Origin of the sequence: Pedomonas sp. V897 (assembly GCF_051304405.1) — a bacterium.
In the GTDB taxonomy this organism is placed as follows: domain Bacteria; phylum Pseudomonadota; class Alphaproteobacteria; order Sphingomonadales; family Sphingomonadaceae; genus Pedomonas.
Map to the genome: position 1 here is coordinate 1 of NZ_JBPPGG010000005.1, position 55411 is coordinate 55411.

At 68.4% G+C, this 55411-nt stretch carries 54 protein-coding genes (1 of these 54 cut by a window edge); 33 read left to right on the forward strand and 21 right to left on the reverse strand.

Annotated elements, in window-relative coordinates:
* From ACSJJU_RS12665 to ACSJJU_RS12675, 3 genes are all read left to right on the forward strand, one after another.
* Positions 1-372, forward strand: a 372-nt coding sequence (locus tag ACSJJU_RS12665; RefSeq protein ID WP_435915906.1) for an electron transfer flavoprotein subunit alpha/FixB family protein, incomplete at its 5' end; no start/stop codon positions are given.
* Between the two features lie 162 nt (positions 373-534).
* Complete coding sequence (locus ACSJJU_RS12670) at positions 535-1086, forward strand: glutathione peroxidase (protein WP_435915907.1); 552 nt, start codon at positions 535-537, stop codon at positions 1084-1086.
* Positions 1087-1175: 89 nt separating this feature from the next.
* A complete protein-coding gene (locus ACSJJU_RS12675; RefSeq protein ID WP_435915908.1) occupies positions 1176-1835 on the forward strand; it encodes a glutathione S-transferase family protein in 660 nt (219 codons plus the stop codon).
* 179 nt (positions 1836-2014) lie between these two features.
* Here the strand turns inward: ACSJJU_RS12675 and ACSJJU_RS12680 are convergent, their stop codons facing one another.
* Positions 2015-2623 (reverse strand): TlpA family protein disulfide reductase, encoded by a 609-nt coding sequence (locus tag ACSJJU_RS12680; protein WP_435915910.1) that lies wholly within the window; start codon positions 2621-2623, stop codon positions 2015-2017.
* A 104-nt stretch (positions 2624-2727) separates the two neighbouring features.
* Positions 2728-4083 carry an amidohydrolase family protein gene (locus ACSJJU_RS12685; RefSeq protein ID WP_435915911.1) on the reverse strand — a complete coding sequence of 452 codons (1356 nt, stop codon included), beginning with the start codon at positions 4081-4083 and terminating at the stop codon, positions 2728-2730.
* Between the two features lie 31 nt (positions 4084-4114).
* On the opposite strand from ACSJJU_RS12685, the gene argH reads away from it, so the two are divergent.
* The 5 genes from argH (at position 4115) to galU (ending at position 10448) form a co-directional block, all read left to right on the forward strand.
* The gene (gene argH, locus ACSJJU_RS12690; protein ID WP_435915912.1) at positions 4115-5512 is read left to right on the forward strand and encodes an argininosuccinate lyase; all 1398 of its coding nucleotides are present in this window, start codon (positions 4115-4117) and stop codon (positions 5510-5512) included.
* Complete coding sequence (locus ACSJJU_RS12695; protein WP_435915914.1) at positions 5509-5730, forward strand: hypothetical protein; 222 nt, start codon at positions 5509-5511, stop codon at positions 5728-5730. Before argH ends, ACSJJU_RS12695 begins: the two co-directional genes overlap by 4 nt.
* Positions 5731-5734: 4 nt before the next feature.
* The gene (gene lysA, locus ACSJJU_RS12700) at positions 5735-7006 is read left to right on the forward strand and encodes a diaminopimelate decarboxylase (RefSeq protein WP_435915916.1); all 1272 of its coding nucleotides are present in this window, start codon (positions 5735-5737) and stop codon (positions 7004-7006) included.
* A 92-nt stretch (positions 7007-7098) separates the two neighbouring features.
* The gene (locus tag ACSJJU_RS12705) at positions 7099-9420 is read left to right on the forward strand and encodes a DUF4175 family protein (protein WP_435915918.1); all 2322 of its coding nucleotides are present in this window, start codon (positions 7099-7101) and stop codon (positions 9418-9420) included.
* Positions 9421-9575: 155 nt separating this feature from the next.
* A complete protein-coding gene (galU, locus tag ACSJJU_RS12710; RefSeq protein ID WP_435915919.1) occupies positions 9576-10448 on the forward strand; it encodes a UTP--glucose-1-phosphate uridylyltransferase GalU in 873 nt (290 codons plus the stop codon).
* 92 nt (positions 10449-10540) lie between these two features.
* Here galU and ACSJJU_RS12715 read toward each other — a convergent pair whose 3' ends face one another.
* Positions 10541-11089, reverse strand: a complete 549-nt coding sequence (locus ACSJJU_RS12715) for a CDP-alcohol phosphatidyltransferase family protein (RefSeq protein ID WP_435915920.1) — start codon at positions 11087-11089, stop codon at positions 10541-10543.
* Between the two features lie 115 nt (positions 11090-11204).
* Here ACSJJU_RS12715 and ACSJJU_RS12720 point away from each other — a divergent pair, with 115 nt between their 5' ends.
* From ACSJJU_RS12720 to ACSJJU_RS12730, 3 genes are all read left to right on the forward strand, one after another.
* The gene (locus ACSJJU_RS12720; protein WP_435915921.1) at positions 11205-11636 is read left to right on the forward strand and encodes a TIGR01244 family sulfur transferase; all 432 of its coding nucleotides are present in this window, start codon (positions 11205-11207) and stop codon (positions 11634-11636) included.
* A 7-nt stretch (positions 11637-11643) separates the two neighbouring features.
* Positions 11644-12594: an NADP-dependent oxidoreductase gene (locus tag ACSJJU_RS12725; RefSeq protein WP_435915922.1), complete on the forward strand. Its 951-nt coding sequence runs from the start codon at positions 11644-11646 to the stop codon at positions 12592-12594.
* A 69-nt stretch (positions 12595-12663) separates the two neighbouring features.
* The gene (locus ACSJJU_RS12730) at positions 12664-13335 is read left to right on the forward strand and encodes a trimeric intracellular cation channel family protein (protein WP_435915924.1); all 672 of its coding nucleotides are present in this window, start codon (positions 12664-12666) and stop codon (positions 13333-13335) included.
* Between the two features lie 96 nt (positions 13336-13431).
* Here the strand turns inward: ACSJJU_RS12730 and ACSJJU_RS12735 are convergent, their stop codons facing one another.
* The 8 genes from ACSJJU_RS12735 to ACSJJU_RS12770 form a co-directional block, all read right to left on the reverse strand.
* A complete protein-coding gene (locus ACSJJU_RS12735) occupies positions 13432-14742 on the reverse strand; it encodes an ammonium transporter (RefSeq protein ID WP_435915926.1) in 1311 nt (436 codons plus the stop codon).
* Between the two features lie 15 nt (positions 14743-14757).
* A complete protein-coding gene (locus ACSJJU_RS12740) occupies positions 14758-15096 on the reverse strand; it encodes a P-II family nitrogen regulator (RefSeq protein ID WP_435915928.1) in 339 nt (112 codons plus the stop codon).
* Positions 15097-15271: 175 nt separating this feature from the next.
* Positions 15272-16108, reverse strand: a complete 837-nt coding sequence (locus ACSJJU_RS12745; RefSeq protein ID WP_435915929.1) for a patatin-like phospholipase family protein — start codon at positions 16106-16108, stop codon at positions 15272-15274.
* Positions 16109-16146: 38 nt separating this feature from the next.
* Entirely contained in the window at positions 16147-16581 is a 435-nt protein-coding gene (locus tag ACSJJU_RS12750) for a GNAT family N-acetyltransferase (protein ID WP_435915930.1), read from the reverse strand.
* Positions 16582-16834: 253 nt separating this feature from the next.
* Positions 16835-17134: a hypothetical protein gene (locus tag ACSJJU_RS12755; protein WP_435915932.1), complete on the reverse strand. Its 300-nt coding sequence runs from the start codon at positions 17132-17134 to the stop codon at positions 16835-16837.
* Positions 17135-17290: 156 nt separating this feature from the next.
* Complete coding sequence (tldD, locus tag ACSJJU_RS12760) at positions 17291-18673, reverse strand: metalloprotease TldD (protein WP_435916051.1); 1383 nt, start codon at positions 18671-18673, stop codon at positions 17291-17293.
* Between the two features lie 330 nt (positions 18674-19003).
* Positions 19004-19204, reverse strand: coding sequence for a zinc-finger domain-containing protein (locus ACSJJU_RS12765; protein WP_435915933.1), 201 nt, complete (start codon positions 19202-19204; stop codon positions 19004-19006).
* A gap of 152 nt (positions 19205-19356) precedes the next feature.
* Complete coding sequence (locus ACSJJU_RS12770) at positions 19357-19776, reverse strand: VOC family protein (protein WP_435915934.1); 420 nt, start codon at positions 19774-19776, stop codon at positions 19357-19359.
* Between the two features lie 286 nt (positions 19777-20062).
* Between ACSJJU_RS12770 and ACSJJU_RS12775 the strand changes: the two genes are divergently transcribed.
* From ACSJJU_RS12775 to ACSJJU_RS12795, 5 genes are all read left to right on the forward strand, one after another.
* Positions 20063-21016 carry an ABC transporter ATP-binding protein gene (locus ACSJJU_RS12775; protein ID WP_435915935.1) on the forward strand — a complete coding sequence of 318 codons (954 nt, stop codon included), beginning with the start codon at positions 20063-20065 and terminating at the stop codon, positions 21014-21016.
* Positions 21006-22613 carry an L-aspartate oxidase gene (gene nadB / locus ACSJJU_RS12780; RefSeq protein ID WP_435915937.1) on the forward strand — a complete coding sequence of 536 codons (1608 nt, stop codon included), beginning with the start codon at positions 21006-21008 and terminating at the stop codon, positions 22611-22613. The genes ACSJJU_RS12775 and nadB overlap by 11 nt, the downstream gene beginning before the upstream one ends.
* Before the next feature lie 31 nt (positions 22614-22644).
* Complete coding sequence (locus ACSJJU_RS12785; protein ID WP_435915938.1) at positions 22645-23199, forward strand: tetratricopeptide repeat protein; 555 nt, start codon at positions 22645-22647, stop codon at positions 23197-23199.
* A gap of 140 nt (positions 23200-23339) precedes the next feature.
* A complete protein-coding gene (polA, locus tag ACSJJU_RS12790) occupies positions 23340-26099 on the forward strand; it encodes a DNA polymerase I (RefSeq protein WP_435915940.1) in 2760 nt (919 codons plus the stop codon).
* A gap of 123 nt (positions 26100-26222) precedes the next feature.
* Positions 26223-27404, forward strand: coding sequence for a hypothetical protein (locus ACSJJU_RS12795; protein WP_435915941.1), 1182 nt, complete (start codon positions 26223-26225; stop codon positions 27402-27404).
* Positions 27405-27521: 117 nt separating this feature from the next.
* On the opposite strand, the gene ACSJJU_RS12800 is transcribed toward ACSJJU_RS12795, so the two are convergent.
* The 7 genes from ACSJJU_RS12800 to ACSJJU_RS12830 are packed head-to-tail and all read right to left on the reverse strand — an operon-like array spanning position 27522 to position 35955.
* Complete coding sequence (locus ACSJJU_RS12800; RefSeq protein ID WP_435915942.1) at positions 27522-28709, reverse strand: acetyl-CoA C-acyltransferase; 1188 nt, start codon at positions 28707-28709, stop codon at positions 27522-27524.
* Positions 28710-28733: 24 nt separating this feature from the next.
* On the reverse strand, positions 28734-30338 hold the full coding sequence (locus tag ACSJJU_RS12805) for a dipeptide ABC transporter ATP-binding protein (RefSeq protein ID WP_435915943.1): 1605 nt from the start codon (positions 30336-30338) through the stop codon (positions 28734-28736).
* A gap of 4 nt (positions 30339-30342) precedes the next feature.
* Positions 30343-31200: an ABC transporter permease gene (locus ACSJJU_RS12810; RefSeq protein ID WP_435915945.1), complete on the reverse strand. Its 858-nt coding sequence runs from the start codon at positions 31198-31200 to the stop codon at positions 30343-30345.
* The gene (locus ACSJJU_RS12815; protein ID WP_435915947.1) at positions 31197-32120 is read right to left on the reverse strand and encodes an ABC transporter permease subunit; all 924 of its coding nucleotides are present in this window, start codon (positions 32118-32120) and stop codon (positions 31197-31199) included. Before ACSJJU_RS12815 ends, ACSJJU_RS12810 begins: the two co-directional genes overlap by 4 nt.
* Positions 32121-32125: 5 nt before the next feature.
* The gene (locus tag ACSJJU_RS12820) at positions 32126-33703 is read right to left on the reverse strand and encodes a peptide ABC transporter substrate-binding protein (RefSeq protein ID WP_435915948.1); all 1578 of its coding nucleotides are present in this window, start codon (positions 33701-33703) and stop codon (positions 32126-32128) included.
* Entirely contained in the window at positions 33700-35406 is a 1707-nt protein-coding gene (locus ACSJJU_RS12825) for a peptide ABC transporter substrate-binding protein (protein ID WP_435915950.1), read from the reverse strand. The genes ACSJJU_RS12820 and ACSJJU_RS12825 overlap by 4 nt, the downstream gene beginning before the upstream one ends.
* A 24-nt stretch (positions 35407-35430) precedes the next feature.
* Positions 35431-35955, reverse strand: a complete 525-nt coding sequence (locus ACSJJU_RS12830) for a flavin reductase family protein (RefSeq protein WP_435915951.1) — start codon at positions 35953-35955, stop codon at positions 35431-35433.
* Between the two features lie 198 nt (positions 35956-36153).
* On the opposite strand from ACSJJU_RS12830, the gene ACSJJU_RS12835 reads away from it, so the two are divergent.
* From ACSJJU_RS12835 to htpG, 4 genes are all read left to right on the forward strand, one after another.
* Positions 36154-37173 (forward strand): cysteine synthase A, encoded by a 1020-nt coding sequence (locus tag ACSJJU_RS12835; RefSeq protein WP_435915952.1) that lies wholly within the window; start codon positions 36154-36156, stop codon positions 37171-37173.
* A 58-nt stretch (positions 37174-37231) separates the two neighbouring features.
* Positions 37232-37468 (forward strand): hypothetical protein, encoded by a 237-nt coding sequence (locus ACSJJU_RS12840; RefSeq protein WP_435915953.1) that lies wholly within the window; start codon positions 37232-37234, stop codon positions 37466-37468.
* Positions 37469-37699: 231 nt separating this feature from the next.
* Positions 37700-38653 carry a hypothetical protein gene (locus ACSJJU_RS12845; RefSeq protein ID WP_435915955.1) on the forward strand — a complete coding sequence of 318 codons (954 nt, stop codon included), beginning with the start codon at positions 37700-37702 and terminating at the stop codon, positions 38651-38653.
* Positions 38654-38758: 105 nt separating this feature from the next.
* Positions 38759-40642: a molecular chaperone HtpG gene (gene htpG, locus ACSJJU_RS12850; protein WP_435915957.1), complete on the forward strand. Its 1884-nt coding sequence runs from the start codon at positions 38759-38761 to the stop codon at positions 40640-40642.
* 543 nt (positions 40643-41185) lie between these two features.
* On the opposite strand, the gene ACSJJU_RS12855 is transcribed toward htpG, so the two are convergent.
* Positions 41186-42286, reverse strand: a complete 1101-nt coding sequence (locus tag ACSJJU_RS12855; RefSeq protein WP_435915959.1) for a fatty acid desaturase family protein — start codon at positions 42284-42286, stop codon at positions 41186-41188.
* A 210-nt stretch (positions 42287-42496) separates the two neighbouring features.
* On the opposite strand from ACSJJU_RS12855, the gene ACSJJU_RS12860 reads away from it, so the two are divergent.
* Together ACSJJU_RS12860 and ACSJJU_RS12865 are read left to right on the forward strand one after the other, a co-directional pair.
* Positions 42497-42940, forward strand: a complete 444-nt coding sequence (locus ACSJJU_RS12860; RefSeq protein ID WP_435915961.1) for a MarR family winged helix-turn-helix transcriptional regulator — start codon at positions 42497-42499, stop codon at positions 42938-42940.
* A 190-nt stretch (positions 42941-43130) separates the two neighbouring features.
* Positions 43131-43511, forward strand: coding sequence for a hypothetical protein (locus tag ACSJJU_RS12865; protein WP_435915963.1), 381 nt, complete (start codon positions 43131-43133; stop codon positions 43509-43511).
* A gap of 220 nt (positions 43512-43731) precedes the next feature.
* Here the strand turns inward: ACSJJU_RS12865 and acnA are convergent, their stop codons facing one another.
* Entirely contained in the window at positions 43732-46419 is a 2688-nt protein-coding gene (acnA, locus tag ACSJJU_RS12870; RefSeq protein ID WP_435915964.1) for an aconitate hydratase AcnA, read from the reverse strand.
* Between the two features lie 513 nt (positions 46420-46932).
* Between acnA and ccmA the strand changes: the two genes are divergently transcribed.
* Genes ccmA through ACSJJU_RS12920 form a run of 10 tightly spaced genes read left to right on the forward strand, consistent with a single transcriptional unit; the run spans position 46933 to position 53582 of the window.
* Positions 46933-47541 (forward strand): heme ABC exporter ATP-binding protein CcmA, encoded by a 609-nt coding sequence (gene ccmA / locus ACSJJU_RS12875; RefSeq protein ID WP_435915966.1) that lies wholly within the window; start codon positions 46933-46935, stop codon positions 47539-47541.
* Positions 47538-48194, forward strand: a complete 657-nt coding sequence (gene ccmB, locus ACSJJU_RS12880; RefSeq protein ID WP_435915967.1) for a heme exporter protein CcmB — start codon at positions 47538-47540, stop codon at positions 48192-48194. Before ccmA ends, ccmB begins: the two co-directional genes overlap by 4 nt.
* 19 nt (positions 48195-48213) lie before the next feature.
* A complete protein-coding gene (locus ACSJJU_RS12885; protein ID WP_435915969.1) occupies positions 48214-48948 on the forward strand; it encodes a heme ABC transporter permease in 735 nt (244 codons plus the stop codon).
* A gap of 14 nt (positions 48949-48962) precedes the next feature.
* Positions 48963-49118 (forward strand): heme exporter protein CcmD, encoded by a 156-nt coding sequence (gene ccmD, locus ACSJJU_RS12890; RefSeq protein ID WP_435916053.1) that lies wholly within the window; start codon positions 48963-48965, stop codon positions 49116-49118.
* On the forward strand, positions 49115-49567 hold the full coding sequence (gene ccmE, locus ACSJJU_RS12895; protein ID WP_435915970.1) for a cytochrome c maturation protein CcmE: 453 nt from the start codon (positions 49115-49117) through the stop codon (positions 49565-49567). Before ccmD ends, ccmE begins: the two co-directional genes overlap by 4 nt.
* Position 49568: 1 nt before the next feature.
* A complete protein-coding gene (locus ACSJJU_RS12900; RefSeq protein ID WP_435915972.1) occupies positions 49569-51575 on the forward strand; it encodes a heme lyase CcmF/NrfE family subunit in 2007 nt (668 codons plus the stop codon).
* 19 nt (positions 51576-51594) lie between these two features.
* Positions 51595-52140: a DsbE family thiol:disulfide interchange protein gene (locus ACSJJU_RS12905; protein WP_435915974.1), complete on the forward strand. Its 546-nt coding sequence runs from the start codon at positions 51595-51597 to the stop codon at positions 52138-52140.
* Entirely contained in the window at positions 52137-52538 is a 402-nt protein-coding gene (locus tag ACSJJU_RS12910) for a cytochrome c-type biogenesis protein (protein ID WP_435915976.1), read from the forward strand. Before ACSJJU_RS12905 ends, ACSJJU_RS12910 begins: the two co-directional genes overlap by 4 nt.
* Positions 52535-53236, forward strand: a complete 702-nt coding sequence (locus tag ACSJJU_RS12915; protein ID WP_435915977.1) for a tetratricopeptide repeat protein — start codon at positions 52535-52537, stop codon at positions 53234-53236. Before ACSJJU_RS12910 ends, ACSJJU_RS12915 begins: the two co-directional genes overlap by 4 nt.
* A 37-nt stretch (positions 53237-53273) precedes the next feature.
* Positions 53274-53582 carry a hypothetical protein gene (locus ACSJJU_RS12920; protein WP_435915979.1) on the forward strand — a complete coding sequence of 103 codons (309 nt, stop codon included), beginning with the start codon at positions 53274-53276 and terminating at the stop codon, positions 53580-53582.
* A 153-nt stretch (positions 53583-53735) separates the two neighbouring features.
* Here ACSJJU_RS12920 and ald read toward each other — a convergent pair whose 3' ends face one another.
* Positions 53736-54848, reverse strand: coding sequence for an alanine dehydrogenase (gene ald / locus ACSJJU_RS12925; protein ID WP_435915981.1), 1113 nt, complete (start codon positions 54846-54848; stop codon positions 53736-53738).
* 332 nt (positions 54849-55180) lie between these two features.
* On the opposite strand from ald, the gene ACSJJU_RS12930 reads away from it, so the two are divergent.
* A protein-coding gene (locus tag ACSJJU_RS12930) for a potassium transporter Kup (RefSeq protein ID WP_435915983.1) crosses the window boundary here: on the forward strand, positions 55181-55411 show its start. The gene runs 1653 nt beyond the window's last position; the window shows 231 of its 1884 coding nt (coding positions 1-231); it begins with the start codon at positions 55181-55183; its stop codon lies off the right edge, out of view.

Below are 55411 nucleotides of genomic sequence, written 5' to 3' on the forward strand. Positions count from 1 at the left end.
CGGCCGGAGCTGACCTCGGCCAAGATCGTGGTCTCGGGCGGCCGGGCGCTGGGTTCGGCCGAGGCGTTCAAGACGGTGATCGAGCCGCTGGCGGACAAGCTGGGCGCGGCCATCGGCGCCTCGCGCGCGGCGGTCGATGCGGGCTACATGCCCAACGACTACCAGGTGGGCCAGACCGGCAAGATCGTCGCGCCGGAGCTCTATGTGGCCGTCGGCATCTCCGGCGCCATCCAGCACCTGGCGGGCATGAAGGACTCCAAGATCATCGTCGCCATCAACAAGGATGAGGAGGCCCCCATCTTCCAGGTGGCCGACTTCGGCCTCGTCGCCGACCTCTTCCAGGCCGTGCCGGAGATGACCTCCAAGCTCTGACGCGCGGCCGCACGGCAGCGGAACAGGGCCCGCCCGGCACCCGCCCGGCGGGCCTTTTCCTTTTCCGCCCTTGCCCTTGGCATTTTGGCGAGGGCGCTCCGCTTTGCCGTTGGTGGTTTCGTCCCTTTCTTCTAGGCTGTGCCGCGCAGGGAGGGAGAACAGATGACTGCTGCACTTTACGACATTCCGCTCAAGACCATTGCGGGCGCGCCCGCCGCGCTCGGCCAGTACGCCGGCAAGGTGCTGCTGGTGGTGAACGTGGCCTCGAAGTGCGGGCTGACGCCCCAGTATGCGGGGCTGGAAGCCCTCTACGAGCGCTACCGGGACGAGGGCCTGGTGGTGCTTGGCTTCCCCGCCAACGACTTCGCGGGGCAGGAGCCCGGCACGAACGAGGAAATCCAGGCGTTCTGCCGCACCAACTACAGCGTTGAATTCCCCATGTTCGAGAAGATCGCCGTCACCGGGGAGGGGCAGCACCCGCTCTACCGGGCGCTCACGTCGGCAAAGCCGGGCACGGTCGTGCCGGGCGACGGGTTCCGGGAGCAGCTGAAGGGCTATGGCATCACCCCGAACCCGGAGCCGGGCGTGCTCTGGAACTTCGAGAAGTTCCTTGTCAGCCGCACGGGCGAGGTGGTGGGCCGCTTCGCGCCCGACACGGCGCCCGATGACCCCCGCCTCATCGCGGCGATCGAGGCCGAGCTGGCGAAGGCCTGAGCGCGGCGCGGGCTACCCAATCCCGTTTCGCTGCGCTAGGCAGCGGGAGGCGGCATGGCGTCGCCTCCCTGCATGGAAGGAGAAGGCAGATGGCGGAACTCCACCTCACGCTCGGCAACAAGAACTATTCCTCCTGGTCCGTCCGGCCGTGGCTGGCGCTCAAGGCGTCCGGCCTGCCGTTCACCGAGACCACCTACGGTCTCTACACCGAGGAAATGGACGCCTGGATTGCGGCCAACGCGCCCAACCGCAAGGTGCCGCAGCTTCAGCATGGCGCGCTGAGGATCTGGGATTCCCTCGCCATCATCGAGTATGTGGCCGAACTCGCCCCCGAGGCCGGGCTGTGGCCGCGCGACCGGGAAGCCCGCGCCATTGCCCGCGCGGTCTGCGCCGAGATGCACTCGGGCTTTCAGGCGCTGCGCCAGAACCTCGGCATGAATTCCCGCCGCCGCTATTCGAATTTCGTTGTGCCCGAGGCCGCGCAGGCCGACATCGAGCGCATCCAGGCCCTGTGGGCGGACTGCCGCCAGCGCTTCGGCGCCAAGGCGGGCGGGCCGTTCCTGTTCGGCGCGTTCGGCGCGGCGGACTGCTACTTTGCCCCGGTTGTCTCCCGCTTCGTCACCTATGGCGTGGCGCTGACGCCGGAGGCGCAGGCCTATGTGGACGCCGTCATGGCCCACCCCTTCGTCGTCCAGTGGATGGAAGACGCCAAGGCCGAACCCTGGGTGATCGACAAGTACGAGCTGTGAGTTTTGGTGTTGCAGGAGGGGGCCCGTGCGCGGAGGCGCACAAACGATCGCTCCCTCCTGGCAACCTCCCGTTCGATTCAAGGGGCCGTGTCCTTGCGTCAAAGGGCGCGGCCCTTTGAAAAACGAAGGGAGTGCAGAGGGTCCGCGACCCTCTGCAAAAAAATCCGTCCAGAAAATCCCTATTTCTTCCCGGCCCCCGGCTTCGACCCCACGACGGCGGCGATGAGGTCGGTGGCGGGTTTGGCGTCCCATTCGGCGGGGCCGGCGATGCGGGCGATTTCCTTGCCGCTGCGGTCGTAGATCACGGTCAGCGGCAGGCCGCGCGCCTTGTAGCCGAGGGCGAGCTGGTTCTTCTTGTCCAGGTAGGGCGCGATGTTCCGCAGGCCGCGCTTCTGCCAGAAGGGCTCGACCGCCCGCCAGCCTGCCATGTCCATGGAGACGGTGACGACCGCCAGGTCCTGTGCGGGGAACAGGCTCTGGAGCGTGTCGAGGGTGGGCATTTCGGTGACGCACGGCGCGCACCAGGTGGCCCACAGGTTCAGCACCACCACCTTGCCCTTGAAGTCGGCGAGGCTGAGGGTCTTGCCGCCCTTGGCCTCGAAGGCGGTGTCGGGCGCGGGCGTGCCGGCGTGGCTGAAGTCCAGCCGCGCGAGGTCGCCGGTGGCGAACCGGCTCAGGTCGCCCCCGGCCGGAGCGGCGGCGGCCGCGAAGGGTGCGGCGGAAGCAAGGGTTGCAAGGCCTGCGGCACAGGCGGCAAGGGTCAGATAAGCGGTTGCGCGGCGCGGCATCGCCCGGGTCCTCCACAAACTGTCAGCCTGGCCTTGTGCTAGGCGAAAAGGGCGCGCCGGGCCAACCCTTGCGCGCCCTTGCGGCAGAGTATCGCGTCAGGCGGTTACGGGTTCGCGGTCAGCTCGTTCTTGTAGACCGTGCCGCCCTTCATGACGAAGCCGACCGATTCCAGCTCGCGGATGTTGGCGATGGGGTCGCCCCGCACGGCGACGATGTCTGCCTTGAGGCCCGGGGCGAGCTGGCCCCACATCTTCTCGACGCCGAGCGCGGTGGCGGCGTTGATGGTGGCGGCCTGGATCGCCTGCATCGGCGTCATGCCGTAGTCCACCATGATCGCGAACTGGTGGCCCACATCGGCGTGGGGGTAGACGCCCGCGTCCGAGCCGAAGATCATCTTCACGCCCGCCTGGAGGGCCTTGCGGAAGTTGTCGCGCTGCACCTGCGCCACTTCCCGGTCCTTGCGGAGGAATTCCTCCAGCACGCCGTTGGCCTTGCCGTAGGCCTGGGTGAATTCGGTGTTGTAGATGTCCATGGCGAGGAAGGCGCCGGTCTTCCTGGCGAGGGCGATGCCCTCGTCGTCGATGATGCTGGCGTGCTCCACCGTATCGACGCCGCTGCGCAACGCGGTCTTGATGCCGTCGGTGCCGTGGGCGTGCACCGCCACCTTGCGGCCGTGCATGTGCGCCTCGTCGATCAGCGCCTTCATCTCCTCCTCGGTGTACTGCTGTGCGCCCACCTTGGTGCCCTTGGAGAAGACGCCGCCGGTGCCGCAGAACTTGATGACGTCAACGCCGTACTTGATGTTCCGGCGCACCACGCGGCGCACTTCCGTCGGGCCGTCGGCAACGCCGTCGCTGGTGTCGGCGTATTCGGGCGGCAGCAGGTTGTTGTCGCAGTGGCCGCCGGTGATGCCCAGCGCCGGGCCGGAGACCAGCATACGCGGGCCCGGCACCTCGCCGTCGGCGATGGCGTCCCGAATCGCCACGTCCGAGAAGGCGGGGGAGCCCACGTCGCGGATGGTGGTGAAGCCCGCCATCAGCATCTTCTGGGCGTTGGCGACGCCGCGCACGGTGGCGCGGGGAACAGAGGTGGCGAGGCCGTCGTAGCTGCCCTCGTAGGGGTTGGCGGTGACGTGGGTGTGGGCGTCGATGAGGCCGGGCATCACCGTGGCGTTGGAGAGATCGATGACGGTTGCGCCGGCCGGAATGGCGGTGGAGCCCGCCGGGCCGACGCTCAGGATGGTGTCGCCCGAGATGAGGAGCACCTGATCCCTGCGGATCTGGCCTGCCGCCACGTCCACCAGACGCCCGGCCTTGATGGCGGTGACGGCGGGGGCGGCGGAGTCGGTCGGTGTGGCCTGGGTGGCGCCGGGCAGGGCCAAGGCGCTTGCGGCGAGGAGCGCAAGGACGTATGCGCCATGGCGGGCCGGGCGGCTCCAGGCGTTGCGTGCTCGGTTCATTGTAGAGGCTCCTGAATTCGGGATGAGGCAGATGGCGAACAGCAAGGCGGCCAACCAGTTGTGGGGCGGTCGTTTCAGTGGCGGACCGTCTTCGGTGATGACGGAGATTAACGCATCGATCGGCTTCGACAAGCGTCTGTGGAAGCAGGATATCGCCGGGTCGCGGGCCCACGCCGCCATGGCTGCCGCCCAGGGCATTCTCTCGGCGGAGGACAACGCAGCCATCCAGGCCGGGCTGGATCAGGTTGCCGCCGAGATCGAGGCGGGCAAGCTGGTGGAGGATCCGGCGCTGGAGGACATCCACATGCACGTGGAGGCGCGCCTTGCCCAGCTGATCGGCGAGCCTGCCAAGCGCCTGCACGTGGCCCGCTCCCGCAACGATCAGGTGGCGACCGACTTCAAGCTGTGGGTGCGCGATGCCATCGATCAGGTGGACGCCGCCCTGCGCGAACTTCAGGTGGCGCTGGTCAAGCGCGCCGAGGAGCACGTGGAGACCGTGATGCCCGGCTTCACCCACCTTCAGGTGGCCCAGCCCGTCACCCTCGGCCACCATCTGATGGCCTATTACGAGATGATCCGCCGCGACCGCGGCCGCTTCCAGGATGCCCGCAAGCGCCTGAACGAGTGCCCGCTCGGCGCGGCGGCGCTGGCCGGCACCAGCTTCCCGACCGACCGGTTCAACACGGCGGCGGCGCTGGGCTTCGACCGGCCCACCGCCAACAGCCTCGATTCCGTGTCGGATCGGGACTTCGCGCTGGAATTCCTCGCCGCGGCCGGCATGGCGGGCCTGCACCTGTCGCGTCTGGCCGAGGAGATCATCATCTGGGCAAGCCAGCCCTACCGCTTCGTCAGCCTGCCCGATGCCTTCTCGACCGGCTCGTCGATCATGCCGCAGAAGCGCAACCCGGACGCGGCCGAGCTGGTGCGCGCCAAGGCCGGGCACATTCTGGGCAACTTCCAGCGGCTGGCGGTGGTGATGAAGGGGCTGCCGCTCGCCTATTCCAAGGACATGCAGGAAGACAAGGTGCCGGTGTTCGAGGCGTTCGACACCCTCGCCCTGTGTCTGGCCGCCACCACCGGCATGGTGGAGACGCTGGTGTTCAACCCCGAGCCCATGCGTCAGGCCGCTGCGTCCGGCTTCTCCACCGCCACGGACCTGGCCGACTGGCTGGTGCGGGCGGCGGGCGTGCCGTTCCGCGATGCCCACCACATCACCGGCAATGCGGTGAAGCTGGCGGAGAGCAAGGGCGTCATGCTCCATGAGCTGTCGCTGGACGAGCTGAAGGGGGTCGACGCGCGCATCACCGAGGATGTCTATTCGGTTCTCACCGTCGAGGCGTCCGTTGCCAGCCGCACCAGCTACGGCGGCACCGCGCCGAGCCAGGTGCGGGCGCAGGTGGATGCCGCCAGGAGGGAACTGGGCCTATGAGCCGTGCCGTTTTCGTCGTGATGTGCGCCCTGGCCGTGGCGGCCTGCGGCAAGCGCGGTGTGCTGGAGCCGCCCGAGGGGCGGCAGCCGCCCGCACCCATCTGGGTGGAGCAGAGCGGGGGCGTGCAGCCGCCGACGCCTGCCCCGGCCCATCCCCAGCCGCCCGCCTCGCGCGAGCTGTCCACGCCCTCGACAACGACCGACGGCCCGAGGAGCTGAATTCATGCGTCATTTCACTTATCGGGAAGGTCAGCTCTTTGCCGAGGACGTGCCGGTCGCCCGGCTGGCGGAGGCCGTTGGCACGCCCTTCTACTGCTACTCCACCGCCACGATCGAGCGGCACTTCGATGTGTTCTCCCAGGCCTTCGAGGGGCTGGATGCGCTGGTGTGCTTTGCGGTCAAGGCCAACTCCAACCAGGCGGTGCTCGCCACCCTCGCCCGGCGCGGCGCGGGGGCGGACGTGGTCTCGCTCGGCGAGCTGAAGCGGGCGCTGGCCGCCGGCGTGCCGCCCGAGCGCATCGTCTTCTCCGGCGTCGGCAAGACCCGCGAGGAAATGGCGGCGGGCCTTCAGGCGGGCATCTACCAGTTCAACGTGGAGTCCGAGCCCGAACTCCATGCCCTGTCCGAGGTGGCAGCCAGCCTTGGCCTGACGGCGAACATCGCCTTCCGCGTCAATCCGGACGTGGACGCCAAGACCCACGCCAAGATTTCCACCGGCAAGGCGGAGAACAAGTTCGGCATCCCCTGGGAGCAGGCGCGGGAGATCTACGCGAAGGCGGCCGCGCTGCCGGGCATCCGGGTGGTGGGCGTTGACGTGCACATCGGCAGCCAGCTCACCGACCTCACCCCGTTCGAGGAAGCCTTCAGCCGCGTTGCCAATCTCATCCAGATGCTGCGCGCCGATGGCCACACCATCGAGCGGGCGGATCTGGGCGGCGGCCTCGGCATTCCCTACTACCAGGACAGCGACGCGCCGCCGCTTCCCGTGGCCTATGGCGCCATGGTCAGCCGGGTGACGAAGAACCTGGGCGTGCGGCTGATCTTCGAGCCGGGCCGTCTGATCGTGGGCAACGCGGGAATTCTGGTCTCCCGTGTCGTCTACGTGAAGAAGGGGGCGAACAAGACCTTCGTCGTGATCGACGCGGCCATGAACGATCTGATCCGCCCGTCGCTCTACGACGCCCACCACGATATTGCCCCGGTCGTCGAGCCGCAGGCGGTGACGCCGCGGATGACCGCGACGGTGGTGGGGCCGGTGTGCGAGACCGGCGACACCTTCGCCACCGACCGCACCATTCCGGCGGTGAGCGAGGGCGATCTGCTGGTGATCCACTCCGCCGGCGCCTATGGCGCGGTGATGTCCTCCACCTACAACACCCGCCTTCTGGTGCCGGAAGTGCTGGTGAAGGGCGAGGATTTTGCCGTTGTCCGGCCCCGTCCCACCTATGAGGACCTCATTGGACTCGACAGACTGCCTCACTGGTTCAATTCTTAAGGCAGTTTGACACCAGGCCTGACGGCACGGGAGGCGGCCCTATGGCCCGGCCGAGCCAGTTCGCGGGAAACCCAGACGGCAAGGAGGCCTCCTTGCCGCCCGGGCTTGTGCGTCGTGTCACGCTGGCCCGGGCCTCGCTCTGGCTGGAGCGGGCCTTTCCCCGGCTGGCGGGGGCGGTTGCCGCCGGGGCGCTGTTCGTGGCGCTGGCCCTGCTCGGGGTCTGGGCCGTGGTTCCCGGCCTCGTGCGCTGGCTGTGCCTTGTGGGCGTCAGCCTGTTCCTGCTCTGGACCGCCGTGCGGCTGTGGCGGACCAATCCGTGGCCGTCGGCGCGGCAGGGGCTTGCCCTCATCGAGGCGCGCTCCGCCCTGCCGCGCGGCCAGCTTGCCCTGTTGCACGATCACCCGGCCCCGGGCGGCGCGCCGGAGGATGGCCTGTCCGGCCAGCTCTGGGCGCGGGCGCGGGAGGAGGCGGCGCGGGCGGCCCTGCGGGCCCGCCTGCCGCTGCCGCGCATCGACGTGGTCTCGGCGGACCGCTGGGGCCTCGGCGCGCTGGTGGTGCTGGGGCTGGTGCTTGGCACGCTGGTGGCGGGCAAGGACGCCCGCTGGCGCATCGACGACGCCCTCTCGCCCTGGCTCACCTCGCTGGCCAATGTCACGGTGGAGGTGGTCGTCACCCCGCCCGCCTACACCGGGCGCCCCGCCGCCGTCCACACCGTGGCGGGGGACGGGCATCTGGCGGTCTCCGCGCTGACGGGCAGCACCATGCGGCTGGTGGCGCGCGGGCTGGACGGAACCCTGGCGCTTGTGCCGCCGGAAGGGGAAGCCCTGCCCTTCCAGGCCGTGGCCGATGGTCTTTCGGTCAGCGCCACGGTGAAAACCGGCGGCATCTGGCGGGTGCGGCACGGGTTGCGGACCGTCGTCACGCTCGACGTCGCCGTTGCGCCCGACACGGCCCCGCGGGTCGCGCTGACGGGCGAGCCCTCCGTCACGGCCACCCAGGCGCTGCGCCTGCCCTATCGCATTGCCGATGATTTCGGCGTGACCCGCTGGCATCTGGCGGTCACCCGGGGCGACGAGACCCGCCGCTTCACCCCGTCCGCCCCGCCGTTGCAGGGGGACGGGGTCATCTACATGGATTTCACGCCCGACCCCTGGGCGGGCTCCACGGTGCAGCTGCGGCTCGTGGCGCTGGATGCGGCGGGCAACAAGGGGCAGAGCACGGCGCTCACCCTGACGCTGCCGGAGCGGCGCTTCACCCATCCCTTCGCGCGGCGGATCATCGCCCTGCGCAAGGAGCTACTGGAGCAGCCCGCCTCGCGGGCGCTCGTTGGCAAGAAGCTGACCGAGGCGGCCACCGACATCGGCGCCTATGATGGCGACTTCAGCGTGTTCGCCGGCTTGCGCAGCGCCTTCTGGCGTCTGCGCTACGACCGGGAGGACCCGCGCGGCTGGTCCGTCGCCCGCCTGCTGTGGGATGTGGCGGTCGCGGTGGAGGAGGGGGATCAGGGCCGCCAGCTTCAGGATCTGCGCCGCAGCCTCGACGAGCTGGCCGCCCGCATGGGGCAGGCGAGCGAGGGCGAGCTGGCCGAGATGTCGGACCGCCTCACCCAGGCGCTGGCGGCCTATCTCAGCGAGATGATCAGCGCAGCGCCGCCCATGGCCTCCGAGGCGGAGATGGCGGGGGCGCGCGTGCTCGACGCGGCGGCGCTGGGCGACCTGCTCTCCGATCTGCGCGAGCGGCTGGCGGCGGGGGACGAGGCTGGCGCCCGCCGCGCGCTGGAGACCTTGCGGGCGCTGGTGGAGAACCTGCGCTCGGCGGGCAGCATGGCGGGGGTGCAGGCCTCGGCGCTGGGCGAGGCCCTGTCCGGCCTCCAGAACCTTGAGGCCCGGCAGCGGGAAACGCTGGGCCAGACCATCGGCGCGGGCCTCAGCAACGCGCTGGGCGGGGGCAATCAGGCGCTGAAGGATCTGGGCGAGACGCAGTCCCGGCTCTCGGCCGAGGCGGGGGCGCTGGGGGATCGTCTGCGTCAGGCGGGCCTCAATGCGCCGCCCGCGCTGGGGCAGGCCCGCCGCGCCATGGCGGCGGCGGCCGAGGCCCTGGGCGAGGGCCGGGTGGAGGCCGCCCTTCAGGCCCAGAGCCGGGCGATGGAGGCGCTGGCGGACGCGCAGGAGAGCCTGCGGGCGCAGCAGCAGCAGGCGGCCTCCGGCCAGTCGCCCGGCGGCGCCATGGGCACCGGGCTTGATCCCCTCGGCCGGTTCAGCGGCGGCGGCCTCGGGCCGGAGTTCCGCCTGCCCGATGGCAGCGAGCGCCGCATGGTCGATGCCATCCGCAGCGAGCTGGAGCAGAAGGCGGCCGATCCGCGCCGCAGCGCCGAGGAGCGCGCCTATTACCTGCGCCTCCTGCGGCAGTTCTGACCTCTCGTCCCCGGCTCGGACCTCTTGTCCCCGGCGCGTTACGCACCAAGTTTGGGAGGCTGCGGCGCAGCTTGCGCCCCCTGAATTGCTTTGAAACTTGAACCCGACCCCGTTACAACGCGTCGCTTTCCCGCGGTCGGCGAGAAAGGAGTCAGATGAAACCGGTTCGCATTGCAGTATTTCCCGTTGGCGGTCTGGGCACCCGTTTCCTTCCGGCGACCAAGGCCATGCCGAAGGAAATGCTTCCCATCGTGGACAAGCCGCTGATCCAGTACGCTGTGGAAGAGGCCCGTGCGGCAGGAATCGAGGAGATCATCTTCGTGACCGGTCGCGGCAAGACCGCAATCGAGGACCATTTCGACTATGCCGCCGAGCTGGAGCAGGTGCTCAGCTCCCGCGAAAAGAACGGCATTCTCACCGAGCTTCGCGAGATCCCCGGCCCGCCGGGTTCCATCTCCTACACCCGCCAGCAGGAGCCGCTGGGTCTGGGCCATGCCGTCTGGTGCGCCCGGCACCTGGTGCACAACGAGCCCTTTGCCGTGCTGCTGGCGGACGACCTCATCAAGAGCGATGTGCCCTGCCTCAAGCAGATGGTGGACGCCTACGAGCAGGTGGGCGGCAACATCGTCGCCGTGACCGAGGTGCCGCAGGAGCACACCAACCGCTACGGCATCGTCGCGCCGGGGGCGCGGAAGGACCGCCTCGTCGAGATCAAGGGGCTGGTGGAGAAGCCGAAGCCGGAGGAGGCGCCCTCGCGCACGGCGGTCATCGGCCGCTACATCCTGCAACCGGTGGTGCTGGACATCCTCAGCAACCAGCAGTCGGGCGCGGGCGGCGAGATCCAGTTGACCGACGCCATCGCCAAGGCGCTGACGGTGATCCCCACCCACGGCTTCCATTTCGAGGGCACCCGCTTCGACTGCGGCGACAAGGCGGGCCATGTGATGGCCAACATCGCCTTCGCGCTGGAGCGTGAGGACATCGGCGCGGACGTGCGCCAGTATATCGCCCGGCTTCAGCTGACCTGAGGCAGGCGGCAAACCGAGGGCTCAACCGAACGCGGCGCTGGCGGCAAACCGGCGCCGCTTCTTTTTTGCCGCTTCTCTTTTTTTGGGGGGTATCAGGGCGCGGGCTGCCGCCGGGCGACCAGATGCAGCAGCCAGCTGCCGGCATAGAGCACGCCCGAGGCGATGGTCACCACCGTCACGGCCACGATCAGGGCCTCGGGAATGGCGAAGGTGTTGACGCCCAGAATGCCGCTGCCGAGCGTGACCACCATGAGGATCATCTGGAGGGCGGTTGAAATCTTGCCAATAGCAAGCGGTAGCAGGTCATGGCCGAGGTGCAGCGCCCGGCTGAGCAGGGCGCCCGCCAGGATGATGACGTCGCGCGCCAGCACCAGCAGCGCCAGCCACCAGGGCAGCGGACCGGCGGCCGCCGCCGCGATGTAGGACAGGTTGATGAGCGCCTTGTCCGCCAGCGGGTCGAGCATCTGCCCGAGCACGCTGATCTGCCGCCAGCGGCGGGCCAGATAGCCATCCACCGCGTCCGTGATGGCGGAGACGGCGAACAGGGTCGCGGCCAGTGTCGCCTCGCCCTTGTAGATGAGAGCCGCGACAATGGGCGCCGCCAACAGGCGCAACACGCAGAGGATGTTCGGCAACGTCATCTACAGAGCCTTTTTGGACAACGAGCACACGTACACGAGCGTTCCTGCTGGCAACGGGATGCCAAATTCCTAATATAAGCAGAAACGGATGAGGCTCCAAAAGCAGGAGAGATATATGTTTCGTGTGCTGACGCCTGGCTTTGCGGTGGCGGGGCAGTTGCAGCCGGAGGACATGGCGACAGCCGCAACGCAGGGGTACACGCTGGTCATCAACAACCGGCCCGACGGCGAGGAGCCCGGCCAGCCCGCCTCCGAGACGATCGCGGCGGCGGCGCGTGCGGCGGGCCTTGCGTATCACCATATCCCGCTGAGCGGGGGCGGCCTGACGCTCGACCACATCACCCGGACCGAGGAAGCGCTGGCGCAGGCCGAGGGGCCGGTGCTGGCGTTCTGCCGCTCGGGCATGCGCTCGACGACGCTGTGGGCCCTCGCCCGGGCGAAGGCGGGGCAGGAGCCGCAGGAGCTGGTATCCACCGCCGGCCAGGCAGGCTATGATCTGAGCCCGATGGTGGGCCTGATGACTCGTCTCAAACAGGGCAACATGTGAGGTAGACGTGAAGGCGGCCTATTACGCACGGTTTGGTGGCGCTGAACTGCTGAACGTTGGTGAATTGCCGGAGCCCCCGCTGGCAGCCGGTGACGTGCTGATCCGCGTGAGGGCTGCCGGGGTCAACCGGCTTGACTGGAAGATCCGGCAGGGGGCGTTCAAGTCCACCCTGCCCTACGCCTTCCCCATCATTCCCGGCTGGGACGCGGCGGGCGAAGTGGCCGCCGTGGGCGAGGGCGTGACGGGGCTGTCCAAGGGTATGCGGGTCATGGCCTGCACCCGGCAGCCGGTCGTCCAGTGGGGCGCGTGCGCCGAATATGTGGCGGTGCCCGCCAGCTCTGTCGCCCAGACGCCGCAGAGCCTAGATGATCCGCAGGCGGCGGCGCTGCCGGTGGCGGGGCTGACGGCCTGGCAGGCGCTGGTGGAGTTCGCCCGCGTCGAGGCCGGGCAGACGGTTCTGGTCCACGGCGCGGCGGGCGGCGTCGGGTCGCTGGCGGTCGGCATTGCCCGCCAGCGCGGCGCGACGGTCATCGGCACCGCAAGCCCCGACCAGGCGGACTATGTGCGCGCGCTCGGGGCCGATGCGGTGCTCGACGATGCCGCGCCCGACCTGGCGGCGGCCATACTGGCGCGGGCTGCGGACGGCGTTGACGTGGTGCTCGACACCGTGGGCGGCGAGACGCTGGTGCTGTCCTACGGCGTGGTGAAGCCGGGCGGCACGCTCGTCAGCCTGGTGGAGCAGCCGGATCTCGACCAGTGCGCCCACAAGGACCTGTCGGCCCGGCAGCTGCTGGTGCGGCCCGATGGCGGGCAGCTGGCGGAGGTGGCGGCGCTGGTGGCGTCCGGCGCGGTGCCCCTGCCCGAAATCCAGACCCTGCCGCTCGAACGCATTGCCGAGGCGCACCGGCTGAGCGAGGCGGGGCAGGTGCGCGGCAAGCTGGTGCTGACCATTTCCTGATCTTTGCGCAGGGGTTGCGGGCAGCGTGTCCGCGCCACGGGGGAGCCGCGACGGGCGGCAGGGGGGAGTATGCACGTGGTGGCACCGGAGAACATCTTCACCGCGCTCGACTATGCGGGCGTTGCCGTTTTTGCCGCGACCGGGGCGCTGGCCGCGGCCAAGATCCGGGGCGACATCATCACCTTCGCCTTTTTCGCGGCGGTCACCGGCGTTGGCGGCGGTACGCTGCGCGACGTCCTGCTCGATGTTCCGGTATTCTGGGTCCGCAACCCCGGCTACGTGGCGGTCTGCCTCGCCATGGCGGTGCTGGTGTGGTTCACCGGCGGCCCGCGCCGCTGGCGGGAGCAGGCGCTGCTGTGGCTCGATGCGCTCGGGCTGGCGGGCTATGCCATCCTTGGCGCATCGAAGGCCCTGGCGGTCGGGGTGCATCCGCTCATCGCCGCCATCATGGGTATGCTGACCGCCTGTTTCGGCGGCGTCATCCGGGACGTGCTGGCTAAGGAGTCCTCGTCCATCATCAAACGCGAGATTTATGTCTCGGCGGCCATTCTGGGCGCGGGCAGCTATGCGGCGCTGGTCACGGCAGGGCTTCCCGCGCGCTACGCCATGGTCCTTGCCTTTCTGGCGTCGTTCCTGCTCCGGGGCGGGGCCATGCTGAAGGGGTGGCACCTTCCGGCCTTCCCCGATCCGGTCGCCCCCCGGCGGGAGCGGCTGTCGGGCCGGGGCGACGAGGAGGCGTGATCCTCTCTCCCCCAAGCAGGGGCACAAACGAAGGGGGGCTGGAAACCCTGGTTTCCAGCCCCACTTGCTGTTTTCACACTCTGACTGATTTGAGGATCAGTAGTGGTAGGCCCGCTCGCCGTGGGTGGAGAGGTCGAGGCCTTCGCGTTCCTCGTCGGTGGTGACGCGCAGACCGATGGTCTTGTCGATGATGAAGTACAGCACCGCCGAGACCACCGCGCTCCAGGCAACGCCCACCACGGTCGCCTTGGTCTGGATCCAGAGCTGGTGACCCATGTTGAAGTCGTCGATGCCCGTGCCGCCCAGCGACGGCGCCACCAGCACGCCGGTCAGGATGGAGCCGATGATGCCGCCGACGCCGTGGATGTTGAACACGTCGAGCGAGTCGTCGTAGCCCAGCTTGTTCTTGATGGTGGTGCAGAAGAAGAAGCAGACCACCGAGGCGATGGCGCCGAGGACGATCGAGCCCACCGGGCCCGCGAAGCCGGCCGCCGGCGTGACGGCAACGAGACCGGCGATGACGCCCGAGACGATGCCCAGCAGCGACGCCTTGCCCTTGACCGCCCATTCGACGAACAGCCAGGCCAGAGCCGCACCGGCGGTGGCGGTGAAGGTGTTGATCATGGCCAGCGCCGCGCCGCCGCCCGCAGCGGCCGCCGAACCGGCGTTGAAGCCGAACCAGCCCATCCACAGCAGGGCCGCGCCCACCATGGTGAGGGTGAGGGAGTGCGGCGGCATGGCTTCCTTGCCGTAGCCCACCCGCTTGCCGATCATGATGCAGCCGACGAGACCGGCCACACCCGCGTTGATGTGCACCACGGTGCCGCCCGCGAAGTCGAGCGCGCCGTCACCCTGGAGCCAGCCGCCGCCCCATACCATGTGGGCCATCGGCACGTAGGAGAAGGTGAACCACAGGGCGGTGAACCACAGAACGGCGGAGAACTTCACGCGCTCGGCGAACGCGCCGAGGATCAGCGCCGGGGTCAGGCCCGCGAAGGTCATCTGGAAGCAGACGAACACCATCTCGGGAATGGTGCCGGAGAGAGAATCGGGCGTGATGCCCGCCAGGAACGCCTTGGAGAGGCCGCCATAGACGGCGTTGCCGTCGGTGAAGGCCAGACTGTAGCCGTAGAGGACCCAGAGGATCATCATCAGGCAGCCCACGGCGAACACCTGAACCAGCACGGAGAGCATGTTCTTGGTGCGCACCAGGCCGCCGTAGAACAGCCCGAGGGCCGGTACGATCATCATGGCCACCAGCACGGTGGAAATGAGCATCCAGGCCGTATCGCCGGTATCCAGTGCGGGCGTTGCCTCCGCAGCCTCCTGGGCGAAGGCCGCCCCGGCCGCCAGCGCCGTGCCGATGCCGGCGGCGGCGCTCGCAAAGTGACGAAGAAGTTTCTGCATGTTGCTACCCTTGTCCTACAGCGCCATCTCGTTCCGTTCGCCGGTGCGGATGCGCACCGCTTCCGACACCTCGGTGACGAAGATCTTTCCGTCGCCGATGGTGCCGGTCTGTCCTGCTTGCTGGATGGCTTCGATGGTGCGCTCTGCCATGGAGTCGGCCACCACCACATCGAGCCTCAGCTTGGGCACCAGGTTGGTGGTGTATTCTGCGCCTCGGTAAATCTCGGTATGCCCCTTCTGCCGTCCGAAACCCTTGACCTCGGTGACGGTCATCCCGTCCACGCCGATGGCAGTCAGCGCATCGCGAACCGGATCGAACTTGTAGGGCTTAATGATCGCCGTGATCAGTTTCATGCCCGCCTCCCTGTTGACCGGCGGATCGGAAGTTGCCGGCCAGAGTTGCATTGCAGGAGGCGTGCCAAAACGGGGCTGTTGCCCTCAGGGGCGGATATCCGGGGGTTTTCGGGGCAGGGGGCGTCCTGGCGGGCGGACGATTCTGCGTATTAAATAATCAATTAGGAATATGTGCCTAATTTTGATGCAATCTGGCGCCGGCCAGAGCGCTGATCTGGGGCCAGGCGGTCTCGGTTGCCCGTCTGCCCGCCTGGATGAGTTCCTCGGCCCGGGTGAAGTCCCCCACCTCGATGTGTCCGATGGCCGGTGTGATCACCACGTCGGCGGGATTGGCGGTCAGCACGTGGTTGGCGAGGGAGGAGAGCAGCAGGCCGAGCGAGGCGCGGGTCGTGCGGATGGCGGAGATGCGGGTGGTCCCGGCCGCGCGGCGGAAACCGGCGGCGGCGGCCCGGTTGACGTAATCGCCCTGGAGGTTGACGGCAACGACAGGGCAGGCGCTCAGCTGCCGCGCCGCCGAGACCGGCACCGGGTTCACGAGGCCGCCGTCCGCCAGCATCCGGCCGTCCCGCAGGACGGGCTTGAAAATGCCGGGAATGGCGAGGGAGGCGCGCACCGCCTCCACCACCGGTCCGTCCCGCAGCACCACCTCCGCGCCGGAGATGAGATCGGCGGCCACGGTGGCGCAGGGGAGCGCCAGGTCCTCCAGGCGCAGGTTGCCGAAGTGGCGGCGCAGTTGCCGCTCGATGGTGCGCCCGCCCAGAACGCCGCCCCGGAAGCTGACATCCAGATAGCGCAGCACCGTCAGCGCCGTGGCCGAGCGGGCCAGGTCCTCCAGCGCGTCCAGCTTGTCGGCGGCGAGGCACGCCGCCACCACCGCGCCGATGCTGGTTCCGGCCACGGCATCGATGCGGACGCCGCGTTCAACCAGCGTCCGCACCACGCCGATATGGGCCCAGCCGAGCGCTGCGCCGCCCCCCAGGGCCAGGGCGACAGCGGGCGGCGTCACGGTCATGGGCCTTGCTCAATTCTCGCGAATGGGCGCGTTCCAGCTCACAGCTGCCGCATCATGAAATCGCCGGACTTGCAAAGGGCGGCGAACTGCTCCGACGCGCGCAGGCCGTCGGGGGCGGTGTTTTCCTCGCACGGGGTGAAGCCAAGCTCGGAGAAGATGCCCGACTTGTCATCCGTGAAGATGTAGAGGGTCTTGATGCCTTCCCGGCGCGCGCTGGCGGCCACTTCCTCCAGCATGGTGCCGCACAGTCCCTGGCCATGATGGCAGCCCGTCGTCAGGAACGAGCGCAGGATCGCGGCGTCGCCATAAATCTCCAGACTGCCGACGGCGACCCGCCAGCCATCCTCGTCAACGAACGCAAAAAACTTCCGGTCGCTGCCTTCCCGATCGCCAAGCAGGAGGCTGTTGTCCGCCAGAACCGAAGACAGGGCATCATAGTCCTCTCGCGGGATCTGGACCATCTTAAGGCTCATGGTGTTTCCCTCCTCCCAAGCTAGAGGGTAATCACAGGGGCATTATTCCACAATGGCCTTGCGCCCCGGCATCCGGGCCACGGCTCGGCCTGTGGTGACGCGCATCGTTGAAAGATCTTTAACCTCAGATAGTTGCCGGTTTTGTGACAACAATTTAAGTCCGTACAATTGCCGGGGTATGGCGAATATATCCCGTTCTGGTTCGAAAGCCTGGTCTGGCTGGGCCCGACCGGTGCGCGGCGACTCATCCCGCTCAGGCGTCCGGCGTCTCGTCACCCGGTGTCATGTCGCCCTGCTGCTCCTCGCCCCCGGCGGGTTCCGGGGGATGTTCGTTCAGCAGGGCGAGGGCCTGCTCGGCTTCCTGAACGGGCACATGCACGATGACCCCGCGCATGGTCGGGTCGATCCCCGCCAGCACATGGGCGCTGTTCTCGCCTTCGATGCCGGGGGTCAGGCCATAGGCCTCCAGCATGGCCTTGACCAGTTGCGCCTCGGCGAGGGTGCTGAAACGGCCGATCTCCACCCAGTCGGTCTCTTCGGGCAAATCTGGCAAGCGTGTCTCCGGGCGATAGCGTTCTCGGGGGGGCGTTCTCGGGGCTTCCTCGGGGGCGTTCTCGGGCTTCGGGCCCGCAATATAGAATGCGCAGCCGCCCGTTTCGTTCCGGCCAGCCGGAAGGAACCGCACCGGCACCCCGGCGGTGCCCGCGTGTCAGCCCGTGCCGCCGACGGTCAGCCCCTCGATCAGCAGCGTCGGCTGGCCGACGCCGGCGGGGACCGACTGGCCGCCCTTGCCGCACACGCCGATGCCGGGGTCGAGCGCCAGATCGTTGCCGATGGCCTTGACGCGGGTCAGCACGTCCGGGCCGTTGCCGATGAGCGTTGCGCCCTTGAGGGGGCGGCCGAGCTTGCCGTTCTCCAGTTCGTAGGCTTCCGTGCAGGAGAACACGAACTTGCCCGAGGTGATGTCCACCTGCCCGCCGCCGAAGGTCTTGGCGTAGATGCCCTTCTTCACCGAGCCGATGATCTCGGCCGGGTCCTTGTCCCCGCCCAGCATGAAGGTGTTGGTCATGCGCGGCATGGGGGCGTGGGCGAAGCTCTCGCGCCGCCCGTTGCCGGTGGCTTTGGCACCCATCAGGCGGGCGTTCATGCGGTCCTGCATGTAGCCCTTGAGAATGCCGTCCTCGATCAGCACGGTGCGCTCGGTCGGCGTGCCCTCGTCGTCGATGGTGAGCGAGCCGCGCAGGCACTCGAGCGAGCCGTCATCCACCACGGTGACGCCCGGGGCGGCCACCCGCTCGCCGATGCGGCCCGAGAAGGCGGAGGTGCCCTTGCGGTTGAAGTCGCCCTCAAGGCCGTGGCCGATGGCCTCGTGCAGCAGCACGCCGGGCCAGCCGGGGCCGAGCACCACGGTCATCTCGCCCGCGGGCGCGGGGACAGCCTCCAGGTTCACCAGTGCCTGCCGCAGGGCCTCGTCCGCCACCGTCCGCCAGGTCTCGGGCGCGAACAGGCGCGTGTAGTCGTGCCGCCCGCCGATGCCCTCGTAGCCGGACTCGCGCCGCCCGTTGTGCTCGGCGATCACCTGCACGTTGAGCCGCACCAGCGGCCGCACGTCCCAGGCGCGGTAGCCGTCCGGGCGCAGGATCTCGATGACGGTCCACGAGCCCACCAGCGAGGCCGACACCTGCACCACGCGCGGATCACGCCCGCGCAGGTAGGCGTCGATGTCCGCCAGCAGTTTCGTCTTGGCCTCGAACGGGAAGGTCTCGAACGGGCTGTCCGGCTGGTAGAGCATCCGGTTGGTGCGCGGCGGCGCGTCGGCCCAGCGGGCCTCGCGGCCGGAGCGGATGGTGGCGACCGTGTCGCCCGCGCGGCGGATCGCCGCTTCGGACAGTTCGTTGGCGTGGGCAAAGCCCGTGGTCTCGCCCAGCACGCCGCGCAGGCCGAACCCCTGCGTCGTGTCGAAGGTGGCGCTTTTCAGCCGCCCGTCATCGAAGCCGAAGGATTCGGACAGGGTGTGCTGGAGAAACAGCTCGCCATCGTCGAGGCCCGCGAGTTTCTCGGCCACGAGCGCAGCCACCCGCGCTTCGTCCATGTCGGTGCGGGTATAGAACAGATCGCGGGCGAGGGCGGCGGGGGTCTTCGACACGGCTGGATTCCTTTCACCCGGCAGAAGCGGCGTTGCTCAATAAAACGACCGGCCCGTCATCGCGTCTCATGGCGTGGGCCAAACGACGGGCGGGCGGAAACGCGAAGGGGCGGGCCGAACGAAGGGCCGGCGGCTTGTCGTGTTGCCGAGGCGCCCGTTGCAGCGCTGCCCGCTGCTGTGGCGCCCGCTGTTGTGGCGCCCGCTGTTGTGGCGCCCGCGGGGCGTCTCCCGCACCGGCGGGGTCGCCCCGGGGATCGGGCCGGGCCGTCCGGCGGCTCAGGCCGCCTTGTTGCTCTGCTCGTCGGCGGGGCCGCCCTTCAGGATGTAGAGGCGGTCGCAGTAGCCGCACTCGACCTTCCCGCTCGCCCCGACCTTCAGGTACACGCGCGGGTGGCCGAGGGGGCCCTCGCCGCCATCGCAGGCAACCTGCGGCGTATCGATGTAAATGACTTCCGGTGGTGGAGGCGCGTTGTTCATGCCGAGCAAATCCCAGTTTGGTACCAGAGTGATCTCGGAATGAGCAGATAGCACCGCTGATGCCGAGTTTGAAGGGCAAGTACAGGGCGTCATGAACGCCCTGGCGCGCCCGGGTTTCAGATGCGGTTGCAGGCGCGGATTCTGGCGCGGTTTCAGGCGGGGCTTCCGGTGTCGGGCGGCCCCTTCAGTTCCACCATGTTGCCCTCCGGGTCGTGCAGATAGAGGGAGGGGCCTTCCCCTTCCGCTCCGTAGCGCGGGGCCGGCTCGCCGGACTCGACCCCGTGGGCGGCCAGAAAGGCGCGGATCTCGGCCGCATCGAACGGCTCCACCCTGAGGCAGAGGTGGTCCATGTTGCGCCCCTCCGCGCCCGGTGCCGCGCCGCCCATCCGGCCGAGCCTGCCCTCGACCGTCACCAGATCGATGAGCGACCGCCCGGCGCGCAGCTGCACGAGGCCGATCTCGTCCTGCCGGCGCTCGATCGGGCAGCCCAGCACCTCGACGTAGAACCGGAGCATGGCGTCCAGATCCTTCACCCGGAGGACGACATGATCGATTTCGCGAACCCTGATCATGGGCGATGATCCCCTTTGGTGGTGCGGGCTGCCGGAGCCCTCACGGTTGGCCCTGGCGCAACGCCTCCGGCGTGATTTGCGCGAACCTTTTATGCGAATGCAGTGTTCTTGACGGGCGAATTGTCGGGTTTCCGGGGCGGCAGTATAACTCTTTGGCTTTGGTAAGTCATTTGATTATATGGGATTTTGTTGCGCTCCCTGTTCGGGGAGCGGGTCTGCCCGGCCGGGCGGATGCGGCGCACACGACCTTCGACAAGTGCGCCGACAGGGGTTATGTGTCTGCACCATGACGACAGTATCTGCCATTTCGATCCGTAACCTGGTCAAGACCTACAGTAACGGCAAGCAGGCCCTGCGGGGCGTGTCGCTGGAGATTCCGCAGGGATCGTTGTTCGGTTTGCTCGGGCCCAACGGCGCGGGCAAGTCCACCATGATCAACATCATGGCGGGGCTGGTGAACAAGACGGCCGGGTCGGTCGAGATCTGGGGGTTCGACACGGATCGCAACCCCCGCAACGCCAAGCTGTCCATCGGCATTGTTCCGCAGGAGCTGGTGTTCGACGCCTTCTTCACGCCGTTCGAGACGCTGGAGTTGCAGGCGGGTCTTTACGGCATTCCCCGCGAGAAGCGCCGCAGCATGGAAATTCTGCGGGCGCTGGGGCTGGAGGACAAGGCCCACGCCTACACCCGCACCCTGTCGGGCGGCATGAAGCGGCGTCTGCTGGTGGCCAAGGCGCTGGTCCATGCGCCGCCGATCCTGGTGCTGGACGAGCCCACGGCGGGCGTGGACATCGAGCTGCGCCAGCAGCTCTGGGCCTATGTGCGCGAGCTGCACGCGGCGGGCACCACCGTGGTGCTGACCACCCACTACCTTGAGGAAGCGCAGGAGCTGTGCGACCGCATCGCCATTGTGAACAAGGGCGAGGTGGTCGCCAACGCGACCAAGGACTCGCTGATGGCGCAGGCGCACGACAAGGTGGTGGTGGTGACCATCGACCGGGAGCTGACCGAGGTTCCGCCGGTGCTGTCGCAGTTCAACGCCACGCTGCGGGACAGCCGCCGCATCGCCGTCACCTACGACAAGCGCTGCGTCAATTCGGGGCAGGTGCTGGCGGCGCTTGCCACCTGCGGCTTCGGCATCGAGGATGTCACCACGGAGGAGGCCGATCTGGAGGACGTCTTCCTGCGTCTGACCCAATCGCCTGCGTCGGAAAGGGAAGCGCCGGTCCATGTTGCCTGAGGACTTGTATCAGTTCGACGTTCTCGTGATCGGCTCGGGCGCGGCGGGCCTCACCCTCGCGCTCGACCTGGCAGGCCAGTACAAGGTGGCGGTGCTCTCCAAGGGGGAGATGGCGGCGGGGTCCACCGCCCGCGCCCAGGGCGGCATCGCGGCGGTGCTGGAGGAAGGGGACACCTTCGAGTCCCACATCGAGGACACCATTCTGGCGGGGGCCGGCCTCAACAACCGCGCGGCGGTCGAATTCGTGGTGGAGCGCGCGCCGGCGGCCGTCGAGCAGCTCGCCCGGCTGGGCGTTGCCTTCAATGCGGGCGAGACGCCCTCCCAGCCCTTCCACCTCACCCGCGAGGGCGGCCACAGCCGCCGCCGCATCGTGCATGTGGATGACGCCACCGGCTTTGCCGTGCAAAAGGCGCTGATGGCCCGGGCGCTGGCCGAGCCCAACATCCGCTTCTTCGGCAACCGCTTTGCCGTCGATCTCATCACCGAGCGGCACACCGGCCGCGGCGGCGAGCGCCATTGCTACGGCGCCTACGTTTACAACAGCGAGACCAGCCACGTGGAGCGGTTCACCGCCCGCGCCACCGTGCTGGCAACGGGCGGGGCAAGCCGGGTCTACCTCTACTCCACCAACCCGGACGGCTCGACCGGCGACGGCATCGCCATGGCCTGGCGGGCGGGCTGCCGCGTCGCCAACATGGAGTTCAACCAGTTCCATCCCACCTGCCTGTTCCATCCGCAGGTGAAGAACTTCCTCATCACCGAGGCCATGCGCGGCGAGGGCGCGCACTTGAAGCTGCCGGACGGCACCCGCTTCATGGACCGCTTCCACGCCCAGGCGGAGCTGGCGCCGCGCGACATCGTCGCCCGCGCCATCGACCACGAGATGAAGCGGCTGGGCGTGCCGCATGTGTACCTCGACATCAGCCACAAGGACCCGGACTTCGTCGTCTCCCACTTCCCGACGATCTACCGGCGGCTTCTGGAGCTGGACATCGACATTACCCGCCAGCCGATCCCGGTGGTGCCCGCGGCCCACTACACCTGCGGCGGCGTGCTCATCGATCTGGCGGGCCACACCGATCTGACCGGGCTCTACGCCATCGGCGAGACCGCCCATTCGGGCCTGCACGGGGCCAACCGCATGGCGTCCAACTCGCTGCTGGAATGTCTGGTGTTCGGCCATGCCGCCGCCGAGGACATCCGCCACCGCATGGACGGCCTGCCCGAGCCGCCGGTCCCCGCGCCGTGGGACGAGAGCCGGGTGGAGGATTCGGACGAGGCGGTCGTTGTCTCCCACAACTGGGCGGAGCTGCGCCAGTTCATGTGGGACTATGTGGGCATCGTCCGCACCACCAAGCGGCTGGAGCGGGCCCAGCACCGGGTCAAGCTTCTCCGGCGCGAAATTCAGGAGTACTATGGCAACTTCCGCGTGACGCGGGATTTGCTGGAGTTGCGGAATCTGGTGACGGTTGCCGATCTGATTGTCCGGTCGGCGCTGGCCCGAAAGGAGAGCCGCGGTCTCCATTACACGCTGGACTATCCCGATCTGCTGCCGGAGGCGCGGGATACGGTTCTGGAGCCCTGGGCGGAATCCTGATCCCGGCGCAGGCCGGAGGAGGCGAGGGGACATGCTGGATCATGACCTGCTGCAACGTCTGATGACGTTGCTGGCCGAATTGCCGTCACGCCGACCCCACGCGAGCCTGCCCCGGGAGCTGGACCTGCTGTTCGACCGGCTGAAGCAGGACGCGCCGAGCCCGTCCGCCCACGAGGTGGAGGATCTCATCTGGCAGGTCTGGGCCGAGGAGGAGGATTCGGCGGCCGGCAACGGCATGGAGGCGGCGATTCGGGCGCTCGCCCTGCGCCATCTGGACGAGGCCGAGGACCTGCTCGACCAGCTGGCCGAGCTCTATCCCGACTGGCCCGAGGTCTACAACAAGCGCGCCACGCTCTACTTCATCGACGGCGAGGACAATCTGGCGCTGGCGGACATCCTGCGCACGCTGGAGCTGGAGCCGCGCCATTTCGGCGCCCTGGCCGGCCTGGGGCAGATCTGCCTGCGCAACGGCGAACCGGAGGCGGCGGCGGCGGCGTTCCGGGCGGCGGCGCAGATCAACCCCCATCTGGTGGGCGCAGCGGCGCTGCTGGAAGACCTGTCCGAACACAAGCCGCTGGCGAACTGACCGGATGCGCTGGCAGTCTGTCCTCCCGGCGGCTTTCGGCCTGCCCGATCTGACGGATTGTGCGGGCGGCACGGCTAAAGCGGGCGGTTCTTCCGGCACAAGTGTAGTCAACGCCCTGAAGCACCGCTAAGTTGCGCCCCATGAGCACCCAGAAGCACCTCTATCTCGTCGACGGCTCCGGCTACATCTTCCGCGCCTATCACAAGCTGCCGCCCATGACCGACCCCTCGGGGACGCCGGTCAACGCCGTCTACGGCTTCACGGCCATGCTGTGGAAATTGCTGGAGGATCTGAACGACGCGGAGAACCCGACCCACCTGGCCGTGATCTTCGACGCCGCCAAGCGCACCTTCCGCAACGATATCTACGCCGACTACAAGGCCAACCGCCCCGAGCCGCCGGAGGACCTGAAGCCCCAGTTCGCCCTGATCCGCGACGCCGTGCGCGCCTTCTCCGTGCCCTGCATCGAGCAGGAGGGCTACGAGGCGGACGATCTCATCGCCAGCTACACCCGGGCCGCGTGCGAGGCGGGCTACCATGTCACCATCGTCTCGTCCGACAAGGACCTGATGCAGCTGCTGCACCTGCCCTTTGTCGACCTGCTGGACACGCTCAACAACCGCCACCTTGGCCCCGAGGCGGTGCTGGAGAAGTTCGGCGTGCCGCCCGAGAAGGTGATCGAGGTGCAGGCGCTGATGGGCGATTCCATCGACAACGTGCCGGGCGTGCCGGGCATCGGCCCCAAGACCGCGGCCGAGCTGATCAACCAGTACGGCGACCTTGAGACGCTGCTCTCCCGCGCCCACGAGATCAAGCAGCCCAAGCGCCGTGAGAACCTGATCCAGTACGCGGATCTGGCCCGCATCTCGAAGCAGCTGGTGACGCTCAACGACAGCCTGCCGCTGCCGATGCCGCTGGACGATCTGGTGATGAAGCGCCCGCCCCGCGAGCCGCTCAGCGCCTTCTTCGACAAGCACGGCTTCCGCTCGCTCAAGGCCAAGCTGGCCTCGCGGGAGGTGGGCGAGGACGGCGCGCCCGCGCCTGTCGTCGCGAAGGTGGACACCGCCGCCTACGAGTGCGTCACCACCGAGGACCGGCTGGACTGGTGGGTGAGTGCGGCGACCGAGGCCCGGCTGGTGGCGGTCGATACGGAGACCACCTCGCTGGACGCCATGAAGGCCGAACTGGTGGGCGTCAGCCTCGCCATCGCGCCGGGCAAGGCCTGCTACATCCCCGTCGGCCATGTCTCGGCGGGCGGCGGCCTGCTGGCGGAGCGGCCCGCCCAGTTGCCGCGCGAGACGGTGCTGGCGAAGCTGAAGCCACTGCTGACGGACCCCTCCGTCCTCAAGGTGGGGCAGAATCTGAAGTACGACCTCCTGGTGCTGCGCCGTCTGGGGCTGGACATCACGCCGTTCGACGACACCATGCTGCTGTCCTATGCGCTGGACAACGGGCGCAACAGCCACGGCATGGACGTGCTGGCGAACCTCCACCTCGGCCACACCACCATCAAGTACACGGACGTGTGCGGCACCGGCAAAGGCCAGATCGGCTTTGCCGAGGTGCCGCTGGACAAGGCCACCCAGTACGCCGCCGAGGATGCGGACGTGACCTGGTGCCTGCACTGCACCCTCAAGCCGCGTCTGGCGCGGGAGGGCATGGCGAGCGTCTACGAGACGCTGGAGCGGCCGCTGGTGCCGGTGCTGGTGGAGATGGAGCGCGCGGGCGTGCTGGTGGACCGCCAGACCCTCTCCCGCCTGTCGGGCGACTTCGCCCAGCGCATGGCCGCGCTGGAGGCGGAGATCCACGAACTGGCCGGCGGCCCCTTCAACGTGGGCTCCCCCAAGCAGCTGGGCGAGATCCTGTTCGAGCGCATGGGGCTGAAGGGCGGCAAGAAGGGCAAGACCGGGGCCTATTCGACCGACGCCGACGTGCTGGAGACGCTGGCCGGTCAGGGCGTTGTCCTGGCCCAAAAGGTGCTGGACTGGCGCCAGCTCGCCAAGCTCAAGAGCACCTACACCGACGCCCTGCAAACCCAGATCAACCCGGAGACGGGGCGGGTCCACACCAGCTTTGCGATGGCCGCCACCTCGACGGGCCGGCTGTCGTCCACCGATCCCAACCTCCAGAACATCCCGGTGCGCACCGAGGAAGGCCGCAAGCTGCGCCATGCCTTCGTCGCGCCGGAGGGGGCGGTGCTGATTTCGGCGGACTACAGCCAGATCGAGCTGCGCCTGCTCGCGCACATTGCCGACATCCCGCAGCTCAAACAGGCCTTCGCCGACGGCATCGACATTCACGCCATGACCGCCTCGGAGGTGTTCGGCGTGCCGGTCGAGGGCATGGACCCGATGGTCCGCCGCTCCGCCAAGGCCATCAACTTCGGCATCATCTACGGCATCTCGGCCTTTGGCCTTGCCCGCCAGCTGGGGGTGTCGCGCACCGAGGCGCAGGGCTTCATCGACCGCTACTTCGAGCGCTTCCCCGGCATCCGGGACTATATGGATGCAACCATCCAGTTCTGCCGGCAGCATGGCTACGTGGAGACGCTGTTCGGGCGGCGCACCTACATCTCCACCATCAACGACAAGAACCCCAGCCAGCGCAACTTCGCGGAGCGGCAGGCGATCAACGCCCCCATTCAGGGCACGGCGGCCGACATCATCCGCCGGGCGATGATCCGAATGCAGCCAGCACTCAACGCAGCGGGGCTTGATCCGGTCCGCATGCTGCTTCAGGTGCACGACGAACTTGTGTTTGAATCGCCGCAGTCGCTGGCGGAGGCCGCATGCACCGTCATCCGGCAGGTCATGTCGGGGGCCGCCGAGCCTGCGGTGCGCTTGTCTGTGCCATTGGTCGTGGAAGCGGGGCAGGGGGCAACCTGGGGAGCGGCTCACTAAGAGGCAGATTGGATGCGCTGGCTTTTTCGTCTGCCGCTGGTTGCTTTGGCGGTTCTGGGTTTCCTTACGGCCGCAGTGGTCAGCAGCGAACCGCGGGTCGGGCCGTCGCCCGACCCGAATCCCATGGATTCCGTGCACGCCCACCAGCTCGCCAGCGACCTGCTCGACGCCTTGCAGGACCCCAGCCGCAACCACGCCGTCACCGTCACCCAGGTGCAGCTGGATGCGCTGGAGCGCCTCGTCAACCATGGCGTCGGCACCATCCGCCCCCGGTTCGAGATCGGGAAGAACGGCGCCGTTGCCGATATCACCATCGACCTTGGCCAGAAGGGCTATCTCAACCTGTCGGCCCATGTGCGCGAGAGCCGGAACGGCTTTCCGCCGCTGGCGCTGCGCATCGGCTCGGTGCGGGTGCCGAGCAAGGTCACCCGCTGGCTGCTCAACCGCAGCGTGACCGCGCTCGACCTGCCGCCGACGCCCGAGGCCCGGCTTGATCGCTTCATCACCCGCTTTGTGGTGTCCAGGCCGGGGCAGGCGGTGGTCAACATCCAGCCGGACCCGGAGCTGTTCGAGGGGCTCAAGGCCATGGCCCCGCATTTCAGCACCTCGGTCGATCCGGCGCTGGTGCGCTTCTACTACAACTCCCTGCTGGACCGGGACCTGCGCTCGGGCGTCGGGGCCAAGTCGTTCGCCACCTTCGTCAACACCACCTTCCGCATCGTCGTCCAGCGCAGCGAGCGGCGCGACCCGGCAGCCGAGACGCGGGCGGCGCTGGTGGCGCTGAGCATGATTACCCTCGGGCCGGACGCCAAGAACCTGGCGCGGATGGTGGCGCCCTTCGATGCGCCCTGCGTGCCCGAGCCGTCCCTGTTCACGCTGGCCGGGCGCACGGACCTGCCCAAGCACTTCTCCCTGTCGGCGGCGCTCTCCATCCTGTTCGCGGACCGCTTCTCCCGCGCGGCGGGCGAGTGGAAGGAGCTGAGCGACAGCGCCGCCAGCGGCGGCACCGGCTTCTCCTTCGTCGACCTGATGGCGGACCGGGCGGGCCTGCGCCTCGGTATGGCCGCCAATGGCGATCTCTCGCTTCTGCGGGAGGTTCAGTACGGCCTTGCCTATGTGGGCGACGAGCGGCTTCTGCCTGTCGCTGCGCTCAGGAGGCTGCGCGAGGGCCTGTCCTACAAGGCGTTCGAGGAGCAGTACGTCAGCATCAACGACGAGCGCTACCGCCAGATGATCGCACAGATCGATGAGGAGCTGGACCGCATTCCGCTCTACAAGGCGACGCCCAAGCCGGACATCGGCTGAGCCCGCGCGGCGCGCACCGCCTTTTCTTCACCGGCGTCCGGCAAAAGCAAAGCCGCGACGCTGCCGGGCAAGAACAGCGTCGCGGCCTCTGGATGATCAATGCTGCTGTCGGGCGTCTCAGTTCAGCCGCTCGATGGCGATGGCCGTGGCTTCGCCGCCGCCGATGCACAGGGACGCCACGCCCTTCGTTTTATTGTAGCGCTGCAGGGCTGACAGCAGGGTGACGATGATGCGTGCGCCCGATGCGCCGATCGGGTGGCCGAGGGCGCAGGCGCCGCCGTGGACGTTCACGGTTTCGGGATCGAGGCCCAGATCCTGGATGGCCGCCATGGCCACCACGGCGAAGGCTTCGTTGATCTCGAACAGGTCCACGTCGTTCCGGGACCAGCCGGTGCGCTTCAGCAGCTTCTCGATGGCGCCCACCGGCGCGGTGGTGAACCACTCCGGCGCCTGGGCGTGGGAGGCGTGGCCGGCAATGCGGGCCAGCGGCGTCAGGCCGCGCTCCCGGGCGGTCGACTCGCGCATCAGGATGAGCGCCGCCGCGCCGTCGGAGATGGAGGAGGAGCTGGCGGCGGTCACCGTGCCGTCCTTGGCGAAGGCGGGGCGCAGCTGCGGGATCTTGTCGAGCCTGGCCTTCAGCGGCTGCTCGTCCTTGGTGACCTCCACGTCGCCGCTGCGGGCCTTCACTGTCACCGGCACGATTTCCGCGTCGAACAGGCCGCCGTTGATGGCGTTCTGGGCGCGGGTCACGCTGCGGACGGCGTATTCGTCCTGCGCTTCGCGGGTGAACTGGTATTTCTGCGCCGTCGCCTCGGCGAACACGCCCATGGCCCGGCCGCGCTGGTAGGCGTCCTCAAGGCCGTCGAGCATCATGTGGTCGAGCACCTCCCCGTGCCCGATCCGCATACCGCCGCGCGCCTTGGGCAGCAGGTAGGGCGCGTTGGTCATGCTCTCCATGCCGCCCGCGACGATGATGTCCGCCGAGCCCACGGCAAGGATGTCGTGGGCGTCCATCACCGCCTTCATGCCGGAGCCGCACATCTTGTTGACGGTGGTGCAGGCCACCGAGTCCGGCAGGCCGGCATAGCGCACCGCCTGCCGGGCCGGGGCCTGGCCCTGACCCGCCTGCAGCACGCAGCCCATGATGCCCTGATCGATGTCCTCCGGCGAAATGCCCGCCTCAGCCACAGCGGCCCGGATCGCAACAGCGCCCAGCTCCGCCGACTTCACGCTCGACAGCTCGCCCTGAAACCCGCCCATCGGCGTGCGCTTGGCGCTGACGATCACTATGGGATCCGCAGTCATTGCACTCTCTCCCTCATTCTTCGGCTATGCAGGATGCCGCTCCCAGGCTGGCAGCCGGGGTATGGCGGCGATCAAATCCCCCGTTGTGGGGTGTCCTGCCCTAGACATAAGCGACGAGGTCTCGCCCGCGTCAACTATTTTGCTGCGGTGCAAAACGATCGTCCGGGAGCAGAGTCGGGCAACCGCGTGAAAATCGTGGGTGACGAACAGCAGGGCGACCCCGGTTTCCCGTTGCAGGTCCGCCAGCAGGTCGAGGATTTCCGATTTGGTCTGGGCATCGAGCGCGCTCACGGCCTCGTCGCAGGCCACAAGGCGCGGCTGGGAGATGAACGCCCGGGCGATGTTCACCCGCTGGTTCTGGCCGCCCGACAGCTCGTGGGGGTAGCGGTCCGCCAGCTGCGGGGAGAGGCCGACCCGGTGGAGCCACGCCGCCACCAGCGCCTTGCGCCCCCGCTGCGACAGGTCGCGGCGGTGGATCGACAGCGGCTCGTCGATGGAGGCGCCCACGGTCATGCGCGGGTCGAGCGCGCCGAAGGGGTCCTGATGGACGATCTGCATCTCCCGCCGCAGCGGGCGGGGATAGGGTGCGTGCAGCGGGCGGCCGTCCCATTCGATGGCCCCGGCCGATGGCGTCACGAGGCCGAGGAGGGCGCGGATGAGCGTGGATTTGCCCGAGCCGCTCTCGCCCACGATGCCGATGGCCTCGCCGGGGTAGACGGTGAGGCTGGCGTCGTCGAGGGCGCAGCGGGTCTCCCGGCCGAACAGCCCCCTGGGCTGGGTGTAGTCCACCCGCAGGCCGCGCGCGGCCAGCAGCGGACGGGCCGCCGGGCGCGGGGTATAGGCCGGTGCGGCGGGCAGGGTCGCTGCTTCGGCGAGCAGGCGGGTGTAGGGGTGCCGCGGCGCGGCGAGCAGCGTCCGGGTTTCTCCGCTTTCGACGATCCGGCCGTGCTGGAGCACGGCGATCCGATCGGCCACCTGCGCGGCGACGGCCAGGTCATGGGTCACGAAGGCCAGCGCCATGCCGTACTCCCGGCGCAGGTCGGCGAGCAGGTGGAGGATCTCCGCCTGCACCGTCACGTCGAGCGCGGTGGTGGGCTCGTCGGCGATCAGCAGTTTCGGCCGGGTGGCGAGCGCGGCGGCGATCATGGCGCGCTGCCGCTGTCCGCCCGAGAGCTGGTGCGGGTAGCGCCGGGCGATCTCCGCCGCATCGGGCAGCTTCATGCGGGCGAGCAGGTCGATGGCCCGGTCCCGCGCCTCCCGGCGGGAGAGCCTTTCGTGAATCCTGAGGGCCTCGCCCACCTGGTCGCCGATGGGGATGTGGGGCGTGAGCGAACTCAGCGGGTCCTGAAACACGAACCCGATGTCCCGCCCCAGCCGTTGCCGCATCTCGTGCGGCGGCAGGCCGATCAGCTCCTGCCCGTCAAAACGCACCGAGCCTTCCGTCCGTCCGTTGCGGGCGAGGAGGCCGAAGGCGGCGAGCAGGGTCTGGCTCTTGCCCGAGCCGCTTTCGCCGACGATGGCGAGCGCCTCGCCCTCCGCGAGGGTGAGGCTGATGCCGCGCACCGCCTCCACCGGTCCGGCCGGGGTGTCGAAGGTGACGCGGAGAGTGTCGATTTCAAGCAGGGACACAGGGTTACCGGTCTTTCGGGTCGAAGGCGTCGCGCAGGGCGTCCCCCACCAGGTTGAGGGCAAGGAGCAGGGCCGCCAGCCAGAGGGAGGGAATGAGGATCAGCCACGGGGCGGTCTCCAGCGTCTCGACGCCCTCCTTCACGAGGACGCCGAGGGAGGTCAGCGGCTCCTGCACGCCGAGCCCGAGGAAGCTGAGGAAACTCTCGACAAGGATCACCTGCGGCACGGTGAGGGTGGCATAGACGGCCACCAGCCCCAGCAGGTTGGGGACGATATGGCGGGTGAGCAGGCGCAACGGCCCCGCCCCGCAGGCCCGCGCCGCCTCGGCGAACGGCTGGTTCTTGAGCAGCAGCGTCTGCCCGCGCACGATCCGCGCCAGCGTCAGCCATTCCACCGCGCCGACGCCGATGAAGATCAGCCACAGACTGCGCCCGAACACCGCCATCAGCACGATGACGAAGAACAGGAACGGCATGGCGTAGAGCACATCGACAATCCGCATCATCAGGGCGTCCACCCGGCCGCCCGCCAGTCCCGCGACCGCGCCCCAGCCGATGCCGATGACCACGCTGACCACCGTGGCCAGCAGCCCGAGCGCCAGCGAGATGCCGGTGGCCAGCATCAGGCGGCCGAACAGGTCGCGCCCCACGCTGTCGGTGCCGAAGAGGTAGGCGGCGGAGGGCGCCTGCTCGATGGCGTCCCAGTTCACCACGTCCGCGCCGTGGGGGGAGAGCAGCGGGCCGAGGATCGCCAGCGCCGCCATCAGCAGCAGGACCGCGCCGCCCGCCCGCGCGCCGCGATGCCGCTGCAGCCGTTGCCGCCAGCCGATCCGCCCGGTGGCCGAAAACGCCGCCCCGCTCATGACCGCCGCACCCTGGGGTCGAGCCAGCCGTAGATCAGGTCGGTGGCCAGGTTGAAGACGACGATGAGGCCGCCGTAGAGCATCACCACGCCGAGCACGAGGGTGTAGTCCCGGTTGATCGCGCCCTGCACGAAATAGCGGCCGATGCCGGGCAGACCGAAGATGGTCTCCACCACCACCGAGCCGGTGAGCAGGCCCGCCGCCGCCGGGCCGAGGTAGCTCACCACCGGCAGGAGGGCGGGCGGCAGGGCGTGGCGCAGGAGGATGCGCACGGGCGACGCGCCTTTCGCCCGGGCGGTGCGGATGTAGCTCTCGTTCATGGTCTCGATCAGGCTGGCCCGCATCAGGCGGGCGATGGCCGCCACATAGGGCAGGGCGAGGGTGATGACCGGCAGGATCAGGAAGGCGGGCCGGCCGCCGCCCCATCCGGCCAGCGGCAGCCAGCGCAGCCACAGGCCAAAGACAAGGGCGAGGATCGGCCCCATGACGAAGGTGGGGATGACCTGCCCGCTCACCGCCAGCGTCATCACGGCCGCATCGAAGCGCGAGCCGCGCTTCAGCGCCGCCGCGCAGCCGAGGGTGAGGCCGAGCGCGGCCGCCAGCACCAGGGCCGCGCCGCCGAGCGCGGCGCTGACGCCCGCGCCGTCGCGGATCAGCTCGGCAACGGTGAAGTCCTTGTACTTGAACGAGGGGCCGAGGTCGAACCGGGCAAGGTCGGCGAGATAGCGCGCGAGCTGTTCGTGCAGCGGCGCGTCCAGATCATACTGGGCGCGCAGCTGCGCCTCCACTTCCGGCGGCAGGGCCCGCTCGGCGTCGAACGGGCCGCCGGGCGCCAGCCGCATCAGCACAAAGCCCAGCAGGACAATGGCCATCAGAGTCGGAATGGCCCCCAGGAGGCGGCCACAAATCAGTCGGAACATAGAGGTCAGCGTTTTGTCTGCGGCTTCAGGGCGGCCAGCGGATGCCGGCCCGCGGCGTTGTCGGTCCAGCCGCTCACGGTCTCGCTCACCAGTGACCAGCGCACCGGCACGAACAGCGGAATGGACGGCGCTTCCTCCACCAGCAGCTGCTCGGCGGATTTCAGCAGCTCGGTGCGGGCGGCGGGGTCGTCGGCGCTGCTGGCGTCCCGCATCAGCTGGTCCGCTTCCGGCACGCAGAAGCCGCCCACGTTCTCCGGCGCGTCGCACTGGTAGGGGGCGAGGAAAACGGCGGGCTGGTCGATCGGCAGCATCAGCGGGCGCAGCGTCAGGTCGAAGTCGCCCGACTTCGCCATGGTCTCGTAGGTGGTCACCGGGGCGACGGTTGCCGCCACCTCGACGCCCAGCGGCGCCCAGCCATTGGCGAGCACGGCGAGAATCTTCTGGTGCTCCGGCGCGGGCGGCAGCAGCACGGTCATCCTGAGCGGCTTGTCCGGCCCGTATCCGGCCTCCGTGACGAGGCGGCGGGCTTCGGTCAGCCGCTGCTCCATCGACCAGTAGGCCCAGGAGGGCAGGGCGGGCTCGCCGTAGCCGCTGAAGCCGGGCGGTACCAGGCCCTCGACCGGCACCATGGCCGGAATGTTGAACATCTGGCGGGACAGCCCGGCGCGGTCGATCGTCATGTTGAGCGCGCGCCGCAGGCCCACGTCCGCCAGCGGCCCCTTGGCGGTCTGGATCACGTAGCCATAGACGCCGAACGTCGGCTCCAGGCGGACCGTGGCCGGGTTCGGCACGGACCGCGCCTCGGCGAGGCCGCTGGTCGCGCCGCCCATCACCACGTCCGTCTGCTTCTCGCGGAAGCGCCGGATGGCGTCCAGCGGATCGGTTACGGCGTCAATGACGAGGCGGCCATAGGCCGGGCGCGCGCCGAGCACGGTCTGCTCGTTGGCCAGCAGGGTGAGGTGCTGGTCGGTCTGGGTTTCGATGCGATAGGGCCCAAGGCCGAGCAGGGTGGTCTGGTTCTGGTTTTTCACCTGCCGGACGATGGCGACGGACGGCTCGGCGAGCAGCGCCAGGAAGGCGGGCTGGGGCTGTTCGAGGGTGATCTCCACCACCGTGTCGGTCAGCGCGCGCACGCCCAGTTCGCGGGCGGGCATGCGCTTCTGGAGCACCGCTTCCCCGTTGCGGATGCGCGCCAGCCACTTGGCCAGCGGATGCCGGGTCTGGGGCGAGAGCATACGGCGGAAGGAGGCGACCACGTCCTCCGGCGTCAGCGGCTTGCCGTCGGCCCACTGCACCGTGCGCAGGCGGAAGATGTAGCTGAGGCCGTCCTCGCTCACCCACCAGCTCTCGGCGAGGCCCGGCACGATCTGGCCGGAGGGATCGACAGTCACCAGCCCCAGATGGGTCTCGCCCGCGAGAATCCGCTCCGGCGTGGTCTCGGCCTGATGCGGATCGGTCGTCGAGAGGACGCCGAGCACGGTGACCCGCAGGTTGTGCTCCTGTTCCGTCTCGGACGGCTTGCCGCGGCATCCGGCCAGCACCGCCACCGCCAGCAGGGCGAGAAGGAGACGCCGCAGCATCATGACCGCGCCTCCCGGGAAGCGGCGGCAGACGCGTTGGCAGGGCCCGCTCCGGCGGGCTTCAGGCGCAGCGTGCGCGAGGGGTGCACGTTGGCGAGGTTGTCCACCCAGCCCTCGACGGCCGGGCCGACCAGCGATTTGGAGACGTAATGGTAAAGCGGCAGCACGGGCACGTCTTCCACCAGCATGGCCTCGGCCGCGCGCAGCGCGCGGGTGCGGGCCGCCGGATCGGCTTCGGCGAGGGCGGCTTTCACGGCCGCGTCATAGCGGGGATTGGCATACCCCGGATAGTTGAGCGCGCCGGCATCCGACAGGAAAATCGAGAGAAAATTTTCCGCCCCCGCATAGTCGGCAATCCAGCCTGATCGCGCCATGGTGAAATCACCTGATTTGAGCGACGAAAAGTGCACCGCCGCTTCCGTATTGGCAAGTCTGGCGATAACGCCGAGCGGCTTCCACATCTGGCTGACCGCCAGGGCGACGCGCCGGTGCTCCACGTCCGTGTTGAAACGGATTTCGAACACCAGCGGGCGATCGGGGCCGTAGCCCGCCGCGCCGAGCAGACGCTGCGCCTCGGCGAGGCGCCTGGGCCGGGGCCAGCGGGCATAGGAGGGCAGGACGGCGGGGCCGTATCCGGCAAGGCCGGGCGGCACCACGCCCCAGGCCACGGGCTGGCCGAGACCGATCACCTTGTCCACCAGGATGTCCCGGTCCACCGTCATGGCGAGGGCGCGGCGCACCCGCACGTCGTCAAACGGCGGGCGGCGGGTGTTGAAGGCGAAGTAGTAGCTGCCCCGGTAGGGCGCGATGCGGACGGCGTCCGGCACCTCGCGCCGCAGCAGCGGCAGGTCGCGCGCGGGAAAATCGGTGAGCACGTCGGCGCTGCCGGCGCGGAACAGGCGCAGGGCGGTCTGGTCGTCCTGCACCGGCCGGTAGGTCACGCCCGCAAGCGCCACGTTGGCCGCGTCGTGGTAGTGGGGGTTGCGCTCCAGCCGGAGCGCGCTGTGCAGCCGCCATTCCTTCAGCCGGAACGGGCCCGAGCCCACCAGCGGGCGCTGCCGCACCCAGGCGTCCCCGTGTTCGGCGAGCAGGCGGGCGGGCAGAACGGTGGCGGCGGCGTGGGCGAGCAGTTCGGCGAAGGCGGGGAAGGGGCGCGCCAGCCGGATCTCGACCGTGCGCGGGTCAACCGCCTGCACCGCCAGCCGCTCGGGCGGGGCCGCTCTGCCCGCAACTTCGGGCGCGCCGTCGATGGCCTGGAACAGGCTGGCGTTGGGGGCGGCGGTCTGCGGCGTCATCAGGCGGCGGAAGCTCGCCACCACGTCCTGCGCCGCGAGCGGCGTGCCGTCGGAGAAGCGCAGGCCCTCCCGCAGGGTGAAGCGCCACACGAGGCCGTCGTCCGAGACGGTCCAGTGCTCGGCAAGGCCCGGCTCCACCTGCCCGTCCGCGCCGTAGCGGGTCAGTCCCTCGAACAATTCGAGCGCGACGCGCACGTCCTCCACGGTCGAGACCTTGTGCGGGTCGAGGCTCTGCACCTCGTCGCTGCCGAGGCGCACCAGCACGCCGGGCTCGCGCCCCGTCGCCGGGGCGTCCGGCTGACCTGCGCCGCAGGCGGCGAGCAGCAGGAGCCCCACGCCCGCAGCGGCGCGCGCCAGCGCCCGGATCAGTCGCCGGCCCTGCAGTCGGCCCCTGGAGGCGCGCTGCGCCATGGAATGTACTCCTTCGGTAACGCCTCAGTCCTGCGGCGTGTCGAACGCGAGAAGACGGCCCCCGTGGAACCCGAGGGGTGCGCCCGGCCGGGTGGAGAGCTGTTCCACCTCGCCCACGAGGATCTCGTGGTCGCCGCCCGGGTAGACCGCCCAGGTGCGGCACTCGAACGTGGCGAGCGCGCCGGGGATCAGCGGCAGGCCGCCGAGGCCGGTCTCGACCGTCAGGTCGCGGAACTTGTTCTCGTCCGTGCGGGCGAAACGCAGTGCCATGTCTTCCTGGTCCGCCGCCAGCACGCATATGGCGAACCGGGGCGCCTTGCGAAAGGCCTCCGACGAGGGGGTGGTCCTCTGCACCGACCAGAGCACCAGCGGCGGCTCCAGGCTGACCGAGGCGAAGGAGTTGATGGTCATGCCGACGGGCCGGCCCGCGGCGTCGAGGGCGGTGACAACGGCAACGCCCGTCGGATACCGGCCGAGGGCGGTGCGGAAGGCGCGCGGGTCAATGGTGCGGGGCATGGAGTTTGCGGGGGCCACGGCCGTGTCTGACATGATCTCAACCTGGTCTCTGCACTCTGGACTCTGCAAGGGTGGTGCGGTTCCTCCGTTCATAGCCGTTCCTGCTTGAATTGCCATGCCGGATCACTTCGGGAACACACATGTTGCCGACGAGAAAATCTTTGTTGCCGGATGGATTTTCTCGCCCTCGCCTGCCTTGATGGTCTCCGGCAGGCGCAGTACACCAGAGTCATGACTCTGGAACGTATTTCACAGCGCCCCGCCGTAGCCGAGAGCGTGCTGCCGCTCATCGGCAATACCCCGCTCATCAAGCTTCAGCGCGCGTCGGCGGAAACCGGCTGCACCATTCTGGGCAAGGCCGAGTTTCTGAACCCCGGCGGATCGGTCAAGGACCGGGCGGCGCTGGGCATCATTCAGGATGCGGAGGAGCAGGGCCTGCTGCGCCCCGGCGGCGTGATCGTCGAGGGCACGGCGGGCAACACCGGCATCGGCCTGGCGGTGGTGGGCAACGCCAAGGGCTACAGGACGATCATCGTCATGCCCGAGACCCAGTCGCAGGAAAAGAAGGACACGCTGCGTGCGCTGGGCGCGGAGCTGATCCTCGTGCCGCCCGCGCCCTATTCCAACCCGGGGCATTACGTGCACACCTCGCGCCGCATCGCCGAGGAGACGCCGAACGCCATCTGGGCCAACCAGTTCGACAACACCGCCAACCGCCTGGCGCACATCAAGACGACCGCGCCCGAGATCTGGGAGCAGACGCAGGGGCGCATCGACGGCTTCACCTGCGCCGTCGGCACCGGCGGCACGCTGGCGGGCGTGGGGCTCGGGCTCAAGGAGTTCAACGAGGACATCGTTGTCGCCCTCACCGACCCCTACGGCGCGTCGCTGTACAACTATTACGCCAAGGGCGAGCTGAGCGCCGAGGGCAGCTCGGTGGCGGAGGGCATCGGCCAGAGCCGCATCACCGCCAATCTGGAGGGCGCGCCCATTGACGACTGGTTCCGCGTCTCCGACGAGGAAGGCCTGCACTACGTCTACGAGCTGATGCAGTACGAAGGGCTGTGCGTGGGCCTCTCCACCGGCATCAACGTGGCCGGGGCGGTCAAGCTGGCCCGCAAGCTGGGGCCGGGCAAGACCATCGTGACGATCCTGTGTGATTCCGGCCGGCAGTACCTCTCCAAGATCTTCAACCCCGAATGGCTGCGGGAGCGGAATCTGCCCGTGCCGCCCTGGATGGCCGCGAATTAGGCTCGACCTGCCGCTTTCGAATTGCTAGAACAGAAATCCTAGAGAGAAAGCGGCTGAGATGAACAGGGCAAAACTCGGGATCGTTGGTCTTGTCGGCGTGTTGACGGGCCTGCTGATTCTGGCTGCCATCAATGTGGAGCCGCTGTTTTCCTCGTCGCGCGATCAGCAGTCCGAGTCGGTTCTGATGATGCTGGGCTACGAGCCGGGCAACGCCCTGCCGACCCTGCCGGCCGTGGAGCGCCCCGTGCTGGTGGAATGCCCCGACTCCCTGCCGCAGCATCCGTCCACGGTTTGACATCACCAACCTGACGTCACCCGTCTGACGTCATGCGCTTGACGCCACCTGTCTGACGTCACCTGCCGCCTGCCTTCCCCCTGTTCCGGGAGCCGGCCTTGCAAGCGCGGGCGTTTAGGCGTTGGGCCTGGCGCATTTTCCCGTTAACAATCTGCGCTTCCGAAGCCACCGGGCGCGGCCAGGGTGCTGTGCCCGTTTCCTGCTTTGTGTTCGGGAAGGGAGAATACGCCGATGCGTCTGTCTAAAACGGTGCTGGGGCTGGCGGCAGGGGCGATTGCGCTGGCTGTCGTCTTCGTGGTGCAGAGCGGCCTGTTCGCCGAGCGCGCCCTGCCATTGCTGGCGAGCCAGCGGGACAAGGTTGCCCGAATCACCATTCAGCATGACAGCCAGACGCTCACCTTGCGCAAGGGCGGCGACGGCACGTGGCTTGTGGAGACCGCGGGCGAGGCCCCGGTGCGGGAGGGGCTGGCCGAGGCGCTGCTCGATGATCTGGCGGGCATGACCCTGGTGCAGAAGGCCGCCGGGCCGGCGGGGTCGAGTCTCGACGGGTCCGGCGACTTCGCCATTGCCCTGGCGGACGAGGCGGGGGTTGCCCTCGCGCTGTTTGCCCTGCGCCCGGGGGAGGGGCTGCCCGAGGGGCAGGCGCTGGTGGTGCCCGAAGGCGGCGCGCCGGTGGTCGCGGGCCGGGTGCCGGAGATCAACCTCTCGCCGGAGCACTGGGCGGACGTGTTCATCCCCCGGCTGGAGGCGAAGCGCGTGCGCGTGGTGCGGGTGATGACGCCCGATGCCCGCATGACGACCTATGAGCGCGCGGCGCCGGACGCGCCGTTCCAGCGCGTGGCGGGCGACGCCGGTGCGCCGGTCGATGGCGAGTCGATCCGGCGGGCGCTCGAGGCGGTCGAGGGGCTGGCATACGATCAGGTGCGTCAGGCGGGGGAGCTGGCCTGGACCGGCGCGACCATGCTCATGGCTGAAACATTCGACGGCGTGGCGCTGACGCTGCTCGGCGCGTCGGGCGAGGACGGGATGTGGGTGCGGGTCAACGCCCACTACCAGGCGCCGGGCGAGGGCGCGTCCGATGCCGCCGCGAATGCCGAGGCGGAGCGCTTCAACCGCATGCGCGCCTTCGCCTTCCGTCTGCCGCCCGAGACGGCGGACAAGCTGAAGGGGCTGCTGCGCTCCTGAGCGCGGCAGCCGGCCTGTCCCGCTCTCGCCCCTTTCGAAACAGCGGGCGGTTTCTTACATGGCGGGCAGTGACTGCATCATTCGACAAGAGGGAACGTGGACACCATGGCCGATCGTGACGCGGTGAAACCAGAAAGCTTCGGCTTCCAGGCCGAGGTGGCCCGGTTGCTGCACATGATGGTGCACTCGGTTTACTCCGAGCGTGAGATTTTCCTGCGCGAGCTGATTTCCAACGCGGCGGACGCCTGCGACCGCCGCCGCTACGAGGCGCTGACCCAGCCGGATTTGCTGGGCGATACGCCGCTCGAGATCCTCATCGCCATCGACAAGCAGGCGAAAACGCTGACCCTGTCCGACAGCGGTATCGGCATGAGCCGGAGCGATCTGATCGAGAACCTGGGCACCATCGCCCGCTCCGGCACCGCCCGGTTCATGGAGGCGGTGAAGAACGCCGAAGGCAAGGCGGCGGCCAGCGCGCCGGATCTGATCGGCCAGTTCGGTGTCGGCTTCTATTCGGCCTTCATGGTGGCGGACAAGGTGCGGGTGGTCAGCCGCCGCGCCGGGTCGGACGAAGCCTGGGCGTGGGAGTCGGACGGCCTTGGCAGCTTCACCGTCGAGCCCGCCGAGCGGGAGGCGGTCGGCACCACCATCACCCTCCACATGAAGGAGGACGCGGCGGAGTTTCTGGAGAAATACCGCCTCTCCACCATCATCCGCACCTATTCGGACCACATCGCCATTCCCATCAAGCTGACCGAAGGCGACGCGGCGGCGGCGGACACGGTCAACACCGCCCAGGCGCTGTGGACCCGGCCCAAGTCCGAAATCGGGGAGAAGGATTACGCGGAGTTCTACCGCCACATCTCCGGCCTGTTCGACGAGCCGCTGCGGACCCTGCACTACAAGGCGGAAGGCAAGCTGGAATACACCTGCCTGCTGTTCACGCCGGGCATGGCGCCGTATGACCTCTACGATCCCGAGCGCAAGTCGAAGGTGAAGCTCTATGTGAAGCGAGTCTTCATCACCGACGACTGCGAGGAGCTGCTGCCTGCCTGGCTGCGCTTCATGCGCGGCATTGTCGACGCGCAGGATCTGGCGCTGAACATTTCCCGCGAAATGCTCCAGCACAACCCGGTGCTGGCGGCGATGAAGAAGGCCATCACCGGCAAGGTGCTGGGCGACTTCGCCCGCATGGCCGAGAACGAGCCCGAGACCTACGCCAAATTCTGGGAGCAGTTCGGCAAGGTGCTGAAGGAAGGCCTCTATGAGGACTTCGAGCGCCGCGAGGAGCTGCTGAAGCTGGCCCGCTTCAAGTCCTCCGCGCAGGAGGGGCTGACCAGCCTTGCCGAATACGTCTCGCGCATGAAGGAGGGCCAGAAGGCCATCTACTACCTCACCACCGAGGACGGCGCGGTCGCAAGCCCGCAGCTGGAAGGCTTCAAGGCGCGCGGCGTCGAGGTGCTGCTGCTCACCGACCCCATCGATGACTTCTGGCTGGGCGTCGTCACCGAGTTCGACGGCAAGCCGTTCCAGTCCATCACCAAGGCGTCCGCCAGCGACCTCTCCGCGCTGGGCGAGGCCGGGGATCTGGGCGAGGCCGCGCCCGCCGGGGACGTGGCCCGCCTCATTGCCGTGATGAAGGGCGTGCTGGGCGACGCGGTGAAGGACATCCGCGCGTCCGAGCGCCTGACCGACAGCCCGGTCTGCCTGGTGGCGGACGAGGGCGACATGGACCTGCGCCTCAGCCGCATGCTCAAGGCCCACGACCGGCTCAAGACCGTCGCGCCCCGGGTGCTGGAGATCAACCCGCGTCACGAGCTGGTCCGCCAGCTGGCGGCGCGCTCGGGGCAGGAAGGCCAGTACGACACCATCGCGCTGGCCAGCCACCTGCTGCTGGATCAGGCCCGAATCCTGGAAGGCGAGCCGCTGCCCGACCTGCCGGGCTTCGCCAGGCGCATGAGCGACGTGCTGCTGCGTCTGGCGCAGTAACGCCATCCCTCCGGAAAGCCTGAAGGCAGGGGGAGTCACACTCCTCCTGCCGGTGTCCCTTGCCGTCCTCGGGCCGCGCACGGAGAACCGCAGGCGCGGGGCCGCGACCGGCGCGAACGCCGCCACGGTCAGCATCAGCAGAAAACAGAACAGCCCCGGCATACCCGCCTCCCGTGGTTGCAGTCCGGTCTCACGCCTGTCCCGCAAACAGGAACACGAGCACGCTCCCTTCTCCCATGGGGCGTTTCCGTCATCAATAGGTTTTTGACGATTTCTGGTCGGTATTCGACCATAAAGGGAGGCGGCGGCGGGACAGCGCCATCCCTCGCCTTGGATATGTCATTGAATTAATTCATTGAATTTGCGCGGTTTTTACTGAGTTGACGCCCGGGCCGTCGCCAAAATGAAATCGCCGGAGCGGATGGGCCGCTCCGGCGATTGGCGGGATTTCTCCCGTTGTCCAGAAGCTCTCCAGAAGGAGAGCAGGAATGCTGGAACTCGTCATCCTTCCGGCCTTGATGGTGCGCCGAATCACGGTTTCCCTCAAGATCCGGCTTGCCCCCGCGCCTTGCGGAACGAGCTACTGACGAGGTTGCGGCACAGCACCCACAGGCCGGTGTAGTTGGCGCGGTTGTAGGTGCCCCGGGTGCCGAACTGCTGCATGAGCGCGCGGTGCGCCTTGCCCAGGTTGTGGTAGGGCACCGAGGGCAGCAGGTGGTGCATGGCGTGGTAGCGCAGGCCGACCGGCGCCCAGAGGGCGGCGAGCGGGTTGGGCGGCGGCACGTTGGCGCTGTCGAGGAACTGCTCGGTGAGGGTCATCGGCTCGCCCTCGTTCTCCCACAGGTGGGCAACGAGGGTGCGGACCTGGTTCAGCACGGCCACGCCCGAGATCACGGCCATGACGGTCATCAGCACCGACCAGTGGACCACGCCCGTTGCGGTGAGCGCCAGCCAGCCGATGGCGTAGAGGCTGGTGAGCGTCTCCCACAGCGGCCAGTCCTTGTGCGCCATGCGCTCCTTGGGGTCGCGGCGGAAAGCCGGGTTGATGACCAGCGACGAGTAGCGCTCCACCACGATGTGGCGGAACCGGGGCGACAGCAGCGAGAGCGGCGCCAGGATGCCGTAGCGCAGCAGCAGGCCCACCGGCGCCAGCGCCGAGGCCAGCAGGAACAGCGCCAGCATCCGCGGCGGCATCAGGGCCAGCGGCAGATATTCCGGGTCGCCTGCCGTGCCGTAGCGCGTGCGCGAGTGGTGGATGTTGTGCACGCCCTCGTACATGAACGAGGGGATCATCAGCGGCACGCCGACGATCAGGTTCCAGAAGCGGCGGAAGCCCGGCATGGCCCGCGGGTTGAGGTGGGACAGCTCGTGGATGAAGCCGAGCGCCCGGTAGAGCGCCAGCACGGCAAAGGCGCCGAAGGCCAGCTTCAGCCACACGCCGGCGGTGGCGATCGTCAGCGCGAGCGCGCCGTAGCCAAGGATCACGCAGGCCAGCAGATCGGTGTAATAGATGGCAGGATTGGGCTTGCCGAGGTCGCGCGCAATCTTGCCGGCCGCGCGCAGCAGTTCCTGGTCCTCGGTCGGACGGGCGACCGAAGCTTCGGCTTCCACCTCTGCGGCCTTTACTGCGGTGTAGGCGTTCATCTCGCGCTTTCGAACTGTGTTACTCGGGGGAGAGCGGCGGCTCGGCCGTCGCCTGCGCGCAGGGTCCGGCCTTTCCGCTCAGCCTGCACTCTCGCGCGGCCATGTGGCCACATTAGGACACAGATCGGGCCAAAGGGTGATGCTGGCAACGGCTTGACCCGGCGCGGGATCGGGAAGATACTTGCACATACATCGAACGACGGAAGGGCGATGAAGCCGACCTCGACCTACAGCCTGGATGACTGCTCCTGCCTGCGGCTGCGCAAGCTCGCGCGCCGGGTGACGCAGATCTATGACCACGCCCTTGCGCCCACCGGCCTGTCCACCAACCAGTTCAGCCTGCTGGCCCACGTGTGGTTTCTGAAGAACCCCACGGTGTCCCAGCTGGGGGACCATCTGGTGATGGACCCCAGCACTGTCACGCGCAACCTGCGCCCGCTGGTGGAGAAGGGCTGGATCAAGATGCAGGTGAGCGAGTCGGATCGCCGCCAGCGGGAAGCCAGCCTCACCGAGGCGGGGTTGAAGGCGCTGCGGGACGGCGTGCCCTACTGGGAGTCGGCGCAGGCCAGGCTGGTCGAGCTGCTGGGCGCGGCGGACGCTGCCTCCATGAACACCACGCTCGACACCGCGCTCAGCCGCCTGCGCACCGCCTGACCTTCCATTGTTGCTGCCACGGAAACACAGGGTCTCTCCAGCAGGGCCGATAACTGCATATACAAACATCTCCGGATATGGTTGTATATGCACGCAATGGCGCTCCGGCCGGATCTCCGGTTGAGTCTCCGGCTGAGTCTCCGGTCGCGCCGCCAGGTCAACCGCTCGCAGGGAAAGAAGGAGAGACGACATGCCCAACACGTCCCGCCGTCAGACTGGGGTGCAGAATGTTGTATCGGTTTCGTCGCTTACGACCTTTGCGGCTGCTGCGGTGTGCGCTCTGACTGTCATCGGCCTGTCCCGTCCCGCCCTGGCCGATGACCAGTCCCGCGCGGTTGCGGCGTGCATCCGCTCGGTCGCGCATCAGGTGGACGAGGCGACGGCCTCCGGCCTGAGCCTCGACCGCATCGGTGGCGGCGGGCGGCGCTACAAGGTCTGGCTCGCCGCGCCCCGGGGCGAGGAGGACAGCGCCCGCCGCTTCTACTGCCGCATCAAGCGCAGCGGCGAGGTGGAGGAGGTGACCGCCCTCAATGCGGACGGCAGCCCGAACCAGATGCTGGCCGCACGGTAAGGGGCTGATTTGTCTGCGTTTCGTGTCGCGTGAGGGTTGTGGACCCTCCTGGTAACCGCTCGGAACTGTGCCGGGCCGCACGCTTCATCAGGTGTGCGGCCCTTTTTTTCAGGGCGTCATAAAGAAAACGGCCGTGTTTCCAGGGGCTTCCGGAAACACGGCCGTTCCAGCGCAGGGGCGTGCAGAGGGTTTGAAACCCTCTGCACCTATCCCCGAAACGTCAGGCTGCCAGCTTGCGCAGCACGAAGGTCAGCACGCCGCCGCTGTAGAAGTATTCGATCTCGTTTTCCGTATCGATCCGGCACAGCGCGGTGAAGGTGAAGGTCTCGCCGTTGGCGCGGGTGACCTCGACTTCCACGTCCTGACGCGGGCGCAGGTTGCCGACGCCGCGGATGGTGAAGGTCTCGGTGCCGTCGAGCCCGAAGGTGGTGCGGGACTGGCCGTCCTTGAACTGGAGCGGCAGCACCGCCATGCCGACGAGGTTCGAGCGGTGGATGCGCTCGTAGCTTTCGGCGATCACGGCCTTCACGCCCAGCAGGTTGGTGCCCTTGGCCGCCCAGTCGCGCGAGGAGCCGGTGCCGTACTCCTTGCCGGCCACGATGACCAGCGGGGTGCCTTCGGCCTGATACTTCATGGAAGCATCATAGATCGGCATGACCTCGCCCGAGGGGATGTGCTTGGTGATGCCGCCCTCGGTGCCCGGGACCATCTCGTTGCGGATGCGGATGTTGGCGAAGGTGCCGCGCATCATGACTTCGTGGTTGCCGCGGCGCGAGCCGTAGCTGTTGAAGTCCGCCTTCGAGACGCCGTGAGCCAGCAGGTACTGGCCCGCCGGGGAGGCTTCCTTGATGTTGCCGGCCGGCGAGATGTGGTCCGTGGTGATCGAGTCGCCCAGGATCGCCAGCGGGCGTGCGCCCACGATGTCGCCCTGCCGCTCGTTCGACATGGAGATGTTCTGGAAGTACGGCGGGTTCTGCACGTAGGTGGACTGGCTGTTCCAGCTGTAGGTCTGGCCCGTGCCCACCTTGATGCCCTGCCAGTATTCGTCGCCCCGGAACACGTTGGCGTAGCGGGACTTGAACATCTCGGAGGTGACGGCCTTCTGGATGGTCTCCTGAACCTCCTGCGTGGTCGGCCAGATGTCCTTCAGGTACACCGGCTTGCCGTCCTTGGAGGTGCCGATCGGCTCCTTGGTGATGTCCTTGGCCATGGTGCCGAACAGGGCGTAGGCGACGACCAGCGGCGGCGAGGCCAGGTAGTTGGCCTTGATGTCCGGGCTGACGCGGCCCTCGAAGTTGCGGTTGCCCGACAGCACCGAGGCGGCGACCAGATCATTGGCGTTGATGGCCTTGGAGATCGGGTCCGGCAGCGGGCCGGAGTTGCCGATGCAGGTGGTGCAGCCGTAGCCCACCAGGTTGAAGCCCAGCGCGTCCAGGTGCTCCTGGAGGCCGGCCTTGGCCAGGTAGTCGGTCACGACCTGCGAGCCCGGCGCCAGCGAGGTCTTGACCCACGGCTTGGACTTCAGGCCCAGCTCGTTCGCCTTCTTGGCGACGAGGCCCGCGGCGATCAGCACGCTCGGGTTCGAGGTGTTGGTGCAGGAGGTGATGGCGGCCAGCACCACGTTGCCGTGGCCCAGCTTGTAGTCCGCGCCGTCCACGTCCACCTGACGGTCCAGCTCGTCGCCCTTCTTGTAGAAGTTGGTCAGCTCGTCGCGCAGGGCGTTGGAGGCGTTGGAGAGGCTCACGCGGTCCTGCGGACGGCGCGGACCGGCCAGCGACGGCTCGACGGTCGAGAGGTCCAGCTCCAGCGTGTCGGTGAACACCGGATCGGGCGTGTTCTCGTCGGCGAACATGCCCTGTTCCTTGGCGTAGGCTTCCACCAGCGCCACGCGCAGGTCCTCGCGGCCGGTGAACTTCAGGTAGCTGAGGGTCTCGGCGCAGACGGGGAAGAAGCCGCAGGTCGCGCCGTACTCGGGGGCCATGTTGGCGATGGTGGCCATGTCGGCCAGCGCCAGGGTGTGCACGCCCGGGCCGTAGAACTCGACGAACTTGCCGACCACGCCCTTCTTGCGGAGCATGTTGGTGACGGTGAGCACCAGGTCGGTGGCGGTCACGCCTTCCTTCAGCTTGCCGGTCAGCTTGAAGCCGATGACTTCCGGCAGGATCATGGAGACCGGCTGGCCCAGCATGGCCGCTTCCGCCTCGATGCCGCCCACGCCCCAGCCGAGCACGCCGAGGCCGTTGACCATGGTCGTGTGGGAGTCGGTGCCGACGAGGGTGTCGGGGTAGGCGACGGTCGCGCCCGAGGTGTCTTCCGAGGTCCAGACCACCTGGGCCAGATACTCGACGTTCACCTGGTGGCAGATGCCGGTGCCCGGCGGCACCACGCGGAAGTTCTTGAGGGCGTTCTGGCCCCACTTCAGGAACTCGTAGCGCTCCATGTTGCGCTGGAACTCCAGCTCCACGTTGCGCTTGAAGGCCTGCGGGTTGCCGAACTCGTCCACCATCACCGAGTGGTCGATGACGAGGTCAACCGGCACCAGCGGGTTGATCCGGTTCGGGTCGCCGCCCAGCTTGGCCATGCCGTCGCGCATGGCGGCAAGGTCCACCACGGCCGGAACGCCGGTGAAGTCCTGCATCAGCACGCGGGCCGGGCGATACTGGATCTCACGGTCGGACTTGGGGTTGCGCAGCCAGTCGGCGATGGCCTTGATGTCGTCCACCGAAACGGTCTGGCCGCCATCCTCGAAGCGCAGCAGATTCTCGAGCAGCACCTTCATCGAGAAGGGAAGGCGCGAGATGTCGCCGATGTGCTGCTCAGCCGCCTTGAGGCTGTAGTAGGAAAACTCTTTGCCGCCCACGGTCAGGGTGCGGCGCGTTTTAAGGGTATCTTGCCCCACGGCAGTCATACCTGCTCTCCTTGAATGTACGAAATGCACGTGTCCGATCCGTCGCCGGCCTTTTGCCGCAATGCAGCGCACTTGTGAAGGGCTGGCAGACGCACCTCCGCTGTGCAGGAACGCGCAGTTTTCCCGCAACCCGGGCCTGAAAGGCCCGCTGGCGCGGAAAACGTGCCGCTCGGCCGCACGCAACCCAAGGCACACAACGCAAAGCGCAAGGCGCGGCGCGGGTTCCCGAACCGGCCCGGTAACGTGTTGGTCGAACGTACAAGTTTCGCTGGCGTTGCGACCCGATTCGGGAATATTTTTGCAGCGAGGCAGATCTGCCGGACTTGGACCATCGGGACGCGGACTTCGGGGGACAAGACGCATGGCGCAATGGGCAGGGAACGCAGCCGCTTCTCCGCCAGGGGCGCGTCTGCCTTCGTGCCGGTGGTGCAAACTATCGATACTTCCTCTCGCCGTGGTTGCTTGCTTCCAGAATGGGCTTGTCCTGACAAGCTCCGGCGCTAGGGTGCGCCCATGACTGCATCTCCCCCCTTGTCGCTGCGCGCCGAGGCCTTGGTCTGCCGGCGCGGCGGCCGCACTGTCTTTACGGATGTGAGCCTTGCCGTTGCGCCCGGCGCGGCGCTGCTGGTGACCGGGCCGAACGGCGCCGGCAAGTCCAGCCTGCTCAAGCTGCTGGCGGGGACGCTGCGCCCGGAGGCGGGCGTCATCGAGCGGCCCGAGCGCATCGCCTATCTCGGTCATGACAATGCGCTGAAGCCGGTGCTCACCGTGGCGGAAAACCTGCTGTTCTGGGCCGGGCTTGGTGCGCCGTCGCGCCGGGAGGCGCTGGCCCGCGCCGAGGCCGCCGCGGCGGCGGTGGGCATCGCGCCGCTGTGGGATGTGCCGGCGCGGCTGCTGTCCTCCGGCCAGAAGCGGCGCACGGCGCTGGCGCGGGTGCTGGCCAGCAACGCCGCGCTCTGGCTGCTGGACGAGCCCACGGTCGGGCTGGACGCAGCCTCGGTCGAGCGGCTCGGGCCGGTCTTCGCGCGGCACCGGGCCGGGGGCGGCATGATCGTCGCCACCAGCCACACCCCCCTGCCGCTGGGCGACGCGGACGTTCTGGAGCTGGGAGGCCGGGCATGAGCGGGGGCGTCTTCACCCTCGTCGGGCGCGAGCTGGCGCTGGTGTGGGCCGAGCGCGGCGGCGGCGCCATCGCGCTCATCTTCTTCGTCATCGTCGGCAGCCTGTTCCCCTTCGCCGTCGGACCGGAGCCGCAGGTCTTGCTGCGGATCGCCCCGGGCATCATATGGGTATCGGCGCTGCTCGCCTGCCTTCTCAGCCTCGAGCGGCTGTTCCAGCCTGACGCGGAGGACGGCACGCTGGAGCAGCTGGTGGTCTCGGGCCAGAGCCTCGAGTCCGTCGCTGTGGCGAAGATGATCGCCCACTGGCTCACCACGGCCCTGCCGCTCGTGATTTTGACTCCGATCATGGCGGCCATGCTCAATGCGCCTGTAGAAGTGTGGGGCACGTTGCTGCTGGGGCTGCTTCTGGGAACCCCGGCGCTGTCGGCCATCGGGTCGGTGGCGGCGGCGCTCACGGTCGGCGTGCGGCGGGGCGGGGTGCTGATCAGCCTGCTGGTCCTGCCGCTGGCGGTGCCCACGCTCATCTTCGGGGTGGGCGTCTCCGATCCCCTGGCGGGCGCTTCGGCGCTCAAATGGCTGGCGGCGACCACCCTTCTGGCTTTGGCGGTGAGCCCATTCGCCGCAGCCGCGGGGCTCCGCGCAGCGATGGAATAGTGATATACGGCGCGCACCTATGCACAGATTCGCAAACCCAGCCCGTTTTCTCCGCATTGCGCGCGCGGTGCAGCCGTGGACGGCGGCGGCGATGGCCGTGGCCTTCGCGGTGGGGCTCTACTATGCGCTGGTGGCCAGCCCGATCGACTACCTCCAGCGCGACACGGTGCGGATCATGTATGTGCATGTGCCGGCGGCGTGGATGGCCCTCGGCGCCTACTCGACCATTGCCATCGCGAGCCTGGTCTCCATCGTCTGGCGGCATCCGCTGGCGGATGTCTGCGCCCGGGCGGCGGCACCCATCGGCGCGGTGTTCACGGCCATCTGCCTGATCACCGGTTCATTTTGGGGAAAGCCAACCTGGGGTACATGGTGGCAGTGGGATGCACGCATGACCTCGGTCCTGGTGCTGCTGTTCGTGTATCTGGGGTACATGGCGCTCTGGTCGGCTTTCGACGATCGCCAGCGGGCGGCACGTGCCGCGTCGATTCTGGCGCTCGTGGGCGCCATCAATTTGCCGATTATCAAGTTCTCGGTTGACTGGTGGAACACCCTGCATCAGCCGGCAAGCGTTTTCAGGCGCGGCGGGCCCACCATTCACCCGGACATGCTCGTCCCTCTGTTGGTTATGGCGTTGGCGTACCTCCTGTTCTTCGTCACCACGCTCCTCATGCGAATGCGGGCGGAATTGGCGGCCCAGCGTCTCGAAGTTGCCGCCGAACGGCGGGCCCTGGCGTTAGAAGGCGCAGAATGAACGAGTTCTTTTCGATGGGAGGTTATGCCGCATACGTCTGGACGGCGTATGCAGTGACCGCGATCGGACTGGCGGGCCTGGGCCTGGCCAGCTGGCGGCGCATGCGCGCGCTGGAGAGCAGGGCGGACCGCCTGCGGGCGGCGCGCCGGTCGGAGCGGGGGCAGGCATGAAGGCCAAGCATCAGCGGCTGGTTCTGGTGGGTCTGGCGGCGCTGGCCGTCGGCGGCGCGGCGGCCCTCGGCTTCTCCGCCCTCAACGATACCATGACCTATTTCTATTCGCCCACCGATGTGGTGACCAAGGGCGTGGAGCCCGGCCAGTCCATTCGCCTCGGCGGGCTGGTCGAGGCGGGCTCGGTGCGCCACGAGGCGGACGGCCTGACGCTGGCCTTTACCGTTACCGACACCGCCAACTCCGTGCCGGTGCGCTATCGCGGGCTGGTGCCTGACCTGTTCAAGGAAGGGCAGGGCGTGGTGGCCGAGGGCAAGTTCGACCCTGCGGGCGTGTTCCTGGCGCAGTCGCTGCTCGCCAAGCACGACGAGAACTACATGCCGCCCGAGGTGGCCGATTCCATCAAGCGCGCCGGCGAATGGAAGCCGGCGACGCAGGCCGGGAGCTGACATGATCGCCGAGATCGGACATTTCAGCCTCTGGCTCGCCCTGGCGGTCGCCGTCTGCCAGTTCCTGCTGCCGGCCATCGGCTTCCGCCGGGATGATGACCGTCTGCGGGCCGTTGCCGTGCCGGCGGCGCAGGCCCAGCTGCTGCTGGCGCTGGTGAGCTTCGGCGCGCTGGTGTGGTGCTTCTGGGCGTCCGACTTCTCCGTCCGGATCGTCGCCGCCAACAGCCACACCCTGAAGCCGACGCTCTACAAGATCACCGGCGTGTGGGCCAACCACGAGGGCTCCATGCTGCTGTGGGTGACGATCCTGGCCCTGTCCGGCTGGGCGGTCGCCACCTTCGAGCGCAGCCTGAGCGAGCGGTTGCGGACCCGCGTGCTTGGCGTGCAGGCGCTCATCGCCATCGGCTTCTACCTGTTCCTGCTGGTATCCTCGAACCCGTTCGAGCGGCTGCTGCCCGCGCCGAGCGAGGGCAACGGCCTCAATCCGCTGTTGCAGGACCCCGGCCTCGCCTTCCATCCGCCCATGCTCTACCTGGGCTATGTGGGGCTCTCGGTCACCTTCTCCTTTGCTGTCGCCGCGCTTGTGGAAAACAACGTGACGCCGGACTGGGCGCGGCGCATGCGCCCGTGGGTGCTGGCCGCGTGGGCGGCGCTTACCGGCGGCCTTGCGCTCGGCTCCTGGTGGGCCTACTACGAGCTGGGCTGGGGCGGCTGGTGGTTCTGGGATCCGGTGGAGAACGCCGCGCTCATGCCGTGGCTGGCAGCGACCGCGCTGCTGCACTCGACGCTCGTGCTGGAGAAGCGCGATGCCCTGCGCAACTGGACGGTGCTGCTGGCGGTGCTGGCCTTCTCCCTGTCCATGATCGGCACCTTCGTCGTGCGCTCGGGGCTCCTGACCTCGGTCCATTCCTTCGCGGTCGATCCCGAGCGCGGCCTGTTCATCCTCGGGTTGCTTGCCCTCTATATCGGCGGGGCGCTGACGCTCTACGCCTGGCGCGCGGGCACGGTGGAAGCAGGCGCAACCTTCGCCGCCACCAGCCGCGAAGGCGCGCTGGTCATCAACAACCTGCTGCTGGCGACGATCCTCGGCACCGTGTTCCTCGGCACCCTCTACCCCATGGCGCTGGAAGCCGTGTCGGGGGAGAAGATCTCCGTCGGCGCGCCCTATTTCAACGCCACCTTCCGTCCGCTGATGGCGCCGCTCGTGGTGCTGATGGCGGTGGGCCCGTTCCTGCCCTGGCGCAAGGCGGCAGGCGGGCGGCGCACGGCCCGCCGTCTGGCCATGCCGCTGCTCCTGGCCGTGCTGGCCGTGCTGACCGTCTACGCCTTTGCCGATACGCGTGGCGCGTGGGCGCTCATCGGCATAGGCCTTGCGGCGTGGCTGGCGGCCAGCGTGTTCGCCGACATCGCCCGCCAGTGCCGTCTCGGCCGGGGCACGCTGCGCCTGTTCTGGGGGCGGCTGATCCGTCAGCCCCGCGCCATGTTCGGCATGTGGCTCGCCCATCTGGGCGTGGCGGTCGCCATTTTCGGCGCAACCGCGTCGGGCGCGTGGGAGCGGGAGGTGATGACGACCCTTGAGCCCGGCCAGCCGGTCATGGTTGGCCCCTACGCCTTCACGCTGACCGAGGTGATGCCGGTTGCGGGCAAGAACTTCACCGCCATCCAGGGCCGGTTCGACGTGCGGCAGGGCGAGAAGCTGGTGGCCACCGTCAAGCCGCAGTCCCGCACTTATACCAGCCCGCCGATGGAAACCACCGAGGCCGGTATTGCCCCGCTGTGGGGCGGTGATATCTACGCCGTACTTGGCAAGCCGGACGGGCGCGGCGGCTGGCAGGTGCGCCTGCACTGGAAGCCGTTCATGCCGTGGGTCTGGTATGGGGCGGCGCTGATGATGCTGGGCGGTGTCGTCTCGATGCTCGACCGGCGGCGGTCGCGGGTGGCGCTGTTGCAGCCCCATCGGCCTGCCGTCGCGGAAGCGGAGCAGAAGATTCCGCTGGCTGCCGAGTAGCCGCTGATTGGGAGTGTGCATGTCTCTGGGTCGCAAGCTGCTGGTTGGGTTGCCGGTTCTGGTGCTTTTGGCGCTGGTGGCTGTCTCGTTCGTCTATCTGGGCCGGGGCGGCAGCTCGGTTGCGCCCTCCGCGCTCATCGGCCAGAGCGCGCCGCAGTTCGATCTGGCAGGCTATGACGCCGAGCATCCCGGCCTCTCCGACGTGGATCTCCGCCAGGGCAGCGTGACGCTGGTCAACGTGTTCGGCTCGTGGTGCGTGCCCTGCATTGCCGAGCTGCCGCAGCTGCGGGCGCTGGCAGAGGAGCATGGCGTCACCATCCATGCCATTGCCTGGAAGGACAAGCCGGAGAAGATGGCGCAGGTCTTTGCCGAGCACGGCAATCCCTTCCGCCGCATCGGCATGGACAATGACGGCCGCGCCGCCATTGCCTGGGGCATCTCCGGCGTGCCGGAGACCTTCGTGGTGGCCGGTGACGGCACGGTGCTCTACCGCCATCTGGGGGACATCCGGCCGGAGCACATTCCGGTTCTGCTCAGCGTCATTGCCGAGGCGCAGAAGCAATGAGGCGGCTCGCTCTTTTCCTCGGTCTGCTGCTGTGGCCCGCCATGGCCTTTGCGGCGTTTGACGCGGAAACCCTGCCGGATCCGCGCCAGGAGGAAATGGCGCGCGCGATCATGACGGAGGTGCGCTGCCTGGTGTGCCAGGGCGAGTCCATCGCGGAGTCCAATGCCGACTACGCCGCTGACCTGCGCCGTCTGGTGCGCGAGCGGGTGGCGGCCGGGGACAGCCCGGAGGATGTGAAGGCGTATCTGGTTTCCCGTTATGGTGACTGGGTTTTGCTGAAGCCGCCGGTCAAGCCCGAGACCTATGTTCTGTGGGCTGCGCCGGCACTATTCCTGGGCTTGGGGCTGCTGCTGGTGTGGCGTATATTCCGGCGACGCTCTCCGAAGGAGGGAGCATGATTGCTCTGGTTCTGACATTGCTGATTGCCGTCGTGTTGGCGCTGATCCTGCGTCCGCTGCTTGTCGGACCCAGCAAGGGCCATCCGGGTTGGGCGATCGCCGTACTGGTCATTCTGGGGATCGGCGGCGGCCTTTACGTCGTCGCGGGAAGCCCGGCCGCCAAGGGTGTCCGCCCGGTGCCGCATCAGACCGCTCCCGAGGCCGACCAGTCCTTCGCCGAAGCCCGTGCCGAACTGCTGCAAAATCCGGCGGATGTGCCGGCGTGGCTGCGCCTGTCCATGGCGCTCACCGCCAAGGGCGAGACCGAGCGGGCGGCCGAGGCGCTGAACGTGGCGCTGTCGGCCATGCCGGACAGTCCCGACCTCTGGGTCGGCTATGGCGAGACGCTGACCGCCCATGCGGGCGGGCAGGTCACCCCCGCTGCCCGGCTGGCGTTCGACCGCGCCAACCAGCTGGCCCCGCATCATCCGGCGCCCCGGTTCTATCTGGCCCTTTCCTGGCTCCAGAGCGGCAACCCGCGCGAGGCCCTCTCGACCCTTGAGGATCTGGCCCGCGATTCCCGGCCGGACGCGCCGTGGATGCCCCGCGTCGAGCGCATGATGCGCGGCGCGCGCACCATGATCGCGGCCGGGGTGGGGGGCGAAAGCGGCCTTCCCGGCGGCGGGGTGGCCGGTGCGGCGCCGGTTGTCTCCCGTTAATATTTATATTACGCTCGCCGCATAAGGTGAGGTGGCTATGATCATTGGATCGGATCTTTCCTGGCTGAACGGAGCCTCCCGTTCCGGAGACCCCCGGTTTGTCTCCGACCGGAGCGCGACGCGCGTGGATGGTCCGGCAGGGTCAGCGACCGCCACCGACAGCCAGGCGGCGCTTTCCCAGATCCAGCGGGTGGCGGCCACCCAGTCGGCCCGCTCGCAGAACGAGGCGGGCGCGCGCAATCCGCAGGAGCGCGAGAACGAGGCGCGCCGCTTCGCCCGGGAAGCCCCGAATGGCGAGCGTCCCCGCTACATGCCCAAGGGCCAGCGGCTCAACGTTCTGGTCTGACACGCCGGCCGAGGCCGCCCTTTTCCCGTCTGCGCCCCTTTCCCGTTCGCGCCTTCCTTTCCGCTTGCACGTCGCTGCTGGAATGCAGGGAGGTGCAGGAGGGACTGAGTCCCTCCTGCAAAAAATCCCTGCAAAAAATCCCTTCTGTTTGAATCAATCCAGCCAGGCCGGGCAGCGGTAGGGCAGGTCCAGATCCTGCGCCACCGCCTCGTAGGTGATATGGCCTTCCGCCACGTTGAGGCCGTTCGCCAGATGCCGGTTGGCGCGCATGGCCTCGACCGGCCCCCGGTTGGCCAGTTGCAGCACGAACGGCAGGGTTGCCGAGTTGAGCGCCAGCGTCGAGGTGCGGGCGACCGCGCCGGGCATGTTGGCGACGCAGTAGTGGATGACCCCGTCCACCGTGTAGGTGGGCTCGGCATGGGTGGTCGGGCGGGAGGTCTCGGCGCAGCCGCCCTGATCGATGGCGATGTCCACCAGCACCGACCCGCGCTTCATGCCGGCCACCATCTCACGGCTGACGATCTTGGGCGCGGCGGCGCCCGGCACCAGCACCGCGCCGATGACCAGATGGGCCTGCGCCACCGCCTCGGCGATGGCCGCGCGGCTGGCGTAGGCGGTCTTGACCTGGCTGCCGAAGAAGGCGTCCAGCTCGGCGAGGCGGTCGAGGGAGATGTCGAAGATGGTCACGTCCGCCCTCATGCCGGAGGCGATGAGCGCGGCGTTGAAGCCGGCGACGCCGCCGCCCAGCACCGCGACGCGGGCTGCCGCCACGCCGGGCACGCCGCCCAGCAGGATGCCGCGCCCGCCCTGTTCCTTCTCCAGATAGTGGGCGCCCACCTGCGCCGCCATGCGCCCGGCCACTTCCGACATGGGGCGCAGCAGCGGCAGCCGGCCGTTCCGGTCCGTGACGGTTTCGTAGGCGATGCAGGTGGCCCCCGAGGCCATCAGGGCCTCGGCCTGGGGCTTGTCGGCGGCCAGATGCAGGTAGGTGAACAGGGTGTGCGCGGGGCGCAGCCACTGGCATTCGTGGGGCTGGGGCTCCTTCACCTTCACGATCAGGTCGGCGAGGGCGAACACCTCCTCGGGGCTGGAGACCACCTTCGCCCCGGCCCGGGCGTATTCCTCGTCGGAGAAGTCGATCCCCGCGCCGGCCTGGGTCTCGACGTAGACTTCGTGGCCGGCCATCACCAGCTCCGCCACGGAGGGCGGGGTCAGGCCGACGCGGTACTCGTGGATCTTGATCTCCTTCGGCACACCAATGCGCATGAGACGTCTCTCCTCAACCTGTTCGCCTCCTCATATAGGGTGCGCTTCGCTGCGGTGTCTGGCGGATGTGCCAGTCGGAAGGGGGGTTCTGCTCTGTTACGGGGTCATGCGCCACGACTTGTCCCATGAGTGGGCATGTGCTACCCGCGACAGAAATACGAATGTTGTGCGCTGCAGCGAAGGTTGGCGACTGAATCTCGGAACTTGAATTCGGCAATACGCTCCGGCGCCTGTCAGGGTAACGCTTGCGGTTCCGTTCTCGTCCGGCCAGCGTGACACAGGTGAATTCGGCGCGTTCCCGCGTTCACAGCAGAGTAAGCTAAGGTGCAGTTATGGCCGGTTCAGACTCGAACCCTCACGCGCAGGGCTCGCTCGCAAGGCTCATGGTTGGCGCCATGGGCATTGTGTACGGCGATATCGGCACCAGCCCGCTCTATGCCATCCGTGAGGCCTTTGCCGGCCACCACAAGCTTGCCCTCGACCAGGCGCATATTCTCGGCGTGCTCTCGCTGATCTTCTGGTCGATGGTTCTGGTGGTGACCATCAAGTACGTGGTCTTCACC

Coding starts and splice junctions, on each gene's coding strand:
- nadB (WP_435915937.1), top strand. CDS start 21,006: ATGTTGCCTGAGGACTTGTATCAGTTCGACGTTCTCGTGATCGGCTCG.
- tldD (WP_435916051.1), bottom strand. CDS start 18,673: ATGGACGAAGCGCGGGTGGCTGCGCTCGTGGCCGAGAAACTCGCGGGC.
- ACSJJU_RS12885 (WP_435915969.1), top strand. CDS start 48,214: ATGCACAGATTCGCAAACCCAGCCCGTTTTCTCCGCATTGCGCGCGCG.
- ACSJJU_RS12860 (WP_435915961.1), top strand. CDS start 42,497: ATGAAGCCGACCTCGACCTACAGCCTGGATGACTGCTCCTGCCTGCGG.
- ACSJJU_RS12680 (WP_435915910.1), bottom strand. CDS start 2,623: ATGCCGCGCCGCGCAACCGCTTATCTGACCCTTGCCGCCTGTGCCGCA.
- ACSJJU_RS12745 (WP_435915929.1), bottom strand. CDS start 16,108: ATGACCGTGACGCCGCCCGCTGTCGCCCTGGCCCTGGGGGGCGGCGCA.
- ACSJJU_RS12835 (WP_435915952.1), top strand. CDS start 36,154: ATGACTCTGGAACGTATTTCACAGCGCCCCGCCGTAGCCGAGAGCGTG.
- ACSJJU_RS12730 (WP_435915924.1), top strand. CDS start 12,664: ATGCACGTGGTGGCACCGGAGAACATCTTCACCGCGCTCGACTATGCG.
- ald (WP_435915981.1), bottom strand. CDS start 54,848: ATGCGCATTGGTGTGCCGAAGGAGATCAAGATCCACGAGTACCGCGTC.
- polA (WP_435915940.1), top strand. CDS start 23,340: ATGAGCACCCAGAAGCACCTCTATCTCGTCGACGGCTCCGGCTACATC.
- ccmD (WP_435916053.1), top strand. CDS start 48,963: ATGGGAGGTTATGCCGCATACGTCTGGACGGCGTATGCAGTGACCGCG.
- ACSJJU_RS12855 (WP_435915959.1), bottom strand. CDS start 42,286: ATGAACGCCTACACCGCAGTAAAGGCCGCAGAGGTGGAAGCCGAAGCT.
- ACSJJU_RS12750 (WP_435915930.1), bottom strand. CDS start 16,581: ATGAGCCTTAAGATGGTCCAGATCCCGCGAGAGGACTATGATGCCCTG.
- ccmA (WP_435915966.1), top strand. CDS start 46,933: ATGACTGCATCTCCCCCCTTGTCGCTGCGCGCCGAGGCCTTGGTCTGC.
- htpG (WP_435915957.1), top strand. CDS start 38,759: ATGGCCGATCGTGACGCGGTGAAACCAGAAAGCTTCGGCTTCCAGGCC.
- ccmB (WP_435915967.1), top strand. CDS start 47,538: ATGAGCGGGGGCGTCTTCACCCTCGTCGGGCGCGAGCTGGCGCTGGTG.
- ACSJJU_RS12830 (WP_435915951.1), bottom strand. CDS start 35,955: ATGTCAGACACGGCCGTGGCCCCCGCAAACTCCATGCCCCGCACCATT.
- ACSJJU_RS12765 (WP_435915933.1), bottom strand. CDS start 19,204: ATGAACAACGCGCCTCCACCACCGGAAGTCATTTACATCGATACGCCG.
- ACSJJU_RS12775 (WP_435915935.1), top strand. CDS start 20,063: ATGACGACAGTATCTGCCATTTCGATCCGTAACCTGGTCAAGACCTAC.
- ACSJJU_RS12670 (WP_435915907.1), top strand. CDS start 535: ATGACTGCTGCACTTTACGACATTCCGCTCAAGACCATTGCGGGCGCG.
- ACSJJU_RS12695 (WP_435915914.1), top strand. CDS start 5,509: ATGAGCCGTGCCGTTTTCGTCGTGATGTGCGCCCTGGCCGTGGCGGCC.
- acnA (WP_435915964.1), bottom strand. CDS start 46,419: ATGACTGCCGTGGGGCAAGATACCCTTAAAACGCGCCGCACCCTGACC.
- ACSJJU_RS12735 (WP_435915926.1), bottom strand. CDS start 14,742: ATGCAGAAACTTCTTCGTCACTTTGCGAGCGCCGCCGCCGGCATCGGC.
- ACSJJU_RS12865 (WP_435915963.1), top strand. CDS start 43,131: ATGCCCAACACGTCCCGCCGTCAGACTGGGGTGCAGAATGTTGTATCG.
- ACSJJU_RS12795 (WP_435915941.1), top strand. CDS start 26,223: ATGGATTCCGTGCACGCCCACCAGCTCGCCAGCGACCTGCTCGACGCC.
- ACSJJU_RS12770 (WP_435915934.1), bottom strand. CDS start 19,776: ATGATCAGGGTTCGCGAAATCGATCATGTCGTCCTCCGGGTGAAGGAT.
- ACSJJU_RS12915 (WP_435915977.1), top strand. CDS start 52,535: ATGATTGCTCTGGTTCTGACATTGCTGATTGCCGTCGTGTTGGCGCTG.
- galU (WP_435915919.1), top strand. CDS start 9,576: ATGAAACCGGTTCGCATTGCAGTATTTCCCGTTGGCGGTCTGGGCACC.
- ACSJJU_RS12685 (WP_435915911.1), bottom strand. CDS start 4,083: ATGAACCGAGCACGCAACGCCTGGAGCCGCCCGGCCCGCCATGGCGCA.
- ACSJJU_RS12720 (WP_435915921.1), top strand. CDS start 11,205: ATGTTTCGTGTGCTGACGCCTGGCTTTGCGGTGGCGGGGCAGTTGCAG.
- ACSJJU_RS12675 (WP_435915908.1), top strand. CDS start 1,176: ATGGCGGAACTCCACCTCACGCTCGGCAACAAGAACTATTCCTCCTGG.
- ACSJJU_RS12820 (WP_435915948.1), bottom strand. CDS start 33,703: ATGATGCTGCGGCGTCTCCTTCTCGCCCTGCTGGCGGTGGCGGTGCTG.
- ACSJJU_RS12715 (WP_435915920.1), bottom strand. CDS start 11,089: ATGACGTTGCCGAACATCCTCTGCGTGTTGCGCCTGTTGGCGGCGCCC.
- ACSJJU_RS12845 (WP_435915955.1), top strand. CDS start 37,700: ATGCGTCTGTCTAAAACGGTGCTGGGGCTGGCGGCAGGGGCGATTGCG.
- ACSJJU_RS12785 (WP_435915938.1), top strand. CDS start 22,645: ATGCTGGATCATGACCTGCTGCAACGTCTGATGACGTTGCTGGCCGAA.
- ACSJJU_RS12800 (WP_435915942.1), bottom strand. CDS start 28,709: ATGACTGCGGATCCCATAGTGATCGTCAGCGCCAAGCGCACGCCGATG.
- ACSJJU_RS12905 (WP_435915974.1), top strand. CDS start 51,595: ATGTCTCTGGGTCGCAAGCTGCTGGTTGGGTTGCCGGTTCTGGTGCTT.
- ACSJJU_RS12810 (WP_435915945.1), bottom strand. CDS start 31,200: ATGAGCGGGGCGGCGTTTTCGGCCACCGGGCGGATCGGCTGGCGGCAA.
- ACSJJU_RS12815 (WP_435915947.1), bottom strand. CDS start 32,120: ATGTTCCGACTGATTTGTGGCCGCCTCCTGGGGGCCATTCCGACTCTG.
- lysA (WP_435915916.1), top strand. CDS start 5,735: ATGCGTCATTTCACTTATCGGGAAGGTCAGCTCTTTGCCGAGGACGTG.
- argH (WP_435915912.1), top strand. CDS start 4,115: ATGGCGAACAGCAAGGCGGCCAACCAGTTGTGGGGCGGTCGTTTCAGT.
- ACSJJU_RS12740 (WP_435915928.1), bottom strand. CDS start 15,096: ATGAAACTGATCACGGCGATCATTAAGCCCTACAAGTTCGATCCGGTT.
- ACSJJU_RS12825 (WP_435915950.1), bottom strand. CDS start 35,406: ATGGCGCAGCGCGCCTCCAGGGGCCGACTGCAGGGCCGGCGACTGATC.
- ACSJJU_RS12910 (WP_435915976.1), top strand. CDS start 52,137: ATGAGGCGGCTCGCTCTTTTCCTCGGTCTGCTGCTGTGGCCCGCCATG.
- ACSJJU_RS12920 (WP_435915979.1), top strand. CDS start 53,274: ATGATCATTGGATCGGATCTTTCCTGGCTGAACGGAGCCTCCCGTTCC.
- ccmE (WP_435915970.1), top strand. CDS start 49,115: ATGAAGGCCAAGCATCAGCGGCTGGTTCTGGTGGGTCTGGCGGCGCTG.
- ACSJJU_RS12840 (WP_435915953.1), top strand. CDS start 37,232: ATGAACAGGGCAAAACTCGGGATCGTTGGTCTTGTCGGCGTGTTGACG.
- ACSJJU_RS12900 (WP_435915972.1), top strand. CDS start 49,569: ATGATCGCCGAGATCGGACATTTCAGCCTCTGGCTCGCCCTGGCGGTC.